This is a genomic window from Gordonia cholesterolivorans, from assembly GCF_039531975.1.
Classification (GTDB): Bacteria; Actinomycetota; Actinomycetes; order Mycobacteriales; family Mycobacteriaceae; genus Gordonia; species Gordonia sihwensis.
In genome coordinates this window covers 113,788-165,078 of sequence record NZ_BAAARB010000005.1, presented here as the reverse complement: position 1 = coordinate 165,078, position 51,291 = coordinate 113,788, and the positions used below count along the sequence as shown (strand labels likewise).

The following is a 51,291-nucleotide window of genomic DNA, read 5'->3' as shown; positions in this document are numbered from 1 at the left end:
TCGACAGTTCCAGACGGGTCCAGATGGTCACCGTCACCCCTGCTCCACGTCGACAGTTCCAGACGGGTCCAGATGGTCACCGTCACCCCTGCTCCACGTCGACAGTTCCAGACGGGTCCAGATGGTCACCGTCACCCCTGCTCCACGTCGACAGTTCCAGACGGGTCCAGATGGTCAACCACAGCACAACTTTTTGCCCGACAGCACAACTTTTAAGGGCGATTTCAAGAGTTGTGCTAAGAGTTGTGCTGCATCGCGGTCAGCAAAAGTGCTGGTCAGGGCGTTTCCACCCCTCTGGAAGTACCTTGGTAGCACAACATCACAACATTTTTTCACTTTGGGTATAGGGGCGTTTCCGAACGCCTCTTCTCCCTGTAGCGCTGTAGTCAGAAAATGTTGTGATGTTGTGCTGCGCCGGTTGACGACCTGGGATTTCACGACCCTAAAACGCCCTGACCAGCGCGTTTCCGTAGCACAACACTCAGCACAACATTTTCAACACTGTCGAGATGTTGTGCTGACGAGCGAAAAGTTGTGCTGACGGATCGATGCCCCGACTCGAGCCGACGAGACGATGGTGACGGTACGACGAGTTCGGATGGATGCGGGGCACCTGACCCGACCGTCGAGGCATCGGCCAGTACACCACCGGCCGTATCGGGGCGTCGATCCGGCATCAATCGAAACTTCTTTTGTCGGAAGATGCGACACAACTGCCTTTTCGATTACCTCAGTGGCGCTGCGACAACCAGTGAAAACGAGTTATATCGCGGGATGAAAATGGCCTCTGACCAGCAACGATGCGATTGCGCGGGGTAGATAGTGTCTGTAGCGTTTTGTTGCACAGACACCACAGCAGAAAGGAAATGCGATGATCACCGAGTTGCTCAGCCCGGCCGAGTTTGGCCGCCGGCGCGGATGGTCAAAGTACCAGGTGTACCGATACCTCGCGTCGGGCATGATTCCCGACGCGCAGCAGATTGCGTCCGGGTACGCCTGGCGGATCCCCGCGGACGCCGAGGTGGTGGTTCCGGCTTCGTAGGTGACCCCCACCGCAGCGCACCGCGGCGACACATCCCCATTGAAAAGCGGAAAGCGCCGACCGAAGGGCGGTCGACGCTTCCGAGTGGAGTCACCACTCCACCGAGTTGTCTGTAACGAGACAAGATAAGGCTATCACCATGTCGAATGAACCGACATCCACTGCAACTGACGACTTCGACGACGCCTTGCTCGTCGACGACCTGTCCGGTATGACCGTGGCCGCCGACAAGGACGCCCCTGCCGACTACCCGTCCGCCGCTCGCCGTGAGCAGGACGAACTCGTCGCCTCGATGAGTGACCTCGTCGACCCTGACGATCCGAGCAAGGACGCCGGCGGCGTGCCGTTCGCGACATCGGTCGACGATCTGGCCGCGGCAGCAGCAGATGACATCCTGCAGCCCGACAAGATCGACGGTCTCAAGAAGCTCCCGCCGGCCGTCGTGCGCAAGAACCTGCTCAACCTCATCAACGCCGGTATCCGTCAGGAGAACGAGCGCGTCAAGCGCGGCCTGCGAGCGGGAACCAAGCGCGCCGAGATCGGTCGCCTGGGCCACTACGAACTCGCCCGCCTGGTCAGCGCGCTGCACTCGATCATCCTCATCGCGCCGTCGACGCAGAAGGTGGATAAAGGCGACATGCTGCTCGCGTGCTACGACGACGATCCCACCAGCGCCAGCCACGGGCTGTACCTGGCCGATCCTGGACACCTCGAAGCCGTCGTGCGCCGCTACCAGCCGGGGCTGGACACCAAGTCGTTCGTCGAAGTGGTTGCCGCTCTGCGGTCGATGGTTCCGGTCCGCCAGCGCGGCACCGACCCCGACCTGATCGCCACGCGCAACGGCATCGTGGATTTCCGCACCAAGAAGTCCATGCCGTTCTCGCCCGAGTACGTCTTTCTGGCCAAGCTCGGTGTCGACTGGAACCCCGACGCGGTCAGTCCGGTCATTCCCAACCCGAAGCACTGCCTGCACGACGACCGCATCAGCTGCACCTCGCTGTGCACCTGCACCGGCGATCACGACGACCCGGCTGACTGCACCAGCTCCTGCCAGACCTGGGACGTCGAGTCCTGGATGGCCGATCTCATCGACGACCCCGAGGTCACCACGCTGCTCTGGGAGATCGTCAGCGCTGTCATCCGCCCGTACATCAGCTGGAACAAGGCGGTCTTCTTCTATTCGCAGCAGGGCAACAACGGCAAGGGCACGCTGCTGGCCATGATTCGCAACCTGCTCGGCCGCGGGAACTACGCCTCGCTGCCGCTGGCCGACTTCGGCCACGAGTTCAAGCTCGAAGATCTGGTTGGCACGTCGGCGATTCTGACCGATGAGAACGATGTCGGCACGTACATCGACAAAGCCGCGAACTTCAAGGCGATCGTGACCAACGACGTCATCATGATCAACCGCAAGAATCGCCGTGCTATCAAGCACCAGCACTACGGCGTGATGATTCAGTGTTTCAACGACAAGCCGACGGTCAAGGACAAGTCCGAATCGCTGCTGCGTCGGCTCATGTTCATCCACTTCGACAAGTCGTTCACCGGACGTGAACGCAAGTACATCAAGGACGACTACCTGCACCGCCGCGACGTGCTCGAATACGTTCTGCTGCGCGCGCTGTCGATGGGTCATTACGAGCTCTCCGAGCCGATGGCGGTGAAGATGGCTTTGGACGAGTTCAAGGAATACAACGACCCGGTCCTGGCCTTCTGGCGCGAGATCCGCACCCAGATCACCTGGCGGCTGGCGCCGACCCAGTTCCTGTTCGACATGTACAAGTCCTGGATGGTTCGAAACATGCCCAATTCGAAGGCGCTCGGACGGTACAAGTTCTACGACCAGCTCTACGATCTGGTACGCGACGGCAAGGATTCCATCTGGGTGTGGGATCGCGAGACCCAGCCCTATTCGAATGGCCGCTTGACCGGCATCGAGCCGCTGATCGCCGAGTTCGACCTGGACGACTGGGCCGACGTCTCGAAGCGGGGAACCCGGGACTTCGCACGTCTGCCTGCCAGCAAACTCAAGGACCGCTACCGCGGACTCCTGCGTCGTGAAGACGTCGCGCTCGACGCCGCACGCGCACAGTTGGAGACCTCGACTGTCGGCGACTCCGCTGACAGCACCGACGACATGTGGGCCGAGGAGCGTGCTCCGATCGGTCAGCGACCCGCTGCCGAAGGCACCCCGCATCGCGGTCTCACTGCAGCCCAACTCGATGAGCTCGGCATGACACCGTCGACGACCGAGGGGGTGTCGGCATGATCACCGTCTACACCAAGCCCGCCTGCGGGGCTTGCCACATGACCCAGCGCCGGCTCGATGCCGCCGGCCTCGACTACGACGTCGTCGACATCAGCCAGGACGACGAGGCCCGCGACTACGTCATGGCGCTGGGCTACCTGCAGGCGCCGGTCGTCGTCGCCGGCGACCAGCACTGGTCGGGTTTCCGGCCCGAACGGATCAAGGAACTCAGCATGAAAGGAGCGGTCGCATGAGGGCCGACAATGAATCACCGAAGCCCGAAGTCCATCGCTGGGGTTTCTACGCCGTCGTCATGGCCGTCTGTCTGGTGTTGTCGATGGCCGGCAACGGCCTGCACGTCTGGTCTCAATGGCACGCCGACGTCGCCGCGGGCGTCGATCGCGGCACCGCGTCGCCGTGGGTGCCGACGATCGCGGTCATGGTCTTTCCCGCGATGGTGATGGTGATGACCGAGATGGTCGTCATCTCACACCGGCGTAACGCCGGTCGGGTGCGTACCGTCGTGACCGCATTGGCCGCGGTGGTCGGACTGGTCACCCTCGCGGTCTCCTACGTCGGCCTCGTGTACGTCTGCACGACGATCATCGGCATCCCCAGCGTCCTGGGCTACCTGGCGCCGATCGTCGTCGACGCGCCGATCATCGCGGCGACCGTCGGCCTGTGGGACGTGCTGGGCAACATTCGGGCCGACGCCGCTGAACACGTTGTGCACACGCCGCCTGCACATGTCGCACCGGAGCCCGTGCACACCGTGCACGATGACGTGTCCGAGTCTGTGCAACCTGTCGATCTGACCGACGGCCTCGACCGTGCACATCCCACTGCGCACGTGCAGACTGACGACGTTGCACGCCCCGTGCACATCCCTGATCTGGGTGAACACGGTACCGCGGGTGTGCACGACGACTCCGTGCACGCACTCGATGCCGGCCGCACCGAGTGTGTAGACGAGTCCGTGCACATCGATGATCGTGATGTGCACGACGACCTTGCACAGCCTGCGCGACCAGTGTTCACGGTGATCGCTGATGATGTGCACGGCGGCCTTGCACGTGATGTCGAGGACGGTGTGCGTGCACTCGCCGAGCGCGTGCACGCCGAGTTGAGCCCGTCGGTCGATGTCGACATCCTGGCCGAACTGATCCGGGCTCGTCGTGATGAGGAGACTCCGTACCGCGAACTGGGGCTGAAGGCAGACGTCTCGCCGAACACGGTCCGCAAGTGGATCAAGGCTGCCGAGGACATCCAAGCCGAGGCGGAGACCGCCTGACCCGCGGACGCCTCGAAGACCCCCGCCTGCCACCGGCCGGCGGGGGTTGTTGCGTTATCGCCGTGCTTTGTCTGGCGTCAATCTCTGCGCCGGTCGAGTGACCCCGGCGCGGCCCCCGCTCCCGGCGCCAACTCCGCACCCACGCTGGCGACGGCGCTCGGCGAGTGCAGGCGGGCGGGCGGCGCGCAGCGCCGCCCGACCGCCTGCCTGGGCGCCACGCCCGGTGACGCGCAGAGCGCCGTGCGAGGACGCCGCGGGGCGAGAGCGCGCGATCATCCCCGGGTCTGATTCCCGCCGTCACGTGCGTCTGAGCCCTCGCCGTCGACCGCGTGGCCACCGGACGACCGTGCCGTCTGGCTACCCCGTGTCGGCGAGACCACGGGCTCGACGCACTTCGGGGCCCAGAACTCGCCGAGCACCCCTCAAACCGGTCCGTAGACCCCCTGCTACGCCTGCGTCACCGAACACGGCATCGTAGCGGCGGGTGGTAGCAGGGTCCTATCGCCCGCCACCTGCGAAAACGGCACTATCGTCGGGGACCCTGCTACCCGGTAGCAGGGTACCCCTGCTACGTCGTGTTCTCGCAGGTCAACCCGCGTAGCAGGGCGTGCGCTACGGCCGGTCCGGCGGAGACTGCGCGAAGTCGCTCACAAGTATAAGAGAGATTGACGCAGTTGCCGATCGCCCGCCCTTGCCCGACCGCCGGATGGCCGCGAGCGAGCGAGCGGTCGACGGTGGTCGGGATCGATGGCCGCCTGCCCGGTGCGAGCGAGCACCGAGGCCGGCTGCCGGTCACTCCTGGCGCATCACCGCAGGTGAGCGCCTGCCGCGCGTAGCGCGGATCGAGGGCCGCAGGCCCGACCCCCAGCCCCCTGCAGGGGCGACGGTGGAACCCCGAGCGTAGCGAGCAGGGAGCGCAGCGACCGGGGTTCCTACGGAGCCTAGGAAGCCTGCTTCGGTGGCTAGATACGGGGACGGGGTATGGGTATGATCGGTGGGGACGGGGCCCCGACGATCATGGCCATACGCCCAGCGGGCTTCCGCGCCGACGGTGCGGGTGGGGGCGAGCGCAGCGAGCGAGGGGCCCCACCCGTGACGGCGGCGATGCACGCCGACGAGCTGGCGAGGAGGTGGGCGGCAATGGCGCCGGAGGCGACATCGGCGACGCAGCGTTCAGCTGCGTCGATGAACTACCGGGAGCAGTGTTCGGTCAGCCCCGAGGCGGACCGGCGCTCACGCGCCGGCATCACTCGCGAGGCGCAGCGTGCCGTCGCGGGTCCGGCGGTGGTCAACTGGTACGCCAGTCAGAACCCGGCGATCAACGTTGACAAGACCCATATGAATATCGATCGGGTTAATGACGGGCACGGTGGATTCCGGCCGACGCGGTCGATCGGCGAGGTAGTGGCGTACGGCGACGAGCGGGTGCAGCGCGTCAAGCCCGGCCTCAAGGACGGTAATCGGTTCGCGGTGACGACGGTCGGGCAGTTGCCGTGGGCGTACTGCGAGCCGGACGGCACCTCGTACCACGTCGTCGACAAGCAGGGGCAGAAGAAGTACTGGCCGGGCGGCGAGCCGGTGATGCAGCCGCGGTATCGGGTCAAGAAGGGTATGGAGGCCGAGGTCGAGCGCTACTGGACCGAGTGGTTGCGGTATCAGGCGGAGCTGCTCCCCGACGGCCAGCGCGGCATGCACGGCTACAGCATCAACCTCGACGAAACCAGGCCCCACATTCAGCTGCTCTCCGACCCGTTCGAGCCGGCACCGAGCAAGAAGGATCCGGCCGCAATGAAGAACGGGTTCTCTCGCGCTTTCGGCAGTCACCCGAAGGACGACTTGGTGCCGATGCTTACCGAGGCGGGCGAGCCGGTTGTCGATAGCGAAGGCAAGCCGCGACTGGTGCGAGAAGGGCCCAGCCGGAAGATGGAGCGCTACCAGCGCCAGTTGCGCGAGCGGATGGTCGAGCGCGGCTTCGAGGTCGATCTGGAGCGCGACGAGGCGCGGCACAATCGTCATCTCCAGCTCCCCGACTACAAGGAACTCGCCCACGAGAAGACCGCGGTTCAAGCGCAGGCTGCCGACCTCGGCGCCGCGCTCGCCGGCATCGAGGGTCAGCAGGCACTCGTGCAGGATCTGGCCGCTACAGCCCAGGGTGAGGTCGCCGCAGCCGACCAAGAGGCCGCGATGATCGTGGCCAAGGCCGAGGAGACCCACGCCCGCGCCGCGGAGGAGGGCTACCGTTCCGGTCAGCATCGGGTTGACGAGGCGGTCGCCGAAGTCACCAAGGAACGGGACACCGCAGCTGCGGCACGCGCCGAGGCCGAACGTCACCGCAATACGGCAGCGGCGGATCGCGGCGCAGCGACCCGGCTGCGCGAAGAAGCCGAGGCCGAGGCCGAACGGCTGCGCGAGGAAGCCGAAGCCGACCGTGACGCTGCCGCCGCTGATCGTGAGCAGGCCGCGGAGGCCCTCCAGGGCGTCGTCGAGACGCACGCCCGGATCGAGGAGCTCAAAAAGCGTTACGAAACGACGATCACTGAATTCATGGACAGGGACGTCAACGCTCAAAGCAGCTATCTCATTCTTGCCATGCGCCAGGACAAGACGACCTTCGGCGAGCAGTCGGCGCTTGAGCATTACAAAGCCGAGGGTAACGCGATGATCAATCGTCAACGCGGCTTGGGTCGAAAGGTCGATGCGCGCGAGACCGAGGGGCAGCGCCGTGAGCGTTCCGAGCGCACGCAAGCCAAGGTGCAGGCAAAGACCCAGGAGGTGAACCAAAAACACAAGACCAGCGACACAGATCAGGGTTGCGAACAGGAGTAGGTGAAGCACATGGTCGAAGTAGATGAGCATCGCGAGTTGGCGCGCCAGATCGCGGTCCTTCGCCGTGAGGCGGACGAGATGGAGGCAGTTGCTGCCGAGATCTATGCGACGGCACCGCGGCTGTACGGCGGCGGTTCGTTCGAGATGGTGGCTGCGGTCGACGAGGCCGACGGTTATCGCCGAGAGGCCGCGCAGTGGAGAGCCCAGGCGGCTCAAGCAGAAAAGCACCTTATCGAGATGCGCGAGGGCGCATAGGAGGAAGTCATGACTCAAGACGAGCAGAGGATCGAGCAGCAACGCACGCGAGACGCAGAGAAGCTCAGGCGTGTGAGCAGCCGGACAGCGGACCCGAAAGAGATCGTCGGGAATCGGGTGCGCCGTGAGACGCACGGTGACACCAAGGGGCTCGACGGCGACCGCGTCAAGACGATGCGCGAGATGCTGTCGAGGCCCGGCGTGGACGACGCGGCGATCCGGAAACGTTTCGGCGAGTCGGCCCTGTCGAGCCCGGAGCTGAAGCAGGCCAAGCGCCAGATCGCAGCCGCGCGGAATCGCGCGGCTCGCGGGGATCGTGCCGCGCTCACCGGACAGCAGTCCGGCCGTGCACAGAAGGCGAGGGCTGCGGTCACTCGGGCCCAGGGGCAGATCAACGGAGCGAACAGGCGGCAGGCGGCTCAGAAGACGCAGGACAAGGCACAGTCGACGTCGGCTGTCCAGACCATGTGACGAGACAGAACAGAGCCCCCGCGACCGAGGTGGTCGCGGGGGCTCGTCCATTGGTGGGCGTCAGCTCCCGACGGTCGTCGCAGAGATGTCGACCAGATCCACGACGCGCTCGGGCATGCCGCCGACGATCAGCAACGCCGTGCCCTTCTTGCGTGGCAGCAATTCACTGCCCTCGAACGAGGCGACGCGGTCGCGACTCAGCGAGGTCTTGCCGTCGGCTCCGGTGCTGCCGGTGACGCGCTCCTCGGGCAGCATGCTCCACGCGGCCTGCTCCAAGATCTCTCTTTCGGGAGCTCCGGGGAGGATCAGGATGCCCGGGAAGATGTCGCGCAGGATCTTCAGCCCTTCCTGTCCCCACCGCGGGGCGAATTGGCTGCTCGACTGACAGGCCGCCACGATGCGCACGCCGTAGGACCTGAGGTCTGCCAGCCATGCGCCCAGGCGCGGTAGCGGCGAGATCGACGGGCACTCGTCGATGACCATCAACAGCGTCGGCCGGGTCCCCTCGCCCCGTCGCCAGTGGTTGACGATCGACGTCATCGTCGACGAGGCGGCCGAGGCCGCCGAGCCGGTCCAGGGCGATGTCAGGTACAGCGTCGCGGCGGCGTGGTCCGTGAGCAGGTCGGGAGTGAACGGTGCCAACTCACCGCGGCCGGCGACCTTGCGGCTGGCCCATGCCTTGAGAGCGACGCGCATGTTGATGCCGATCGAATCGCGCTGTCGCGGGTCGAGGTCCTTGGCCGCGAGCAGCTCATCGCCCCAGATGCTGTCGATGGTCGCGCAGCGGGCGATGGCCGCGTCCCACGAGGGTGTCTGCAGATCAACCGGGGCGTCCTCGTCCGCCTTCTCGTCGGTCACACCGCTGTTGAGCGCCGCACGCCTCGCCCAGCGGATACCGCCGCCCCACACGTCATCCCCGGTTTCGGGGTCGACGTACCATCCGCTCGCCTGCAGGATCGCCGCCAGGGGCCCTTCTGCCAGGCCCATCCAGAAGGCGTCACCGCCACCCTTCCCGTCCCCGGAGCCGAGGGTGCCGACTTCTTGCAGCAGTCCGGCGAGCTCGACGGCGCTGTCATCATCGGTGATCAGCGCGACCGGATCAGAGGCGACGCGAGTCAGGCCCAGCTCGGCGGCCTTGGCATCGGACACTTCACCGGCGAGATCCATCAGGTAGCACGGGCCGAGCTTGGTGCGCCTGCGCGCCGTCATCTCGGCGAGGTCGCCTTTCGACGAGACCGCGACGACGGGTCGCCGCCCCCACGAGGCAGCCTGGATGGCCAACACCGATCGCGTCTTGGAAGACCCGGTCCGGCCGCTGACCAGCAGGTGCGGAGCGTCGTGCACGTACGGTGCCCCGTCGACCAGACCGGTGTACGGGACGTCCATCTGGGCGGGCCGGACGTCCTTACGCGCGCTCACTTGCTCCCCCATCGCTGCGCCACGGCCTCGCGGGCCCCGTCCGAGAGCCGCTGCGCCGCCGCGGACTTCTCATCGGCGATCGACTGCTGCACGTCCGGGTGGTCAAGATGCGACATCCCGAACAGCAGCAGGGCTCGGGAAAAGAGGCCGTTCGTTGCGTCAGCAGTAAGCGCCGCAGCCCGCAAGGCCCCCAATTCGTCGCCGGTCAGAGGCACATTCTGGTGCCGATCTAACTTCGTCATTATTGACGCACTCTCCTTTCGTCGCCCCCATCTATGCAGGTCAGGAGGCCATTCCTGTTGACCAGCATACCCCGTGGGGGTATCGTATGGAACATCGATCGATACCCGGTCGGGGTATCGCATAGCGAGAGGAGTGACGATGGCCAAGCAGACCGAACGCGGCCGTCGGGTGAGTCCGCGCACGATGGCCAAGATCGCCGGCGTGGCGGCGATCTTCGTGGTCGGCATGGCCGCCGGTGGCGCGTGCAGCACCGGCGGCCTCGACCGTGACAGCGTCGAGTCCTGCCTGCCGATCACGACAGCAGCCCAGCTCGACCAGTGCGGCGGTGCGTCATGACGCACCGCTGGGAGCGCGAGCGCGCGGCGCACCTGCTGGCCGGGTCGCGCGCCGGCACCGATCGTCGGCGCCGGGCCGAGCAGTTGGCGCGCACTGCGCGTCGTGGTGCACGGTCCGGTGCCGGCGTCGGGCAGAGTGCGCTCGTCGATGAGGTGACACCGTCGCGATGGCGTCGGATGACCACCGCTGAGGACGGCAGCCGTCCGCTCGGCAAGAAGGTCCGCGTCGGCTTCGGGTATGCCGTCGTCGGCGCGGTGGCCGGGGCGGGTATCGCAGCCGGGCGGGGCATGTACGCGGGCCTGGCTCGAATCTCACCGCGCGTCGGCCGCCTGTGGGCGTGGCCCTGGGGCGCGGTGGCCGGGGCGCTGGGCGTGACGCTGTGGGCCCTGGATGTGCCGTTCGGGCTCGGCCTGCGGTTCGACCGCCGGTTCCCGTTGTCGCTGTTCCAGTGGGGTCCGTGGTGGGCATGGGCGCTGTGGCAGACAGCGATTGCCTTGGTAGTGACCGGCTACTTGGTCTGGGCCTGGGGCTGGGCCGGTGTACCGAAGGGTGCGGTGGCGCCGAAGGAGAGGAACAAGGACGGCAGTTTCAGGGCGACGCCGGACAGCAAGAAGGTTCGCCTCGACCTCGACGACGAGGACGACGCGCCGGTCGCGCCGGAGCCGTCGGGCCCGCCTCGTCGGGAGATCCCTCTGGTGCAGCTCGACGACGAGGACGACCGCATCACCATGTACGACGGCCTCGACGATGAGGACCAGCCGTGACCGGCCCGGCGCTCGGCGCGGCCATCGCCGTCGCTCTGCTGGCCAGTATCGCGGTCATCGCGCTCGGCATTACCCAGGGCGGTCCGTGGCGCATCGCCGGCGGCGTCGTGACCGGCGTCCTCATCGCCGCGATCGCCATCCCGGCGGTCGTGAACAACGACAAAAAGAAAGAGAAGACCCAATGACGTATGGACCGATAACCGCGGATCACATCGAGATGGCGTTCTCGGCCGATCTCGTGGCCCGGATCGAGGCATGGAGCAACGCGGCGCGAGATCCCGAGTCGTGGGCCGCCCTGCGCCGCGAGGCGGACGAGCGCTCCACGGGCCGTCCGTCGGGGCAGCACGTCGTCAGCGGCGTCCAGCTGGCCGATGCGTTAGAAGCGCTCGCCCGGATCGTTCGAGACCAAGTTGACGAGCTAATCGAGCCGTCACTGCAGGTCCGCGACAACACAAAGGAGAGCTGACATGTCGAATCCGCAAGTGCACGTCAATGTCCAGACCGGCACCGGCGAGATCCTCAGGATCATCTCGACGTTGCTACTCTTCGGCGGCGCGGGCGCCGTGGCGTGGACCGTGGCACAGGGTCCGAACGCCGAGATGGCCGCATCGGGTCTGTCCATGATGATCGTGATGATGATCCGCCTGTCGTACGCCCGCGGTCGGATCGCGATCCCCAAGGGCGGCGGTGCCGACGATTTCGCAGCCACCAAGAACGTCATCGGTCAGATCACCGCCGAGTACAAGACGTGGATGGCCAAGGCCAGCATGCCGGTCATGGCGCTGATCGCGGCCGCGTACGCGGTGGGATTCCTCATCCTGCGTGCGGGCGTTGCGGCCGCGCTCGGCGTGTTCTCGAACTTGTACATCGCCGCTGGTAGCGCGGCCATGATCGGCGCGCTGGTGGTGTTCCCGTCGTTGGTACCCAACATGATTCGCGGGCTGCGGGACAGGGGCGTCGTCACCGACGCTCCGGCTGTCACGGCGCAGCCGGTGGTCCAGGCTCCGGTCGCACCGGCACAGATCGCGCCGCCGGTCGCTGAGACGCCCGCGCCGGTCCCGACCGCCTCGCAGCCGGTCAAGAAGGTCGTTGTGAAGAAGGTCGTCAAGAAGGAGTCCGACAATGCCTGACGAGTACGAAGAGATCGAGATCTACGAACAGCCGGACGGGAGCTTCACCGACGCGGACGGAAACCCCGTCGATGAGGACGGCGAGCCGATCACCATCGAGTCGGCCGCTACACCGCCGGCGGTTGGTGACACCCCTGCAGTGCCGAAGGTCGGCAAGGCGCCGAAGCTCCTGATCGCCGGTGCGGCCGCTGCCGTACTGTTGGTCGGCGGCGGCATCGCTTACGGCTTGAGCGCTGTCGGCGACCAGAACACGGTGAGCGACGTGAAAGACGCCGCGGCGTCCAAGAGCTCACAGGCGCGCGCCGCCGTGAGCAGCAAGAAGGAAGAGGTCACCGCAGTCGACGCTTGCTCGGACCTGGCGGGCGCGATGTGGACCAGGTCGACTGAGCCGCTGATGCAACTCAAGGTGACCGACAGCGTCACGCTCCCGTCGGGGTTCGCCGGACGGCTCGAGAAGGCCGATGAAGTGGTCATCCTTCAGACGGCGAAGACCACATGGGGCCTCTACATCGCCGAGCCGGCACCGGCGAAGGACGCCGCCGCGGGCGACCCGTGGTGGAAGGCGACTGTCGACACAGCCAAGGGGTTGCACGTGACCGAGGGGCCGGGCGATGGCACCGACGAGAACGTCGCCGGTGCCTGCAAGCAGGGTGTCGCGGGCCCCTACCGCGTCGTCGGCAAGGGGATCCCGGAGAACGCTCGCGGGCTCAAGGATGACCAGGTCGAAGTCGCGGCGGTGCAGGCGGACGGTGGCAGCGAGACCGGTGTGCTCGCGGTCATCGGGGACCGCGTAGTGAAGGCCGACCTCGAAGCGGCTCCGGCAGACGAGAAGGGAGCCGAGAAGTGACGTAGGCGCAGCTCGACTCCAACTGTACGACAAGACAATCCACGACCAGAAAGGGTCAATCATGAAGAACACCAAGATCGCCACCATCGTCGCCGGCCTCGGCGCCACAGCCGCGCTCGCCGGACTCGGCGCAGGCACGGCCACCGCGGACACCGCAGCGGGAGTCGCCGACGGCTGCTACGAGGTCATCTCGTCGATCGCCGCTCCGCCGGCCATGCCCGGCATGGGCACGCGGATCGGCACGGTGATGGTCAAGGACGGCACGATCAACGTCCTCGGCCAGCGCGGCAAGATCTTCTCGACGCCGACCGGCGGTGTCGCGCGGATCGCGGGTGTGAAGGTGACGTTGACGGCCAAGCAGATCGGTGCGGACGGAGACACGATGACCGTCTACCGCGTCGACGGCGTGCCCGGCTCGTTGATGCTGACGCCGACGTGCTGACGTAGCGATAAAGCAGAAACCCCTGGTGCCGGTTGCGCACCAGGGGGTTTCTGTCTGTCAGGATAACGCGCTTAGGCGTCGGGCACATCTGGCAGGTTGCCGAACCAGCCGGCCGCCAGACGGACGCGCGTAAATCGATGCTCGGGGTCCGCGTCCTCGCGATGGATGCGATGAACGCGCCCGTCGGGGTCGGTCACGAGCACTCGGTCGTTGTCTTCCGGGTCCGGCGCGACGGTGTACGAGCGGGCTGGGATGTCAGGCATTGACGCCTCCTTCGTGGACGGTTCCACGGGCCGCTGTCGGCGGCTGCGCCGTCCTAGTCATCATCGTCATCTGACTCGCCTGTGGCCTTCTTGCGGTCGAATTCTTCCAGGATGTTGCCGACGAGCTTGGTTGCGGCGAAGATGTCGCGAGACGGGCGGGCGCGGCCTTCGGCGTACGCCAGGCGTGCCGACGCCAAGTCGGCCAGACGGACGGCCTGGACGACGATCACCCGGCGCAGCCCCTCGGTGACCTCACCGCGGTCCTCGCACACGCCGGCCAGCTGGGCCAGCGTGTGCGCCCGTCGCGCGATGCGGGTGTCAGGGTGTGATCGCACCTCGCGCATGCCCTCGGGGATCAGGTTGAACTTGTACGGCTCACCGAGCTCTTCAGGGGTCATGACGGGCGTCGGCTGGGGGATCTTCTCGTTGAGGATCGACCCGTACTTGGACTCCCGGATCGCGTGGTAGTACACCGAGTACTCCATGGCGTTGACCGCGGCCTTCTTCTGCGCCTTAACTTCGTCGCTGTCGCCCTTCGCCGGGCGCAGGTGCTCGGCCGGGTAGAGGTGCAGCGTCGCGACTTCCATCGGGTCCAGTACGTGGTAGGCGACGGTGTCGGTGCGCTGTCCGCGCATGTGCCTACCAACACGAGTGCCGAGGGTCTCGACGGTCTGACCGACGTAGATCGGCTCGTCGTCGTAGTCGTAGAACGCGTAGATGCCCGCTGATGCACCGATCGACTTCTTCTGACCGGGGACCTTCGTCCGCAACGCTTGATCGAGCAGCTTGCGGAACCCTTGCACGAACGCGGTCGGCAGGGCGGAACGGTCGGGAACGGTGAATCCGTCGTCCGGTTCGTTGTAGGTGGCGACCCCCTGGCTACCCATTCGACACCGCCTCACCGAGCGCGTCTTCGACCGTCGAGGTTCTCACACCCAGCTCGCCTCTCAGTAGCGGCAGCAGGTAGTTCTCACCGAGCCACTTGACGGCCGGGACGGCCACGGCATCGCCGAAGCCGAACAGCGCCTGGTTGGTCCGGGCACCAGACAGGTCGTAGTCCGGCGCCCCCATCAGGGCCGCGTACTCCTTGGGCGTCATCCAGCGGACCTGCAGCTTTTTGCCCGGGCCGCCGAGCTTCACGACGGCCTGCTTGGACGAGCCACCGCGGGCGGTGCGCAGGCAGCCGGACACGGCGTCGGCGCGGACCTCCCACACTGCGACGCCGTTGCGGGTGCGGCGGTAGGCGGTGCGGTAGGTCGCGGAGTCGCCCCTCTTCAGCTCGGCGATGCGCTCGGCCTGGACTTTCGACAGGGACGAGACGAACTTCTTGGTCCGCTCGGCGTCCCACCAGCGAGCGTCGCCGGGCTTCATCGGCTCGACGACCTCGTCGAGGCCGTCGGTCTTGGGGATCGGCGGCGCGGGGAGCGCGGCCCGGTGAGTGTCGAGGGTGGGATCGCCGAAGAACGACTGCAGCCAGTCCGGTCGCAGCTCGCTGTTCGGGTCCGGGCAGTCCTCCGGCGGGTTCTGGGCACCGACGAGGAACAGCCGCGGTCGGCTCTGCGGCAGCCAGCGGCGGGCGTCGAGGGCGAGCACGTCGACGCTGTAGCCGAGCTTGTTGAATGCTCGGATCGCTGCGGTGAGGTCGTCGCCGCCGTGGCTGGTGGCCAGGCCGACGACGTTCTCCAGTACGACGACCTCGGGGCGGTCGTCCTTGAGGTCGTCCATCAGCCGGATGAACTGCCAGAACGTGCCCGACTGAGCACCGGCGAACCCGGCGCGGTTGCCGGCCAGGCTTAGGTCGGTGCAGGGCGAGCTGGCCCAGGCCAGGGCTGCATCGCGCGGGAGCTGGTCGACGGTCACATTCGCGACGTCGCCGAGGGCGAAGGGATGGTTGTCGCCGTGCTCGGCGACGTACATGGCCTTCTTGTCCTCTTCGTAGTCGTTGGCCCAGGCGACGGAGAATCCCGCCTGCTCCAGGCCCATTTTCGCCAGTCCGATCCCCGCGAAGAACTCCAGGACGCGAGGTCGCGGCGCGCCGATCGGCGTCACGTTACCCATGCGTTAGAACTTACCCGCTGGGGGCGACATTCCCGGGCACCCGGCCGGGTGATCTAGGCGCCACCGGTGAGATCGTCGATGAGCGCGTCGAGACGGGCGGCGACAGCGTCGGGCATGGTCGGCGGGTCGATCACCTGCTCGGCGCGGGCGACGGCGTTGATCGCGTTGCCGATGGGCTGGGTCCGCTCGAACTCGTCGTCGATGTCGGTCATGTCGCCCATCCAACCGCACGCGGATGTCCCCGTCACAGCGAACAGTAGATCCAGGGCCGGCGCGAAGCGCCTGCCCTGGGCGCTCCCGGCAGGGGCTCGGTGAAACAGAAGACCCCGAGAGCCAACAGGCATCTCGGGGTCTTCACTTCTTTGGCGGTCACGGGTACTTCAAGAACGTCCAGCCCAACTCCCACAGCGCGAACTCGCCACGGTCGTTCGGCGCGATCACGAAGTTGTCGTCCTCATCCTCGCCGTAGACGAGCAGCCCGTCGTCTGTGATCGCGCCGAGCGGACCGTCCGCCTCACCGAGTTCGAGCAGGTCGGCGAACATATTCTTGGCGGTCGCCGCTGTGACGATCGGCGTCGCCCAACCGTTCCACGGCTCGCCAAAAGCCTCTGCGTGCCAGCGGATGCCGCGCTCGTAGAGTCCGTCGAGGGTGAAGTCACCGCCGTGTTCGCTGCGATCGAGGTCGGTGCCGCGCAGCTGGACCGCCGCGGTTCGCAGCAGCGAGTTCTCGCGGTCGGCGATGAGTGCCTGTCGGTCGTCCTCGGTGAGCGTCGGCCAGGTGCGGCGCAGGGCATCACTGGCCCAGTCGGGAACGTCGGTCATTGCTCTCCTTCCGTCGTCGATGGCTCCATGCTGGCAGAGATCAGTTGTCACTAAAGACATACACACAGCGGCCTGGAGCGGGCTCGACGGTGAAGTCGTGTGCCATCTCCGCCGCGTACCGCTCGAAGTCGAAGAACCGCACCGCGTCCTCGGGCCAGTCGTGATGCAGGTCGATGTCGACGATGTAGCCCCACACGTAGGCGTTCCAGTCCTCCCAGGTGCCACGGTAGCGCTCGCGGAAGTCCGAGACGCTCGGCATCTGGTCGCCGCCTTCGACGTAGCTCCCGGACGCGACCCAGGAGCAGAAGGCCGGCCAGGCGTCGTCGCCGACCTCCTCGTACAGCTCGCCCCACCGGGCGGCCTCCAGCAGATCCATCTCCTTGGCCTCCGGGAAGTTCTCGATGTCGTAAGCCCAGATCTCCTCGCACTCGGGCGTGACGGCGGGCCCGCTGCGGTGGACCGCGGCCAGAGTGATCTCGTCGGCGTCGACAGCGCTGAACCACTCCCCGACGAGGAAGCCGCAGTTGAAGTGGTGCATGCAGCCCGCCCAGATCGCGGGCTCGTGGGCGTTGGTCATTCGAAGTCCTCGTCTGTCAGCCAGGGCAGACTCTGTTCGAGCGCCTCATGGTCGATCGACTCGCCGGTGGTCAGTCGGTACTGCTCGCACGCGTAGGCGAGCTGTCCGGGGTTGATGAGGTGGGTGAAGACGCGCGCACCGACGTCGTCGCGGTCGGTAAGCACGACGCTGCGGCTATTGAGCACGTCAATGCCGATGATGCGCAGGACTTCCTTCGCGGTCTGCTGCGGCGTGCGTGTGGATGCGGGCATGTGTGCTCCTGGTGTCGTGGTGTCGATGGGGTGTCGGTCATCCCGCGCTGGAGGCTCGGAAACTGACCAGGTGACTGAACGCATCGGGTGCCCGGAGCACCTCGACCTCGTACACGCCCTCGACGGTCGCGTACTGCGGTCCTTCGCCGGTGTGCGGAAACAGCTGCTCGTAGGCCCAGTCGTCCAGATCCGCGTCGTCACGCGGCGCGGCGGCGTCGACTGTCATGGTCCGGGTGAAGCTCTCGCCGGTGGCGTAGCTGTTGGACACCTTGATGTCCAGCTCCACGACGTCGGTGGACGCGCGGATCAGCAAGTTTCCGAGCGCCGCCGCGGTGGGCGGCGCGAACGTCAGCACGTCGCAGTTATCGGTGAGGACGATGATGAGCGGTTCGTGGCCGGGCAGCACGCGGTCGTCGCGCGAAACGATGACGCGGGAGCCCGAGCGCGTGGCGGTGGACGTGATGGGTGTGGACATGAAAAGACCTCCTCGATGGGTTCGAGGAGGTCTTTGGCGCCGGCTGTGCCGGCGGATCAACCGAAACGGATGCTCAGCGAGCCGAGCGCGCCAAGCTGCACCGGAATCAGTAGCTCGACCGGGCCGTCGTCGACCAGGTCGATTGTTGCGGGGCCGTCGGTGATCTCGACATCGCCGAGGTAGACGTTGACAGTGGTTTCGATTCGTTGCTCCATCCCCCACGGTCGGTCAGTCAGTCGCCTGCGGTCAGCTCGTCGATGAAGTCATTCGTGTGCTCGGCAGTCTCCGGAGACGTGCTCTCCGCCTCTCCGATGTGCACTGTGGCCTCGAAACCAGCCTCTACGACGGATTCGTCGTCGCCAGCCCGGCCGTAGTTCTCGTGGATGAAGTCGTGGATCGACAGTGCTCCGTCCGGGATCGAGTCGGGGTCCTCGAATTCGTCAGGATTCACTTCAGGGCCTGCCATGTGAGCGGCGACGTTCTCGGTCCATGCTGGCTCGACGACGACGACCTCGGCGTTGAGCGCCGCATCCGGCAGGATGAGGTGGCCGTTCTCAATCATCCAGCGCAAGTAGCCGAGGGTCTTGAGCGCGACGACGGCGATGTGGCAGAAGACCGTGACCGCCGCAAAGTACCTGTCACGCGAACTGACCATGTCGGTGGACGGCAGGTCACCGTGCAGGGAGTCCTCGTACAGCCAGGCGTACGCGAGGTCGAGGTCCGTGAGGGTTACGGCGTCGTCTCCGCCCCGCGTGCCGACGACCATCTTGTACGCACGAACCTTTCCGCCGCGCGCCCTGTCCCGCTCTGTCGCCGCGGCCCAGTCGGCGCGGGCCTGGGCGTTCACCTTCGCGATTCGCGGATCGTCGACGTGCGCGGTCAAAGCGTCGAGCGAATCCATGACCGCGGCGTGCCCGAGAACGTCATTGGCCAACGTCATCGGTCGCAATCGCGCGGCCAGCGACTCGAACACCACTTCGTCAGGGAGGTCGAACTTCAACTGCGTGCCCACCGGTGTGCCGTCGGGCTTCTGAAGAGCGAGCACCCTGAAGGGTGTCGTGTGGAGGTGACGGATCAACGCGCCACCATCGGCGGCGATGAGCGGATGGGCTTCGATCCGGCGCAGACGCCGGACGAAAGCGCTGAGCCGATCGGCATCGCTCGGCTGAGGCTTCGTCGATTTCTTGCCCACGAGGTTGCTCCTACAAGTCAGGGTCGGCTGGACTGTCGTCATCGTAGTGAGCGCATCAGACAAGAGACGCGCGTCCATCGTGGACGTGGGCGTGCTCGCCGACCCGCGTTCGGCGTCAGACCATTCGCCGGCACCTCGCCGAACGTATAACGATAAGGAACATTATCGATCCGTCGAGTCGACCCCCGCGACGTACGAGTACACGGTCTGCCGGGACACGCCGAACTCACGTGCCAGGTCAGCGACACGCTCGCCGGCAGCCTTGCGGCGCGCCAACTCCGCGGCCTGCTCGGCGTCGAGTTTGGGCCGTCCACCCTTGTACTTGCCGGCCCGCTTGGCCAGCTCGATGCCTTCACGCTGGCGTTCGAGGATGAGCGCTCGCTCAAATTCCGCGACGGCACCGAGCAGCGACAGCATCAGATTGGACATCGGCGAGTCTTCTCCGGTGAAGATCTGCCCCTCCTTGACGAACTCGACGCGAACTCCGGCACCGGTCAGCTCTTTCACCGTGCGGCGCAGGTCGTCGATGTTGCGCGCGAGTCTATCCATGCTGTGCACGATGAAGGTGTCGCCGTCGCGGACGTAGTCCAGCGCCTTCTGCAGCTCGGGCCGGTCGAGCGACTTGCCGCTCACCTTGTCGGTGAACATCTTGTCCACCTGGACGTTGTCCAGCTGCCGGTCCGCGTTCTGGTCGACGGTGCTTACGCGCCGGTAGCCGATCCGCTTGCCGGTCATCCGGCGTCCGCCCAGTCGGCCACGATGCGCTCGACTTCGGCGTAGACCGCGGGCGAGACGTCGCTGTAGCCGTCCTCGCGGTCTTCGGCGGCGATCTCCATGCCCTCGTAGAAGCGAATCAGGTCCAGGTCATCGATCGGTTCGGCGAGCAGTGCGTGCGCGAGCTCTTGTGCCGCGCGGGTGGCGGCGCGCTTGCGGCGTGCCACCTCGGTCTTGGGCAGCGGATCATCGCGGAAGTCGGTCTCGGTCGTGTCGATCATGGCTGCCTCCGCAACGCTCGCTCCGGCCGAACGGGCGTAGGTGTAGCCGACCTCGCCGGGGATCCGCTGCAGCGTCGCGGCGAGGAGCGCTTCGGAGGCGGCCTCGTCGCGGGCACGTCGCTCGGCGTCGGCGCGGTGGAACGCGAGCTCCTGGGCGAGCGTCGTCAGGTGAGTGGGCGCGGGCGGGCCGGTCAGGAGCAGTCGGTCCGTCAGTTTTTCCGCCGCCGAATCGACGGCGCCGTTGGTGATGAGGGTCGACATGTTCTTCTCCATTCGATTCGGCGGCGTCAGCCGCGGCGCTACTCTTTGTCTAGATCAAGTCTAGGACTTCGGATTGATTGTGTCAAGTGAATCCGATTCATGCCCTGTTTTGACGGATGATCCGACACCGCGCGATGTTCAAGCAGGGTGTACCCCAGAATGTCGCAAGTTTGTTCGATCGAGTGTCGCGGCAGCTCCAGCTGGGCAGTCGCTCGGCCCGCAAGAGACAGGAACTGTCGTACCCAGCTGCTAGCTTGACGCCACCTGCTCTCGCAGGGCCGAGGACAAGCCTCGGTCGCCGTCGAGTAGAGGTAGGAGTTGCACATGTTCGACGAGTTCACGAAGTTCTACGGCACCGCGGCCGTGCCTGCCATTCGATTCGAGGCTGTCCGAGACCTCACCCAGCTGGACTGGCGGAAGGTCGACGATGCCAGCGAGATCCCGACCGAGCCCGGCGTGTACGCCTGGGTTGATCAGGATGGGTTCGTGAGGTACCACGGCTCGGGCCGAGGAGCGGCTGGCATCCACGGTCGACTGCGCAATCAGCTGAGCTGGAGGCAGAATCAGCGGAACCGGATTGCTGCGGCGGAGAAGGACGACGACATCGACGAGTGGTTCCGGGCTGCGATCGAGTCCCCGGCGATCCGCCTCACGGCGGAGATCGATTGCGACTTGTGGGTGGCGGTCGCGACGGATTCTTCGTGGGAGCTCGGCACGGACGAAGACGACGATCTCCCCACGACCGCGCTGGGTTGGGAGTCCTTCATCTCCGAACTGTCGCACCTGACGACCGGTAGACGGTCACTGCTCGGCGGCGGGGCGTGGGAGTCCAAGCGGGGCACGCTCGGCGACACGATGGAGCGGGTCGCCTGGTCCCGATTGCAGCAGGTGCTGCAGCAATGCAAATGAATGGATGGCGTCCGGGTCGAGAGGCCCGGACGCCGTCCGGAGTCTGAGAGGATTGCCCGATGACGGTCCCGACTAATCTGCTCGCCGAGGAGCACCAGCGACGCTGGGCTGAGGCGACATACTCGATCCGGAGCTGCGAGCTGGCGATGGACGGGGCCGTGGACCCGGCACCGGGGAGTCTGCTCGCTGAGATCGACCAGTTGTACCGCTGGGAGAAGGTCTCGGTGTGGTCGCGCTCGTACCTTACGGCCGGCATCGAGCACCTGCTGCTGTTCGCGGACCTCGTCGCGCCGTACGACTTCAAGGAGGGCGACATCAACCACGTCCGCTACCTGTCGTACGTGATGATGGGGCGGGCCGGCCTGGAATCCGCGGCGCACGCGCTGTGGATCCTCGACGCCGTCGACGACGAGCGCGAGTGCGCTGAGCGGTCACTGCGGCTGATGTACAAGGACTTCAGCTACCAGCTCCAAGCGCAGGAGGCCGGGGGCTATCGCGTCGATCTGATCGAAGATCGCATGACCACGACGCGGGAGCGGGCAGCAGAGGTCAGGCTGGGTTCGCCGGCGAACCGGCCGCCCGGATACGAGAGCCTCGTACGCAAGGCAGCGGAAGCCGTCGGCCGCGACCCCGCGCGGTGGTGCTACCTGTGGAACGCCGCGAGCGGGGCTGCCCACGGGCAGTACTGGTTCGGCATGGAGGGCTATGACGTCGCGCTCGGCGAGGAGTACGAACCGGGACACTTCCGCACACGGCGGCTGCCGGACCCAGCGTTCATCACCGAGACGGTCGAGGCCGCGGCCCACGCGCTCCTGTGGGCGGTGTGGCGATGGCTCGACGTGTCGGGGTACGCGGCGCAGCAGCGTCTGGAGTCCGCGCTGGTCGAGGTCCATTCACGAATGCCCAAGAAGTCATGACGCGACGCGATGAAGAAGCACCTCCTCAACGACTCGCTCGGTGACGTAGCGGATGATGGGAGTCGACACGGGCGTTACTCGCTAGTCAGCCAGTACACCGCGCCACCGCGTCAATTCTTGGTCTTGGATCCATCGGCCTTCGTTTCGGGGCCGTCATCGCCGTCGTCTTCACCGACTCTCTCGATAGAGCCGAGCAGATCGTCGAGCTCCCGGGCGTCGGTAGATGCCTGCAAGTAATCCTCGTACTGGGCCACCGCATTCTCGATGAGCTGATCATAAAGGCGAACCTTTCCGTTCACCATTGCCAAGGTCGAGGCTATGTAATCCTTGTCATCCTTCATCACTTGAGCTGTTACCTTCGGAGCCTGACCTAGGACGAAGACGACTTCGATGTCCGGATCTTCTTCCCCGCGGGCCTTGAGAACCTCCTTCAACGCGTAACCGTACTTACCGCCCTGCTCTTTGAGGTCGTCAATATCGGCCTTCACGCTGTACCGCTTCAGCTCAACAATAATGTGCTTGCCCGCCATCGTCGCATAGCGGATGTCGACTCGGTCCCGTTCGTTCATCCCGGCTGCGTCCAGGTCGAACTCGCCGGCAGCCATCTTCTTCAGACTCTCCTCCATGCGGTCGCTGCCGACGGCACGCTCCCAGGAGGCATCGAGGAGCCAAAGGTGATTGAAAAGATGAGCCTGGAGAACCCTCTCCTTCTCATCGGCTTCCGTCAGATTCTGAAACTGCTCAATGGCCTCGACCCTGGACTTCAAGATGTCCACCCAGAGTCCGGCTTCGTACTCAGACTGCTTCCCGAGCAACGGCAAGATGTCCGCGGCGGTCACCTTGGACAGCGCATCGAGGTCGTCCGTCGCCTTCCTCAGCCCGACGCGCGCGAAGGCGAGGATGCCTGACCTGAATAGGTCGATGCGCTGAGCTTCAGCACCGGGTTCGAAATCGAGACTGGCGATCGTGCCGATCATCTTCTCCGCGTACTGCTTCTGATAATCGTCGAGGTGTTCAACCCACTCTTTGATCTTGGGGTACTTGCCCATGACATCTGGGGCCTCCTTCTTCGGCCTGCGCTTCGACCAGGTGTCAGCGGCGTTGACGAAGGCCTTGCGGAGAAACTCCTGCAGGGCTTGAACTCGAGGATCGTCCTCGATCAGCCGCTGTCGGTCACTCGTCGCGATGTCTTCCAAGTCGTTAATGTCGAGGAAGTCAGCTTCAACCTGACCTGTCACGTAGTTGCCGAACACTCGACTGAAGTCGAGTTTCTCGATGATCCCTTCTTGAATGGGCCTCTTCCGAGCGAGAACGATGATGTTCTTCAACGAGCCGGCCTCTGCGTCATCGGTGAGGTCGGTTGGCTTCTTCGCGGTACCGAACCATCCTGATATCTTCCAGTCACGTGACGCGTCAACCACGTTAGGGAGGTCGAACCGTTCGACATCGCTCGGCAGGACTGAGTCAGGGAGCTTGTCGTCACCGAACTCCCAGATGAACTGCAGCTTCTTCAGCTCTTGACGGTCCGCCCAGTTGATTCGATTGCCGTTGATTGCAATCGCGAAGCCACCCTTCTCCGGCGGGGTCTCGTCAAGTACGTCGAACCGGCGGGCCAATCGCTTCCTGAGTGAGTTGATCGTGAGGTCCATCCGCTTCGAACGGAGTGAGGTCAACTCCAGAACAGTGCCCTGGGTCGCGTACGCGTCCGGGATGTCGGTGACATCGACTGGTTCATAGTCCCCACCGACTTCCATGGTCTCGCGAAGTACATCGACGTCGATGCTGAAGGCGTTGGTCTGGCCGTTCTTGGTGGAGTACACGGTAACGACATTGGCGATGGAGAATACCGAGAGCTTCCCGATGCCTTTTCGCCCCATGAACGGCCGCCCCCACCTAGGCGAGGTGTCACCCTCGTTCTTGGGATCTCGCTTGCGGTATCCGACGGTGAGGAAGCGTTCGTTCATCTCATCGACGGACATGCCGCACCCGTCGTCTCGCACTATGACCGCGTCTTTATCACCTTGGTCCCAATTGATGTCCACTCTGGTCGCGTCAGCGTCATACGCGTTGGCGACCAGCTCTGACAACACCGCGGCCGCATTGCTGTACAGGTTGATGCCGAGTGAATCGAGGACCGAGAAGTCGACCCGCATCTTGAACTTACCCATGCGGCAAGGGTCCCACAGGCCGTCGTCAGGCGACCGAGGTGTGGCGGACATGGGCGAGAAGATGCTCACCAGCTGCTCTCGCGATCGGGGGCGGCACCGCGTTTCCGATCATCCGGCCGACGGTGGTCATGTAGATCGGTTGCCCCGGAGCGACGAACACGTAGCTGGTCGGGAAGCCCTGGAGGACCGCGGCCTCGCGGAGGGTGATCGCACGGTCCTGCTCCGGATGTCCGAACCGGCCTGTCCCGAAGTTGTGCGCCAGCGTGGTGATCGTCGGGGACGGGTCGTCCCATGTCATGCGGGCGTACACGTTCCGGAAAGTGGCACCGGAGCTCTTCCGATGGCAGGGTGCGCGGAGCTCCTCTGGCCAGTCCTCCCACGTACCGCCCGGTGTGCTCGCCCGGATCCGCTTGAGGTTCACCGGCGAGAGCCCGCGTGCCTTGTGCATCGGGTCAGACGGATCGCTCGCACCTGCCTCCACTCGCGGAAGCCCCGAGATCGCCGCTCGCACGGACACTTCGGCCGGATCGGGGTTCGTGGGAGCGGGGTTGTCGATCGGGCCGAGGAGCGAGGCAAGGAGCACAAGGCGCCTGCGATGCTGCGGCAGTCCGAACAGCGGGCCGTAGCAGGTCTCCCACGTGACGTGATATCCGAGAGACTCGAGACTGGCCACGAACCGTCCGAACACGGCAGAACTGCCGATACGAGGCACATTCTCCATCGTGACAAGCTCTGGTCTCGACTCCGAAACCAACCTCGCGAACTCGTCGAGAAGGGGCCAGCTTGCCTCGCTGCTGGTGTCGGCACCGCGCCGATACGCCGAGAATGGCTGACACGGAGCACAGCCGGCCAGCAGACGGATGTGTCCAGGGGCCCACGTCCGGTTGAGCATGTCGCCAGTCACGTCTCGCACATCGGCCGCCAGGAACGGAGCCTCGATGTTGGACTCGTAGGCATAGCGGCACGACTCCTCGATGTCGATGCCGGCTGCGATCTCCATTCCAGCTTGCCGAAGCCCGAGCGACAGTCCGCCGGCCCCACTGAAGAGATCGATCACAGAGACCTGCCGTAGGTCAGAATCAGTCACTTTGCACCATCCGCCTCACTGACAACACTGATCCATCGTAGAGAACTCGCGCAGGCTCGTCGACGGGGTGCGAGCGAGTCGCTTCATCGGATTCAATCACGGACAGCTGACATATGAGGTTGGCCAACGTGTGCTCGTGAGGAGCGGTGAGCATGGCCACGGAAGAAGACGACTGCACCTCGCCAACCGTCGGCCGGCGAGGTGCAGGACCGCGCGATCACAGGAACGTCGTCTCACGCGTCTTCGCGTCGTACTTCATGACGTTCAGCACGCCGGTCGTCTCCACCCGTCCGTCGAGGTACACGTGCCCGGCGTCAACGTACGGATCCCAGCACTTCAAGCGCCCCTGCTTCGCGTGCAGCGCTCCGACCCCCGTGTGGCCGGCCACGATGATCTTCCCGATGCGGTTTGGCCCGAGCGTCGGCGGGAACTTCTCGTTCAGCATCTCGGTGGGCGTCATCGACTTCCACATGCGGCCAGCCGCCTCGTCCACTCCGGCGTGAACGTAGAGGTGGGTGTCGGTCTCGTGGAACATCGGTCGGCGCCGCAGCCAGGCGATCAGATCACCATGACGACTGACGATCTCGCGCTTGATGGCCGCGTTCACCTGACCGGCGAGGTCGGCGTCGATGCTCCCACCCTCGATGGCCTCGGCCAGCTCGGCGGCTACCCGTTCATACACGTCGGCCGGGAGGAACGAACGCACGGTCCGGAACCCGAGGTCGGCGAGCAGCCATGAGGCGTCCTCGTCATCGTCATCAAGCCAGTTGATGAACCAGGTCTCGTGGTTGCCGGCCAACGCGACCACCTGGCCTGGGTGGTCGTCGCACACCTCCTTGACGGCCGCGACCACGCCGGCCGAGTCCGACCCGCGGTCGACGTAGTCGCCGAGGAACACCAGCGTCGTCGTCGGGTCAGTCAGTTCGACCCTGGCCAGGGTCTCGCGCAGCTCGGGCAGGCAACCGTGGATGTCGGGGATGGCGTAGGTGATAGCGATGTGTCAGTCCTCCTCTAGCAAGAAGTCGAGCGAGTCGTTCGTGCTCCCGGGGCGACGGGGGCGCTTCGGAAGGCTTTCCAGCGGCGGCTGTCCGGGGTGCATCGTGCGTGGCGGTCGTTCTGGCTCGAACGCGCCGGGCAAAAGCTTATGAATCTCGTCGTGTTCGTCGCGGCCGTATATGTTGAAGACGTCGGTGCCCATCTCGTCGTACAACGTCATCTCGTCTGCCAGCCCGACGATCCGTCCGTCTTCCACCACGAAGTGCACACGGGCCACTGCCTCGAACGCGTACCGCCGGGGCACCTCGTCGTACAGGTATGTACGTGCGACCGCGGCCTCCTCCTCGGAGTTGGCGTAGGTCTCAAGGCGGACCTCGTCACCGATCCGGTACGTCGCCAGACCGCGACCCAAGGCCTTCGTCTGAAAGTCGATCCCATGAAGTTCAATGCTGTCGTACGTGCCCACGTCGGGCCTCCTTCTTCGTAGTGGTGATGAGTGTCAAATTCCGTACCTGAAGTCGACGAGCATGTGCGCGGAGGCCCAGAATCCCATCGCGCACCAACCAGCACCAGCGACGACTAGCGCGGTCGACGTCGCCCACCGGCGCCAGCCGTTCATACTCGCAGCAAGGTGCACCGCGCGGACGACGAACGGCAGGAGAAGCAGTGCCGTCGCCAGGAGCAGCAAGCGCGGGCGACTGTGCATCACGCCGTCCGAGCCCAAGACGATCACCGCCAGGAGGACTGCGGTCAACCAGACCTGCCAGGGCAGCCAACCGCGCAGCAGCGGCCACAGCGACGCCAGCAGCAGGACCCCGACCACGACCATGGCCCACGAGCTGATCGTGTAGCCGGTGGTCACCGGGTCGACGAAGCCGTCGCCGAGTGTGTCGCGCAGCCACTGCATTGTGGCTCGGCCGCCGTCGAACTCGCTGTTCCATCCCCTGTCTTGGACCGCGAAATACCCTCCGAAGTAAGCGGTCTGGACACTCGCCCACGTCAGGTAGGCAGCGATGCCGGTGCCGCCGATGACGGGCGCGACCGCGGCGCGCCACGGGAACCGGGTATCGGACTCGTGACGTCGACGCCACCAGCAGATGAGCTGCACGAGCGCGGCGACGACGAGCGTCGCGACCAGCGCTACACCGGTCAGCCGGGTGACGCCGGCGAGCAGGACGAGCACGCCCGCGGTGAGGTAGCGATGCCGGATCATCGCGACCAGCGACCATACGGCCAGCGCGGTGAAGGTGGCCTCGCTGTAGGGCATCCAGTAAATGATCGACATGGGCGCACCGGAGAAGATGACACCGGCGGCCACCGGCACGACGATAAGCGTCGCCAGGGTGATCGGTCGGCCAAGACGTGACCAGATGTCGAGGGCGAGGAACGCAAGGCCGACGGCGGCGGCGAGCGAGGCCAGCGCGGAGACGCCGATTGCGGTGGTCAGCGTCGCGTCGGGTACGCCGAACACCGCCAGCGGAGCGCCGACGGCACGGACGAGCACCGGGTAGCCCGGAAAGAACGCGACCGATTGGTCGATCGGCGGTCCAAAGTATCCGCGGTCGGCGATGTTCATCATCCACTGCGCGTCCCACTTCGTGAGCACGTCGCGCAGGGATGTGCCGCGGTCAGTTGCACGCAGGTCGATGGTGATGAGCAGCGCGAGCTGGACAAGCGTCGTCGTGGCCGCGGCGACCAGCGCGACCAATGCGGTCTGAAGGCGGTCGAGCGAGGCGAATCGGGCGTCGGCCATGGCTTCCCCCAAAGCATTTCGACAGGTAGGGACAACGAAGGCCGCCGCGCCGTGTGGCAGCGGCGGCCTTCGCGGTCAGTTGGCGGCGGTCAGCGGCGCGGCGTAAGCACGCTGTGGCCGATGGGCACGGCGCCCCACATGATCGTCGCGTGGTAGCGGTGATTCCCGGTCCGCTTGTAGACGTGGCGCTGGAAACCGTCCTGGTCGACGTACGCGCCGCGCGGGGTAGCGTGGATGCGCTTGACGTTCTTCATGCCGAAGCCGCCGTAGATGGTCAGTCGACCGTTCGCGACGCGCGCGGGCGCCTTTCCGGATGGGATGACGCCGTAGGCGAAGGCTTCGTACCAGTAATTGCCGGTCGCGATGCCGCCCGGTGCGGCCTGAGCCTGGGCTGGAACCGCGGCAACGAGGCCGCCGGTGGCGATGGCCGCGGCGGTGGCCACAGTGGCGATGCGGGTCTTGATGCTGGGCATTTCATGTCTCCTTGTTCGTGGCGATCGTGCTGGGCGGCGATCTCGTGTGGGTGCTCGGTACCGCTGGCCGACAGCGATGTCAGATCACTTCACCACGCAGGACTGCGGGTCGTCGGTCTCGAGGGCCTCGCCGATGTAGACCTTGAAGATCCCGTTGATCTTCTGGCCGCCCTCGTAGAAGTAGCCCGGCAGGACGACGATGACCTTGGACGGGTCGCGCTTGTCGAGCGAGTAGAAGATCCGGCGGTCGGTCTGGATGGAGCTCTCGGTCGGGTCGTCGACGAAGGCGCCGAACTTGATGTCGGGTGCTCCCGCGACGACGGTGGTGTTGACGATCTTCCGCCCCATGACGTTGTTCGTGCGCTCGAGGTACTTGTCGGGGAACTCGCCGATCCGGTCGCTGACCACCCGCGTGGTGACCTCGCCGGACGAGGAGATCTCGGCGACGGAGACCTTCTTGTCCTGGTCGGGGTAGTCGTAGAAGAAGGCCAACCCGCCGTCGGCGAGGAAAATCGGTGCGCTCTCGATATTCGGCGTCGGGGTGTTGGGCAGCGGGATGCGGTACTCGGTGAGCAGCCGCACGGCGCCGCCGCTGCTCTGGAGTTTGCCGAAGATGTCCCAGCGACGGTTGCCGGTGAGCACGGTGCAGTCGGCGGGGTCGGTGTTGGAATCTGCGTTGTCGCTGGCTTCGGAGTGCGGCGAGACCTCAGAGGTCTTCTCGAGGTCACTTGCGACGTCGGCGCTCCCGCCGGTGCACGCGACCGCGGTGACGATGATGACCAGGACGATCAGGAGTGCGCCCGCGACGATGGCCATGATCCGTGTCGGCGCTGCCTTTAGCTGCGTGAGAAGCCCGGCGGTCGACTCGGTCGGCTGCGCTATGGCCAGCTCATGCAGTTCGCCGGGAGTCCACGGATTCGTGTTCGGGTTGTGCAACCGCTGGTCGTAGATGCGCCGCTTTCCGAGATCGGCGAGGACGGCCCGCGCTTGCTCGGCGTAGCCTCGTTCGGGTCCAGGCTGTGTCAGGGCGATTCGTTGCTGGAGCTGCGCCAGCAGTTCGTCGTGCGGAGCGGCCGGGTCCAGGCCGAGCGCGTGGTAATAGTTGGTCGGTTGATTCGGTCCGAGTTCGGGCATGGTGTTCCCCTGTCGTGTCGGTACGTCGTGCTGAAAGTTCAGTGGGTGCTGGGTGTGTCTCAGCCCGCAAACCAGCCGATGGCGCCGCCGATCGCCGCCGCCCACTCCCAGCTCGATCGGCTCTTCTTGGCCTTCGCCGCCATCCCGGCGAGCACCGGCTCGGTGATCGTCGGAGCTCCCGGGTCGGCCAGATGGCGGTCATAGGACTCGCGACTCTTCTTGCCGCCGAGGATGTCGCGGGCGACCTCGATGCGACCGCGCGTGACCGTGTCGCGAGGGTCGGCGCCTTTGAGCTGCGCCTTGAGCTGTTGCGCGAGCTGCATACACGAGCCGTGCCGATCGAGACCGTGCGCTCGGTAGAGATCGATATGCGCGGGCATGGCGCTTCCTCCCAAGTGGGGGTGGTTCATGGTGCCACCGCTCACTCGAGTGCGAGCTTGGCGAGGTGAGGACGCCAGTCATTCGGGTTATAGCCGTACATGTGAGTGACCGCCCCTGCTCCGAAGTCGAAGTCAATCTTCCCTGGCACGTTGGAGCACACGGTGTCGCCGGTCATACACCAAGAGATGATGCGACCCTTCCACGCCTGGGGAAACAAGCCGTCGTTAGTGATGCCGGACAGCGCCTGCCCCCACTCGGTGAACGAGATACCGGTGTTGGCAGCAGCTTTGCCGCCTCGTAGCACGTTCGGGTCGTCGGGTTGACGATCACCGTCGGCGATCAGCATCCCGATGATCCGGTCGCTCGGCTCGACCGCGAGCAGGGCTCGATGCGACACCATCGCGCCCTGGGAGTAGCCGGCGACGACGATCTTCGAATCTGAGCACTGCGCGACAGCATCTTTGATCATCGTCGTAGCCACGTCTGTGCCCTGATTGAGTGACTGCGTGAACTCGCCTGACGCGACGGTTCCAGGTTTGACTGCCGCAGCGGGGTAGTCGACGACGCGGACCTCGACAGTTTTGTCGACCTTGTTCGCGTCGGACAGCAGGTTCTTATAGGTGTCGTTGACATAACCACCCATCCCGTCCTCTGCGGCCTTCTTCTCGCCATCGCGCTGACTGGAGCCGGCCGCACCGATGAAGACGATGTCGTCACAGTTCGACGACGAACCACCGCCGACGATCGCGCCCAGTCCGATGAACAGGATGATGATCAGAACGAACGCGCCGCCCCCGAAGAGCAGGATGCGGCGACCGCGATTCGACTTCGCCGGCGGTCGAGGCTGGCCGGGCCGCGTCGGGGGTGCCGGCGGACCTGTTGGTCCCGTGACACCGAGCGCGAGCTGATGAAGCTCAGGCGGTGTCCACGGCGGTGCCTGTGGATTCCGCAGACGCGCATCGTAGGCCTGTCGCTTGGCCGGGTCACCGAGGATCGCTAGAGCCTGCTGGAGTTGGTCGCGACCGGGGCCGGGCGGCGTCTGGCTGATGCGCTGGTGCAGCTGCGCGGCAAGAGCGTTCGGCGGTGCCGACGGGTCGAGGTTGAGTGTTCTGTAGAAGTCAAACGGCTGGGCAGAGCCGGGTGAAGACATAGCTGTACCTCTTCGGGCATGGGTGAATCGCCGACCGTGCACGAGGCACGTCGGTCACAGTGGTGGCGATGGGTGTCGTCCTGTGGACGACGGAAAGCGTGTGTCTAGACGCCGTCGAGGGTGTCGCGCGCCTCGGCGTCGGCCTCTGCGGCCGCGAACAGCGCCGACGGGCGCATGCCGAGTGCGATCGCGAGGTCCCACAAGCGATCCGAACCGATGCTGGCTGTACCGGCTTCGAGGCGCGCGACCGCCGAACGGCTCATATCCGCGGCCTCGGCCAGCTCGGTCTGCGTCAGGCCGGCCGCCTGACGAGCTTTCACAAGGGCGGCGGCCAGTGCCTCACGACGCACGGTGCGACGACGACGCTGTTCGGGCGTCAGGTGCGCATCGGTCGCGGGCATTGCTCCAGTGTGTCACGGGTGCGCGAGCACGCTGCGGCATGTCTTCCCCCTCGTGTCGATGTGGCTCTAAGGACACATTCACCATGTCGAATCATCTGACAAAGCGCAATGATCGGGACAGGCAGAGTCATTCAGACAGCGGACGAGCATCCGACGCCCACCACAGTGAGGAGAATGTCAGAACGGTCAGCAGATCCACCATCGACGTTGGGTCGATGCGAATTGAAAGTTGCCGCTGATCTGCGATTTCGGCCTGCGACGTCATTTGTACTCAGAGTGACGGAGGCTCGCAAGGGCGGATGATCCGACATAACGCGGACATGACCAACCGCTCAAAAGTTAATATTCGAGGCTGTTCGCGATTATAACCCTTATGTCAAGTACGCGCTCTAATCGTGACGCAGATCACCAATGGGTAGTGTTGGCTGCTCTACGGGCCTTCTGCGGGTGGCCGCTGGGCGACCGCCCTTACGTCACGATCCAGACGTCGGTGACTCCGACTGCGGCTAGATCCTCAAGACTTGCGCTTTTGACGTACTCCCCCAGGCAGTCGGCAGCCACCTGGTCATCGGCGATCGGATCTTCAGCGGCGAAGCTCTCGGCTGCGTCGACGTCGGCGAAGGGACCGAATGCGCTGTCGGGGCCGTTCTGTCGCTCGATGATCCACCAGGTGGCGACGGCGTCGGCGGGGAATGGTGATGATGGCATGGCATGGCTCCGGGGTCGGGCGTGTATGACACGGACCCCGTGGTGGCCGCTGGGCGGCCACTCGCTGGCTACCGAGCCATCTTCCGCGCGAGTTCGTCGTCGCGGGTACCGGCCTTCTGGTACCTCATCGCCGCTTCGATGGTGGTGTGGCCCAGCCTTGCCATGACCTCCCGCAGAGTCGCGCCCGTCTGCGCGAATCGCGTGCCGTCGTATGCGCGTAGTGAGTGGAAAGCAAGGTCCGGCCGACCCGCCTTCGTTCGCGCGACATCCCAGTGGCCAGCGAAGGTGCTGTGCGGCAGCGGTCCACCGGTCGTCGCACTCGGGCAGAGCAACTCGTCCGGCGCCTTCCCCTCGGCTGCGGCCGCGAGGACACCGGCATCGACGCCGAAGACGGGGACGACACGAGAGTTCCTCGTTTTGGTCTTGCCCCGCTGCCGACCAGTCGTCGGCGCATAGCTGATCGCCTCGGCGACAGCGAGTCGGACACAGTCGACGTCGTCGTTCTCATCGCGCTCGATGGTTAGATCACCAGCGCGCATGGCCGACGCTTCCCCGTACCGCAGGCCGGCGAAGCCGGCCATGATGACGAGCGGAATGTAGCGGTCCGGGATCGCCTCCAAGATGACAGCGAGTTCGTCATCCGTCGGCGGGGTTCGTTCGATGCCGGTGGATGTTCTCGACGCACCCTTGATGCGACACGGGTTCCTGTCGATGAGGTCGTCCTCGACGGCGGTGTGGAGCACAGCTCGCAGGTGGTCGTAGGCACGGGCGACGGCAGTTGATTTGCCGCTGCGCATCGCTGTGATGTGCCACTCGCGGACCATCTCGGCGGTGATCGCGTCGATAGGGATGTCGGCGAATCCATGAAGACGTCCGGCCGGTTTGGCGCGGTGGCCAGGCCGCTTCGGCTTCGCCGGCTCCCACAGGTTCAGGTAGTTGTAGCGGGTCGTCGCTGCGAGAGGCTCGCCTTTGCTGTTCGTTCTGGTGCTGATCCACTTCGCGGCGTACTCCCCCGCCGGGATTGACTTCTGTGCGTCGCGAGCGGCTTGCTTCTGTGCTTCGGCCTCGGCGGCTTCGGCCTCGGCGCGCTCGACGTCGGGATGCTTCCACGTGCCGTCGGCGATCGACGCTGCAACCTTGGCCAGCCATCTGCGCGCCTCCGCCTTCGTCTCGAAGGTGCCCGGCGCTGAGATGCGACGCTGCGCTGCGGTGAGGCCGGTGAGGCCGTGCGGGTCCGGTGCGGTGTAGCGAGCGCGGTAGCGCTTCCCGCGCTTGTCGATGATGCCGAACGACTCGGCCATGCCATCCCCCTGTCAGAGTCGGAGTCGGTGGGTACGAAGTGGGTACCTGGTGGGTACCCAGGATGCCCCAGGATGCCGTTTCTTGCATATTGCTGCGGTTATCGATGCCAGTTGACCAGGCAATTCTCTCGCCTACCGGCAGTACCCATACTAGTTCGAATCCAATTGGGGGAGCGACGAGAGACCGCCTCTTCACCGAGGCGGTCTCTTCGTTTTACCACCGGTCTGGCGACACGGCGAAGCCGGTCAACACCGCATCAGCGAACGCCCGGCGTTCCATGCATCGACGAAGGCATCGTCCAGCCTGCTCTCCACTGCCTGGAGGGCCCGGATCCCGAACACGACGTCGTCGGCGAGATCCGGCTCGTCGGCGATGAGCGGCGCGACGACTTGATCACGCATCACGAGCTCGTGCACGGCGTCGGCCTCGACGTGTTCACGGTAGAAATGCCGGGCCGCCTCCGGAGCGTCGATCCGCTCGAGTCCTTTGAGAAGCCACGCCGAGCCCACCGGCGAGGTCATCTCCGTGGCGGCGAAGTGTCCGACCGTCGCTCCGCGGCGTGAGCCTCGCAGCGCGAGACACGACATGAGGTTCACGGTCGCCAGCACCACGGCGGGAGCGTCGTTGAGATAGCCGAGATAACTGTGGTCGAGCCCTGTGGCCGACAGCAGATCGGCGTACAGCTCCTGGTGAACACGCTCACCGCGTCCGCCGCCGTACTCGTCGAACTCCACCGCCACGAAGGCCGCCTTGGCATCTCGACGCAGCCGGGGAATCGCCCACGCGTGGGGATCGGCCTCCTTCAAGTGGTAGATGGAGCGCGCCTTGAAATAGTCGGCGAACTCGTCTTCGGTGCCGTGACGGCGCAGATGCGCCGTCGCTCCCTCGGGAACGGCCCGTGCGAGCGCGTCGAGTTCGGCATCGGCGGTGCCTTCGTCGCTCAGCGGCGACAGCCGATCCGCCACGGCGTCGAGGAACCGGTCCTCGAGACGGACGCGCGCGTCGATGACTGCCGGGTCCCACTCGCAATCCCTCCCGGCGTCGGCCCACCCGCGATAGTGCAATTCGTGGCACACGGTCAACGACAGCTGCAGATCGTCGCCCCACGGATCGAGCCCGTCCGGCACGTCGATCCGGGACGGACGACTGTCGACCTTCGCGCGTATCGCTTCGATGAGGACTTCGGACATCGGTCCGCGCGGTTCCGGCATTCGCGCAATCACGCGTTCCCGAATCGATCCCGGTCGGGACATCGGGCATCACCTGCCTTTCATCGCCACGGCAGAAGTACCCTCCCTGAACGAAAGCAAACCATCGCAGGACGTGACCGACGCCCGGTCGGGTACCCGATGCTTCATCAGGCACTGAACGAAACACGCGAGACGGAGCGAGATCGATGGCCGACGAGAACACCCCGCAACGGAGCACCGCTCCCCTTTTCACCCGTCAACCGCCGCCGACACCCCGGCTGCGCACGCTCGAGACATTGGACGACGTCGTCGACGAGATCGCCGACCGCGAGCCGGTGTACATCAGATACTCACACGGTCCGGCGACGGACGCGGAGGCCGGACCGAGCCTCGACTACGAGGCGGCATTCACGTTGCCCGGGTTGTCGGTCGCATCGCTGACTCCCGAACCGTGGTGGACACGGAGCCCGAAGCCGTGGATCGCGCGACGCATTCGCAAGTATGCCGAACTCGACGCCCCCGACCGCTACGCCTGGCTTCTGGCCGGCGAGGTGGTGGGCCGCGGGCCCGACCACGAGCCGCTGGTCCGCCGGGTCGACGTCATCGCCCGCCTCGCTCCGCAGGTGCTGTCGGAGGCGGCTGAGGTCTACGAGGAGATGTTCGAGGCGGGCCGCGATTCCCGGGCCGACGCATCCGACGGTTGATCGGCCGCACGGCGGGGTACTCCTCACTCGACCGACGAGCCCGTGTGCTCGTACCCAGATGGCCGGAGGTTTGTCCATGAGCACGACCGCGTCGAGAGCTGAGTCCGTATCGAGGCAGCGACCCCTCGGAGTGCGAAGCGCCGTCACCGACTCGCTCCTGATCACGTCGGACGTGTCCGCGCTGCACCGTGTCCAGGACGTCTATCGACCTCAGGAGGACACCGCTCTGCTGGTCGACGAACTGACCTCGGCAGACCTCTCAGGACTCCGCGTGTTGGATCTGTGCACGGGTTCAGGCGCGGTCGCCGTTGCCGCCGCTCTGGCCGGCGCCCAGGTCACCGCCGTCGATTCCTGCCGCCATGCGGTGGCCCGAACGCGCCGGTCAGCCGCGGACGCCGGGGTCGAGGTACGGACCGTCTGTGCCGATCTCGCGGACGTGAGCGAGACCGGCTTCGACGTCATCACGTGCAACCCGCCCTATGTGCCGACCCCGCCCGGCACGGAGATGTCGGCGGTCGGGCCCCGGCACGCGTGGAACGGTGGCCCTGATGGCCGCGCCGTGCTCGACGTGGTGTGTGCCATCGTGCCCGGGCTGCTCGCCGACGGTGGAACGGTGTTAATCGTGCAATCCGAACTGTCCGGCGTCGACGCCACGGTGGCCGCACTGCGCGCCGCGGGTCTGCGGACCGAAGTCACGTCCGAACGACGGATTCCGTTCGGGCCCGTCGTCAGGTCGCGTCACGACGCCCTCGTGGAGTCGGGATTCCTCGACCCTGAGTCGGACGACGAAGCGATCGTCGTCATCCGGGCGCAGCGGACCGGGGACCGCCCGGGACGAGCGGAGCCGGCATGACCGACGGACGCCGCCGAGTACGAGTGGTGCCGAAAGGCCCGATTCTGGTGGAGGGGCCGGTCGACGTGCAGCGGCCGGACGGATCGGTGCTCCACTGCGACCGTTTCCAGGTGGCTGTCTGCGCGTGCGGCTTCAGCGCGACGCCGCCGCTGTGCGACGCCTCCCATCGTCGGCGGCGACCGCGGAAGCCGACCGGCACCGCCGAGGCCGCAAACGGAGACTAAGCACCTCGACCTCGGCGCGGCCGGTCGGGCACGAAACCGTGGTGCACACCCCAGAGAACGGCCTGCGCACGCGTGGTGACACCGATGCGGCGATAGCACGTGCGGATATAGGTCTTCACCGAATTGATCGACAACCCGGTGCTGTCGGCGATGTCGGCATTGCTCAGCCCCTGCGTGATGAGGGCCAGTACCTCGGCCTCCCGCTGGGTGAGACCCTCCTCCCGGCCAGGCCAGTCGCCCGCACTGCTCACCGCGGTCTCCTGCCGGCTCGCGAAGACGGTCGAGGACGGTTTCGCCGCGTGGATCTGCTCCAAGGCGTCCACGAGTTCCCCTGCGGGGAGTTTCTTGGATACGAGCGCGGCCGCACCGTTGTCGAGGGCCGCAGTGACAGCCGGCTCCGAGACCTCCCATGCGTACACGACCACCTTGCGCACCCGATGGTTCGCGACCAGGTCGGAGATCATCGAACGGTCGGCCGGCGGATTGGCGAAGGAGTCGTACAGCGCGATGTCGACGTCCTCGGCGACCTCGCCCGAGGTCGAGAGCGCCTGTACGCGCACGCGGTCGGAGTACCGCCGGAGCATCGTCGCCAGCCCCCGCACCACCACGTCGTAGTCGTCGATGAGGGCTACTCGAATCGGATCCATACCCAACCGTACCCATTTCCGGTACACCCCTAGGGGTGAGCCTTTTAACCCCTCGAGTCGCTTACGGTCGACGCGACGGCGGATCGAATCCCTCCGCCCGACGACAGGTGCAGGCCCGGCCCGCACCGACTCCGAAGAGGACACTCCTGTGCAAGGACACGACGGCGTCGCCGATCCCGTCGACCCCAGGCTCGCGGTCGACCAAACCTTCCAGTTCGGACGGTTCTGGTATTACCGCGATGACGACCGCTGGGAGTGGTCGGATCAGTTGGCCCGCCTGCACGGCTACGAGTCGGCCGAGTCGGTGGTCCCGACCAGCGACCTGCTGCTCAGACACAAGCACCCGGACGACAAAGACCGAGTGGCCGACCTCATCGATCGTGTCCGGCGGGCCGGCGAGCCGTTCAGCAGTCAACATCACATCATCGACACCCGCGGCGCGGTGATTCCGGTTATCGTCATCGCCGACGTACTGCAACATCCGGACGGTCGGCGACAAGGCACGTTCGGCTTCTACGTCGCGGCATCGCACAGCGGGACTGCGGCAGGCGGCAGCGCGGTGGTGCCGTCCGGGCGGGCCCACATGGACATCGACGAAATGGTCCGCCGGCGGTCGACGATCGAACGGGTCAAGGGCGCACTGATGCTGGTCTACCGGCTCGACGCCCAGCAGGCCTTCGACTTACTCGTCTGGCGCTCGCAGGAGTCGAACACGAAGCTGTACTCCCTCGCAGCCGCCATCGAGTCGAGATTCGTCGACGTCGACATGCCCTCGCGCGCCCGAACCAGCTTGGATCGAGTCGTGCTCAGCGCGCACGAGCACGTCCGTCGCGACCGGTCGGAGCACGCCTGAACCGCCGCGCGCACGTTTAGATCCGGGCGCACCCGGGCAACCACACCGTGGACACCATGTCTATCGAGTGAGGAGTCCCGATGCGTGCCGTCACATGGCAGGGCCGACGCGACGTCCGGGTGGAGACCGTCCCCGACCCGCGGATCGAAGAACCGACCGACGCCGTGATCCGCGTCAGTTCGACCAACATCTGCGGGTCGGACCTGCACCTGTACGAGGTCCTCGCGCCGTTCATGAAGGCCGGGGACGTCCTCGGCCACGAGGCGATGGGAACCGTGGAAGAGGTGGGGGCCGACACCGGCGACCTCCGAGTCGGTGACCGCGTCGTCATCCCGTTCCAGATCTCTTGCGGTCGTTGCTACATGTGCGACAGATCGCTCTACACCCAATGCGAGACCACCCAGGTCCGCGAAAAGGGGACGGGCGCGGCGTTGTTCGGCTACTCGGAGCTGTACGGCTCGGTCGCCGGCGGTCAAGCGGAGTATCTCCGCGTGCCCCAAGCCCACTTCACCCATATCAAGGTGCCGGACGGACCTCCCGACAGCCGGTTCGGCTACCTCTCCGACGTGCTGCCGACAGCGTGGCAGGCGGTGGAGTACGCGGACGTTCCCGACGGCGGGTCGCTCGCCGTGATCGGCCTGGGGCCGATCGGCGATATGGCCGCACGCATCGCCGCGCACCGCGGGATCCGCGTGATCGGCGTCGACAGAGTGCCTGAGCGGCTCGCCCGAGCCGACGCGAACGGAGTCGAGACGGTCTCCGCCGACGACGACGTCGCTACTGCGGTGCGCGATCTGACGTCGGGCCGGGGCACCGACTCCGTGATCGACGCGGTGGGCATGGAAGCGCACGGATCACCGGTCGCGAAGGCTCTGCAGCACGCCGTGGGCCTGCTCCCCGACGCGGTCGGTCGGCGGATCGACACCGCCTTCGGCGTCGACCGGATGTCGGCGTTGCACACCGCGTGCGACGTGGTCCGGCGAGGCGGAACGGTCTCCGTCTCCGGTGTGTACGGCGGTGCGATCGACCCGATGCCGATGTTCAAGCTCTTCGACAAACAGGTGCAACTCCGGATGGGACAGGCCAATGTGAAGCGCTGGACCGACGCCATCATGCCGCTGCTGACCGACGACGATTCCCTCGGGGTGGACCGCTTCGCCTCGCATCGGCTGCCACTAGACGACGCCGCAGACGCGTACCGGAAGTTCCAGGAGAAGTCGGACGGATACGTCAAGGTCGTCCTCGAACCCTGACGCCGCGCCGCCCGTCGCGGGTTTCACAACGAGAGGAGAAGCTCATGCTGGCGCTGGACTCGGACGAACCATGCGTACTGCTGACCGATCACGTCGACACTCTGGCGGACTTCTGGTCGAGAGCGCTGCACCTCACCGTCGGGGACGCGGACTCCGATCGCGCCGAACTGGTCGATGACGGCCGGCGCGTCCAGCTCATCGTGCGACGCGTGATGCCGCCGCGGCCGCAGTCTCGGATCCGATTGTCGGCCTTCGATACTCAGGACGTCGCCGCCGCTGTCGAGCGGCTGATCGCGTTCGGCGCCTCGTCGCCCCGGACCCCCTATCCGTCGACTCCCGGGCACGCTGTGGTCATCGATCCCGACGGCAACACCGTGGAGATCACCGCGACGGTGGGCTCGGCCGACTGACCGCGGCGCACCACGGGGCCGATCACGTCGCCGTCAACTCCTGCCGCAAGGTGGCGATCGACTGACGCAACAGCCGAGAGACATGCATCTGCGACATCCCCGTGCGTTGGGCGATCGCGCTCTGCGAGAGGTCTTCGAAGAATCGGAGACCGAGGATGCGGCGCTCCCGCGGCCGCAGTCGCGCGAGCGCCGGCCGGAGAGACTGCGCGACGTCGACCAGATCGTAAGCCGGGTCGGGACGGCCGATCCGGTCGATCGCGGATCGGTCGTCGGCTGCGCCCGCCGGCTGATCGAGCGAGGCCGGAGCCGATGCGGCGGCCGCCATCCGCGCTTCGTCGATGTCGGCGAGGTCGGCATCCAGTTCGGCCGCCAGCTCGGCACGCGTCGGTAGCCGATGGAGTCGGTGCGTCAGGCGTCCTTCAGCCGTCCCGATCCTCGATGACAGTTCCTTGATGCTGCGAGGAGTGCGAAGGACCGCGGTCCGGTCCCGGAAGTGCCTGCGCACCTCGCCCATCACTGTCGGGACGGCGAATGACAGAAAATCGGACCCGCGAGACGGCGCGTACCTGTCGACGGCCTGGACCAGTCCCAGTCGTGCCACTTGCACGAGGTCGTCGTGGAACTCCCCTCGGCCGCCGAACCTCTGCGCGATGTGCTGAGCGAGCGGGAGGCTCGCCACCACCGCCTCGTCTCGAAGGCACTTTCTGCGGGGATCCCCCGCGGGAAGCGCTTCGCGCTGCGCGAGCAGGTCCCGCACGTGGTCGTACCCGTCGTCGGTCATGGCAGAGCTCCTTCAACGCCGACCGCACCCAGGCGTGGCCACACGTGACCGGAGCCCGCTGTGCGGTGATGATGTGAACGCCCGGGCGCGGTGCGCCTTCCGGGCAGGAGTTCGGCTGCCGTTTCAACCGAGTGGATTCGACGCTACCCGCTGCGAGCGTCCCGCGGAAGGCAATCGGCCCCACCGACGCATATCGCCCCCGACCTGCGGGTCGGGGGCGATAGGTTTTCCGGCAGTGCCTGCGCAGTTCGGTGTCAGACGGACTTGACCTTCGACCGCAGCATGAACGCGTGCACGATCTCGACTGCGCCGACCACCACGAGCATGATGCCCGAGACGACGGTGAGGGTGGCGACCGACGAGATGGGCCAGATGATCAGAATGCCGCCGGCGATCACGGTCACGATTCCCAGGAAGATGCCCCAGCCACGGCCGGGCAGGCCGCTCGCCGAGTCCATGAAGACCGACAGTTCGGTGACTCCGCGGAAGATCCAGCCGATACCGACCCACAGTGCCAGGAGAATCACCGCGGTCTCGATGTTCCGGAAGGCCACGAAGGCCAGCAGAATCGAGATGGCGCCGGAGAGGAACGAGAGAACGCGCCACCAACCGTGGGTGTGCTGCACTCCGAAGGTCGCGGCGACCTGGAAGATGCCCGAGATCAGCAGATAGATGCCGAAAAGAATGGCGACCACCAGAAGTGTCGCCGCCGGCCAGATCAGGACGATGACGCCGAGGATCAGCGAGGCGATGCCGATTCCGAGGAGGCTCTGCCATGTGCGGGTCGCGATGTCCTTGACGGCGTCGCGCGCCGCAGCGCTGAGCGGATCATTGATTGCCAAAGTGCTCGTCGGCCTTTCTCTTTCGATGGGTGACGATCGGTGTGGACCGTCTCCGGGAACCGGGCGAGAGGCGAACTCTGTCCGGATTCATCGGAGCAGGACGATACTAGCGCGGACGGCCTTCCCCGTCCCGGTACATCGGCCCAGGTGATACGGCATCGTCACCGAGTCCGCACACCCGCCGCGCGATGCGCTAGCGTGGAGTCGACATGATCACTCACATTCAGGAGATGTCCGGCGCGTTCCGCGCCGCGAACAGATGACCGCGCTCCGCAGCCGATTCCAATGGATCGGCCAGTGGATCCTGCCGTCGCACCCGCGCCCGCGGGCCGACCTCACCTCATCTCTCCCGCGCGACCACGCGCATTCGACTGATCGGTCATCGATATGAAGCAGTACACCCAACAGCAGATCCTCGACTCGTTCCGCGGCGCCACCCGCAGCGAGATCAAGAAGGTCACCTTTCCCCTCGACTTCGACGACGTCGACTTCTCGCGCCTCGAGTACTACGGCTGGCGCGACCGCAAGATGCCCCGCCGCGCCTACATCGCGGTGGAGCACGACGGCCGGCTCGTGTCGTTGATCCTCAACCGCGCCGAGGCGACGCCGTCGCGCCGCACGATGTGCACCTGGTGCCGGGACGTCGACCTCAGCGAAGAGGTGGTGCTGTACACCACCAGGCGCACCGGTGCGCAGGGCAGGCGTGGCGACACCATCGGCACGCTGGTGTGCTCGGGGTTCCACTGCTCGAAGCACGCCCGTAAGCTGCCGCCCGCCTATCACAAGGCCACCGACCTCGACGCCATTCGGGCCGAGCAGGTGGCCGGACTGCGCAACCGCGTCGGATCGTTCGTCGCCGAGGTGCTCTCGACCGAGGACTGACGCGCGGCGCGGGCCGCACGGCGGCCCGCGCGGGTCGCGCCGAGCGTCGAGGCACTGCGGCCGTAGCCCACCAGGAACAGACCGGGGACCCGGACCACGCTGACGTCGTCGTCGGCCATCAGCACGCCGCCGGAGGGCTCCCGGATCCCGAGCGGGGCCAGGTGTGCGAGCGACGGCCGAAAGCCAGTGGCCCAGATGATCACGTCCACCGGTTCGCTCGTGCCGTCGGCGAACTCGACACCGTTGCGCACCAGACGCGCGAGCGGACCGCGCGAGGACAGGACACCGCTGTCGATCGCCGGCGCGAACCGCGGGGTTCGCGGCAGCCCCGTGGCCGCGACCACGCTCAGCGGTCGCAGACCCGCACGGGTCCGGGCCGCGACACCGTTCTCGACGGCGAGCCCCCATCGAGCGTCGAACGGGGTGTCGCGCCAGCGCGGCGGCGTGCGCGTCGACCAGATCGGGACGGCACCGGCCTCGTCCAGGAGTACGACGAACTCGACAGCGGATATGCCTCCGCCGACCACCAGGACCCGCTGTCCGGCGAAGTCCTCCGGTTCCGGAAAGTCCCGGGTGGTCAGTTGACGGCCCGCGAAACGACCCGGGTACCACGGCACATACGGGTGATCCCACGTGCCGGTACCACTGATCACCGCCGACGCACGGTAGGTCCGCGTCGCTCCGCCGGGGCCCTCGGCACGGACGAGGAAGCGCCACACCGGTTCGCCCGTCGGTTCGACCGCGACCACTCGCCACGGTCGCGCCACCCGGAGACCGTGCTCGGCCTCGTAACGCCCGTAGTAGCGCTTGATCACCTCGCGCGCGGGCTCGTCAGGATCGGCACCGGTGAGCCGTGTGCCGGGCAGGTCGTGGACGCCGTTCACCAGGCTGAAGGTCAGGGCGTCCCAGCGATGGCTCCACGCTCCGCCCGGAGTCGGGTTTGCGTCGAGCACCTCGAAGTCGCTGCCCGCACGCAATCCGCCGCGCTGGAGGAAGTAGGCGGCCGAGAGTCCGGCCTGGCCGGCGCCGATCACCACGATCCGGCGGTCGACTGCGGCCGCAGTCAGCGTCGTCGGCACTTCTGGGTCTCGGCTCATGACTGAGGCAACCGCACGTACCTCCTCGGTGTTCCGAGACAGTTGCGTCAGTCACAGTTGCGTGCACAAAACTTTTCACTCGTGCAATACTGCACTAGTGCAAAATATTTCTGAACTAGGCCTTCGGGAACGCCAGCGTCTTGAGACGCTGCGTGCACTGCGAACGGCCGCCGTCGAACTGGTGGGTGAGAACGGACTCCACGACACCACGGTCGCCGAGATCGCCGACCGCGCCGGAGTGTCACGACGGACGTTCTTCAACTACTACGCGTGCAAAGAGGACGCCGTCCTCGGAGCCGTGCCGCCGACAGTGCCCGACCAGGCGCTCAAGGATTTCGTCGAAGCCGGTCCCGGCCCGGACCGCCTCGACCGTGCCGTCGATCTGGTGATGGCGGTCGCCAAGAGCATCCGACAGGGCGGCGGCCCCCATTCCGACCACCGCGAGCTGATCCGTCGGTTTCCCGAGCTCGTCGAACGGATGCAGCAGCACGGCACCGCCGCGCAGGAACTGCTGAGTTCGGTGATCACCGAACAGATCGGTGAGCGAGCCGGCCCGGAATCGGTGGACGACGCCCGCGCGCTCATCATGCTCGCCGGCGCCGTCCTGCGCTTCGCCTACAAGAAGGACCCCGAAGTCCTCGACAACCCCGACTCGCCCGCCCTCGCCGACGCCGGCGCAGTCTTCCGCCGAACCATCAAGGACCTGCTATGACCACTTCCCTCGCCGAACCAACGGACGGCACTACCGGGAATACCGAGCGCCGCAGCGTGATGCTGCTGTTCATCGGACTGATGATCACGATGCTGCTGGCATCGCTGAACCAGACCGTGCTCTCGACAGCTCTGCCGACCATCGTCGGTGAGCTCCAGGGCGTCGACCAGATGACCTGGGTCATCACCGCCTACATCCTCGCGTCCACCATCGTGATGCCCGTATACGGCAAGATCAGCGACTTGCTGGGCCGCAAGCCCGTACTGATCGCCGCGATCCTGATCTTCCTCAGCGGTTCGGTGGTCGGCGCACTCTCCGGGAACATCACCTGGCTGATCTTCGGCCGCATCCTCCAGGGCATCGGCGGCGGCGGATTGATGATCCTGTCGCAGGCGGCCATCGCCGACGTGGTTCCCGCCCGGGAACGCGGCCGCTACATGGGCTTCCTCGGCGCGGTCTTCGCCGTCTCCTCGGTCGCCGGCCCGCTGCTCGGCGGCTGGCTCACCGAGGGCCCGGGCTGGCGCTGGGCGTTCTGGCTGAACCTCCCGCTGGGTGCTCTCGCGATCGCCGCCACCCTGGCCTTCATGAAGCTGCCGAAGGTGCAGCACGAGGTGCGACCGCGACTGGACTACCTGGGTATGGCTCTGATCGCCGGCGCCACCACCAGCCTCGTGCTGATCTGCACCTGGGGCGGGCACACCTACGACTGGCTGAGCCCGCAGATCCTCGGCCTCGCGGTCGCGACCGTCGTCCTGGCTGTGGGATTCGTCGTCGCCGAGCTGCGCGCCGACAACCCGGTCATGCCGATGAAGCTGTTCGCGGATCGCAACTTCACGTTGACGACCGTCGCGAACCTGATGATCGGCGTCGCCATGTTCGGCGCTCTGGGCTACATGCCGACCTACATCCAGATGGTCACCGGAGTCGACGCAACCGTCGCAGGCCTGTTGATGATCCCGATGATGGGCGGACTGCTCATCACCTCGATCGCCTCCGGTCAGGCCGTGGCACGCACGGGCCGCTACAAGATCTTCCCGATCATCGGCTCCATCGTCATGGGCGTCGGCCTGGTGCTGATCGCGTCGATGCACATCACCACTCCCACCTGGCTCATGTGCGTGTATCTGGCCGTCTTCGGCATCGGCATCGGCCTGTCGATGCAGATCCTGACCCTCATCGTGCAGAACTCGTTCCCGGTCACCATGGTCGGCACCGCGACCGCCGCGAACAACTACTTCCGTCAGGTCGGCGCCACCCTGGGATCGGCGGTCGTCGGATCGATCTTTGCCTCCCGCCTGGCCACCCTGCTCACCGAGAAGCTCGCGGGCAGCGGCGCGGGAGCCGGCGGCGACGCGGGTCGCAACGGTCTCACGCCGGCAGCGGTGAACGCCCTGCCCGACGCCGTGCGCATCCCGATCATCGAGTCGTACAACGAGGCGTTGCTGCCGATCTTCCTGTTCTTCGTTCCGCTGGCCGGGATCGCACTCGTGGTCCTGCTGTTCGTGAAGGAGAAGCCGCTCGCGACGACCGTCCAACGAGAGGCAGCCGAAGTGCTCACCGAGGAGGAATTGCTGACCGAGGCCGAGATGATCACCATCGAAGCCGCCGAGGAGGCCGGCAACGACAAGGCCGCGGCGACCCGCTCCCGCGAGTAGTCGTCGGCGCGAGCCCGTCACCCGCTCAGCCGGAAAGGGGTGGAGCGCATCGGAACCGATGCGCTCCACCCCTTTCTCTACCCTTCGTCTCAGGCGACGGCGAGCGCGTCCACCGGCGTCACCGACACCGCACGACGACTGGGCGGCAGGGCGGCGATCGCCACCAGCACGACCGTTCCCGCGACGATTCCCACGAACGCGCCCAGCGGCAGTCCGATCGGGAATCCCGGCGTGATCGCACCGATGAGCGACTGGCTGCCGACCGCCCCGAAGATCACGCCCAGCGCCAGACCCGCCACCATCGCCGTCCCGGACGAGGCGATCGATTCAAGAGTGATCGTGGCGCGGACCTGCCTGGCGGTGAAGCCCATCGCGCGCAGCATGCCGATCTCACGAGTCCTCCCGATCACTGTCAACGACATCGTCGACACGAAGCCGACCGCCGCGATGAGCACCGAGATGAGAATCAGTCCCACCAGCACCCAGGTCATCATCGACATCACGTGCCGGTTCTCCTCCATCTGTTCGGGCGTGAGATCCCAGCGGTCGATGGACTGCTGCAACGACCTCATACCCGCGACGATCGTGGTGATCAGGGTGACGCCGATGAACAGTCCGACGGTGGAGCGTGTGGTGCGGCCCGGGTCGGCGACCGAGTTCTTGCGCGCGAGGATCGCCGCCGGGCTCGCGCCCAGGAGCCGTCCCACACCGGCGACCATCGCGGGCACGAGGATCGGCGCACCGACCAGCAGTCCCACCGCGGCCGTCGCGGTGCCGAGGAAGGCGACGACGAATCCGCTCATGCTCCCCTCCTCCCCCAACAGACACGCGGCTCCGAGCAGGAGCGCGCCGACACCGGTCGCGATGACGGCCGCGGTGCCGCGAAGCCACCGCATCGAGCCCTTCGGCGCGACGACGGCGGCTCCGGAGAGCGTCTTCCGCGAACCCACCAGTGTCGCGCCCACCGCGACGCCCACCACCACGATCGCCGCGAGCACGGTGGTCGGGGGAAGGTAGCTGTACCGGATGGACGGAAGGATGTCCCGCGACACCATCACGGTCCGTACGGCGTCGGCCAGCGTCACTCCGGCGACCAGCCCGATCCCGGCACCGATCGCCGCGACCTTCGCGACCCCGCGCACCAGACTCGACCGCAGCTGTCTCGACGAGGCGCCGATCAACCGCAGCAGCTCGAGTTGCTTGCGTCGGCCCGCGATCACCGTGTCGACACCGTTGCCGATCACCAGCGCGGCCACGAACAGCGCGATGAGGATGAACACGGACGACACGATGCCGAGCACCACTCCCACGTTGCCGCCGTTGTGCTCACCGGCACGGCCGAGGAAGTCGGAGGCCGTGAGCACCATTCCGGCGTACGCCGCCGACAGGCCGCAGACCACGCCCACGGTCGACAGTTCCCGCAGCGAACCCGCCGTCAGGCGGTAGTCCGTGGCCCTCATGCCGCCGCCCCCTGGAGATTGATCAGGAGGTCGGAGATCTGGTGCGGGTCGAGGCCCCGGTACTCTCCGACGATCCGGCCGTCGGCCAGTACCAGGATGCGATCGGCGTACGACGCGGCCACCGGATCGTGCGTGACCATCGCGATCCCCTGCCCGTACTCGCGAGCGGCCGTGGTCAGCAAGGTCAGCACCTCGCGGCTGGTGCGCGTGTCCAGGGCGCCGGTCGGCTCATCGGCGAGAATGATGGTCGGGCGGCCGGCCAGGGCCCGGACGATCGCCACCCGCTGCTGCTGTCCGCCCGACAGCTGGGACGGCAGATGGTCCAGACGATCACGGAGTCCGAGCGAACCGACCAGGTGAGCGATCCACGCCTGCTGCACGGCGTCCGGCTTGTGTCCCGCCAGGACGAAGGGCAGCCGGATGTTCTCGTCCGCGGTCAGCGTCGGGATCAGATTGAACGACTGGAAGACGAAGCCGATGTTGGTGCGGCGCAGGAGCGTCCGCGCGGTGTCGTCGAGCCCGACGATGGGCGTCTGGCCGAGCCAGATCTGACCGGAGGTCGCCTCGTCGAGTCCGGCCATCACATTCATCAGGGTCGATTTGCCCGACCCCGACGGGCCCATGACGGCGGTGAACTCGCTGCGGCGGATGTCGACCGAGACGTCGCGCAGCGCGTGGACTGGGTTCGCCGGATCACCGTAGGTGCGCGACACGTGGCGCATGACGACGGCGGGTCCGGTACTGATCTCGTTGGCGTTCATACGTCAAAGTTATGGCTCTGACCTGGCTCTTCGCGTCCGCCTACCGGCGCAAATCGCGTCCTCCGACGGGCGGGTGCGGGGTCATCCCGCAGATGTACGCCGCTGCGTCCTCCGGCTCGTCAGACGAGGCCGTGCTCGTACGCGTACACCACGAGTTGTACGCGGTCGCGCAGCGACAGCTTCGCGAGAATCCGGGAGATGTGCGTCTTGACCGTCGCCTCCGACAGAAACTCGGCTTGCGCGATCTCGGCATTCGACAGCCCGGACGCGGCACGCACCAGGATTTCGCGTTCGCGGACCGTGAGCGCGTCGTACTCCGGTCCGGGACGGGTACGGGTTCCGTGCCGCTCGAAGAGCCTTCGGGTGGCCGATGCCGCGACCACCTGGCTGCCGTCGGCCACCGCGCGCACCGAGGCCAGCAGGAACTCCGGTTGCGCGTCTTTCAGGACGAATCCGCTCGCACCGGCTTCGATCGCCCGTGCGGCGGCCTCGTCGACGTCGAATGTGGTGAGCACGAGGACCTTCGGTGCCTCGTCGCCGAGGTCGGCCACGAGTTGACGGGTCGCGGTGATCCCGTCGATGCCCGGCATGCGCACATCCATGAGGATCACATCGGGCGCGGACGCGCGCACCGTCGACGAGAGGTTCAGCGCCGACGACTCCCGCGCCACCACCTCCACATCGGGTTGGCTGTCGAGAATCATCGCGATCCCGCCACGGAACAGCGGCTGATCGTCGATGAGGGCGACGCGGATCATGACGGTCCTTCCGGACGAGCGGGGATGACGAGTTCGACGAGCCAGCCGCCTTCGACGGCGGCGCTGGTCAGCGTACCGCCGGCGAGTTCGGCCCGCTCTGCCATGCCCCTGATGCCGTGGCCCGCGCCACCGGGAGCCAGCGGCTTCTCCGACAGCGAGTTCGCCACCGTGAGCCGGCATCCGTCCGACCAGTCCTGCCGGACGTACACCGGCGCACCCAGGTCGCCGTACTTGAGCGCATTCGTCAATGCCTCGGTGAGGACCGCGAAGGCGACCCGCACACTCAGCGGCGACGCCGCGTCCTCGTCACCGATCTCGGTGGACTGCAACGTCATTCCGGCTGCGCGCATCCGTGCGTAGAGCTGGTCGCGGTCGGTTCGCGCGTGCTCGGCCGTCGACTCGGTGCTGCGCAGTTCCTCCAGCACGCCCCGGACGTCGGCGAGCGCCTGCCGCGCCGCGTCGGCGATGACGCCGAGCGCCTCCTTCGCCGCCTCGGGACTGGCGTCCAGGGCGAAGCGTGCTCCTTCGGCCTGCGCCACCACCACCGCGAGCGAGTGCGCCACCACGTCATGCATGTCGCGGGCCAGACGCGACCGCTGGGCCTGCTCGTCGTACAGGTCGAGCAGTCGCCGTCGTTCGAGTTCGGAGATCTGCTCGGCGATCCTCGCCTGTTCCACGCTGTGGCGCTGATACCGGATGAATCCGAAGGTCCAGCTGCCCACCAGCAGCACCGCGATGCCGACGAAGGTCATCGTGTGCGAGACGATCGTCGACGCCTCGGCATCGGTGCCGAACGCCGTCGACCTCGGATACACCCACGCCGCGATCGCCGAACCCACGACTGCCACGGCCAGCGACGCGCCCCGGACCCGACGATCCGGATGATTGCCCGCCGTGTAGTAGAGCACCGAGTAGAGCAGGCACGGTCCCACCGCGACGTCGTAGGTCGCGACCTGGATCACCGCCGACGTGACCGCCAGCAGCATCATCACCGACGGCGCGGACCGGCGGCACATCAGAGCCAGCCCGATCAGCAGGCTGACCACCTGCACCGTCGTGGTGAGACCGGACGAGAAGGCCAGCATCAACACCAGCAGAATCAGACCGATGACGGCGTCGGCGATCGTCGACCGTCGTGAGAGGTTCGGGAACGCGAGGGGGTCGGCGACGCGGTACCTGCCGATCATGACCATGCCACTACCGTGCCATGCCCGGAACGCATGGCCGACTCGATCCCCTGTGACCGGCGCTGCATTCGACGCTCGATCCGCCGATTGTGCCAATGAGCGTTGTACCGTTCACGTGTGACTTCGTTAGCAGACCGTGGGAGACGGAGCGTCACGGGCATCGCACAGCAGTCGACCGCACTGGTCGGCCGGGCCGCGGCCTCCGCCACCGACGCCCTCGCAGTGCCGGGAGCCCGAGCGCTGGCGACCGCGCGCACCTTCACCAGCCCGATTCAGGCACAGTCCGCCCCGGTTCCGGTGGACGGTGTGGAAGCCGCCAACCGGCTGCTGCGCCAACTCGGCATCACCACGTTCACGCCGACCGTCGGACTCAGCACCGACCTCACCTTTCCGGTCGCGGTCGGCGGCGCCGTCGCCGGTCCGTACACCCCGGGAATCGGCAACCTCACCATTGCGAACGTCAGCGTGAACGCGGTGCGCGGCGGCGAGATCCTCTACGGCTTCCTGCCCGTGGGCGTGTTCGCCGACTTCGGCGACAAGTCCGGCGTCCACGTCGCTTGGTTCAACGTCACCACGCTGCGCGGTGGGCTCGGCGCGCCGCTCGGCGGACTCACAGACACGGTGATCGACGCGGTCTCCAAGCGTGTGAAGTCCGCACCGATTCCGCCGGTGATGTACGCCGGCACGGTCTCTCGCCTCAAACGAGCGCTGCGCGTGATCCCGTCGAACGGCGTTCGCGGAGGTCTGGTCGACACCGGCCAGGGCGTCGTGGTGTGCGCCGTCTACGGCACCGTGCGACGCGGCCGGACCTCGTACTTCTTCCTGCCGTCGATCGGGGTGACCCGGGCCTGAGCGGGGCGGTCGGCGGGAGCAGGGATGTTGACGGACGCAGGGATGTTTCAGTGGGGCGAGCGGGGCTCGAACCCGCGACCAGCTGATTATGAGTCAGCGGCTCTAACCGACTGAGCTATCGCCCCTGAGCCGAATCGGCCCGAGGACAGAGATTACCCTCCGCCTACTTCTTGGTCTGCACCGCAGTGGCGGCGGGCCCGTCGTCGGAACCGATCCGCTTCACGTAGCTGTACATCGCCGTGAGCATCACGGCGAATACCACGACGCCGATCACCTGCATCCAGTTGCCGAGTCCGTCGCCGACGATCGCCAGCGGCGAGTCGTCTCCGGTGCCGGCGACGATGCCGGCGAAGACGACGCCGTAGAGGCTCTCGCCGACGATCAGGCCGGTCGCGAGGAGCACGCCGAGCCGCTTCTTCCGTTCGCCGCCGATCGGGTCGCGCAGCGCCCACTTGTCGTACGCCAGACCGATGAAGGCACCGATCGGAATGATGAGCGTGAGCGACATCGGCAGGTACATGCCCATACCGACGGCCAGCGGTGGCAGCTTGAGGTTCGAGGTGGTCCGCTTGAGCACCTCGTC

General features: G+C 66.3%; 63 protein-coding genes and 1 tRNA gene (1 of these 64 only partly in view). 26 read left to right on the top strand and 38 right to left on the bottom strand.

The features are described from left to right. Positions 1-871: 871 nt before the first annotated feature. From ABFX36_RS07055 to ABFX36_RS07025, 7 genes are all read left to right on the top strand, one after another. Complete coding sequence (locus tag ABFX36_RS07055) at positions 872-1,042, top strand: hypothetical protein (protein WP_346075625.1); 171 nt, start codon at positions 872-874, stop codon at positions 1,040-1,042. A gap of 139 nt (positions 1,043-1,181) precedes the next feature. Then, the gene (locus tag ABFX36_RS07050) at positions 1,182-3,311 is read left to right on the top strand and encodes a DNA primase family protein (RefSeq protein ID WP_346075623.1); all 2,130 of its coding nucleotides are present in this window, start codon (positions 1,182-1,184) and stop codon (positions 3,309-3,311) included. Beyond that, positions 3,308-3,544 carry a glutaredoxin-like protein NrdH gene (gene nrdH / locus ABFX36_RS07045; protein WP_346075621.1) on the top strand — a complete coding sequence of 79 codons (237 nt, stop codon included), beginning with the start codon at positions 3,308-3,310 and terminating at the stop codon, positions 3,542-3,544. The genes ABFX36_RS07050 and nrdH overlap by 4 nt, the downstream gene beginning before the upstream one ends. Beyond that, positions 3,541-4,581, top strand: a complete 1,041-nt coding sequence (locus ABFX36_RS07040; RefSeq protein ID WP_346075619.1) for a hypothetical protein — start codon at positions 3,541-3,543, stop codon at positions 4,579-4,581. Before nrdH ends, ABFX36_RS07040 begins: the two co-directional genes overlap by 4 nt. A 1,092-nt stretch (positions 4,582-5,673) precedes the next feature. Further along, entirely contained in the window at positions 5,674-7,407 is a 1,734-nt protein-coding gene (locus ABFX36_RS07035) for a hypothetical protein (RefSeq protein WP_346075618.1), read from the top strand. A gap of 9 nt (positions 7,408-7,416) precedes the next feature. Next, the gene (locus ABFX36_RS07030) at positions 7,417-7,662 is read left to right on the top strand and encodes a hypothetical protein (RefSeq protein WP_346075616.1); all 246 of its coding nucleotides are present in this window, start codon (positions 7,417-7,419) and stop codon (positions 7,660-7,662) included. Between the two features lie 9 nt (positions 7,663-7,671). After that, positions 7,672-8,133, top strand: a complete 462-nt coding sequence (locus ABFX36_RS07025; RefSeq protein WP_346075614.1) for a hypothetical protein — start codon at positions 7,672-7,674, stop codon at positions 8,131-8,133. 60 nt (positions 8,134-8,193) lie between these two features. On the opposite strand, the gene ABFX36_RS07020 is transcribed toward ABFX36_RS07025, so the two are convergent. After that, positions 8,194-9,552: a type IV secretory system conjugative DNA transfer family protein gene (locus ABFX36_RS07020; protein ID WP_346075612.1), complete on the bottom strand. Its 1,359-nt coding sequence runs from the start codon at positions 9,550-9,552 to the stop codon at positions 8,194-8,196. Next, a complete protein-coding gene (locus ABFX36_RS07015) occupies positions 9,549-9,794 on the bottom strand; it encodes a hypothetical protein (RefSeq protein ID WP_346075610.1) in 246 nt (81 codons plus the stop codon). Before ABFX36_RS07015 ends, ABFX36_RS07020 begins: the two co-directional genes overlap by 4 nt. A gap of 139 nt (positions 9,795-9,933) precedes the next feature. On the opposite strand from ABFX36_RS07015, the gene ABFX36_RS07010 reads away from it, so the two are divergent. The 7 genes from ABFX36_RS07010 to ABFX36_RS06980 all read left to right on the top strand — a co-directional run bounded on the left by ABFX36_RS07010 (position 9,934) and on the right by ABFX36_RS06980 (position 13,314). After that, positions 9,934-10,131, top strand: coding sequence for a hypothetical protein (locus tag ABFX36_RS07010; protein ID WP_346075608.1), 198 nt, complete (start codon positions 9,934-9,936; stop codon positions 10,129-10,131). Next, the gene (locus ABFX36_RS07005; protein WP_346075607.1) at positions 10,128-10,895 is read left to right on the top strand and encodes a hypothetical protein; all 768 of its coding nucleotides are present in this window, start codon (positions 10,128-10,130) and stop codon (positions 10,893-10,895) included. Before ABFX36_RS07010 ends, ABFX36_RS07005 begins: the two co-directional genes overlap by 4 nt. Continuing rightward, positions 10,892-11,080 carry a hypothetical protein gene (locus tag ABFX36_RS07000; RefSeq protein WP_346075605.1) on the top strand — a complete coding sequence of 63 codons (189 nt, stop codon included), beginning with the start codon at positions 10,892-10,894 and terminating at the stop codon, positions 11,078-11,080. The genes ABFX36_RS07005 and ABFX36_RS07000 overlap by 4 nt, the downstream gene beginning before the upstream one ends. Continuing rightward, the gene (locus tag ABFX36_RS06995) at positions 11,077-11,361 is read left to right on the top strand and encodes a hypothetical protein (RefSeq protein ID WP_346075603.1); all 285 of its coding nucleotides are present in this window, start codon (positions 11,077-11,079) and stop codon (positions 11,359-11,361) included. The genes ABFX36_RS07000 and ABFX36_RS06995 overlap by 4 nt, the downstream gene beginning before the upstream one ends. 1 nt (position 11,362) lies before the next feature. Further along, positions 11,363-12,025: a hypothetical protein gene (locus ABFX36_RS06990; RefSeq protein WP_346075601.1), complete on the top strand. Its 663-nt coding sequence runs from the start codon at positions 11,363-11,365 to the stop codon at positions 12,023-12,025. Then, on the top strand, positions 12,018-12,872 hold the full coding sequence (locus tag ABFX36_RS06985; protein WP_346075600.1) for a hypothetical protein: 855 nt from the start codon (positions 12,018-12,020) through the stop codon (positions 12,870-12,872). The genes ABFX36_RS06990 and ABFX36_RS06985 overlap by 8 nt, the downstream gene beginning before the upstream one ends. 61 nt (positions 12,873-12,933) lie before the next feature. Continuing rightward, positions 12,934-13,314, top strand: a complete 381-nt coding sequence (locus ABFX36_RS06980; protein ID WP_346075598.1) for a hypothetical protein — start codon at positions 12,934-12,936, stop codon at positions 13,312-13,314. A gap of 71 nt (positions 13,315-13,385) precedes the next feature. On the opposite strand, the gene ABFX36_RS06975 is transcribed toward ABFX36_RS06980, so the two are convergent. The 12 genes from ABFX36_RS06975 to ABFX36_RS06920 all read right to left on the bottom strand — a co-directional run bounded on the left by ABFX36_RS06975 (position 13,386) and on the right by ABFX36_RS06920 (position 20,208). After that, on the bottom strand, positions 13,386-13,577 hold the full coding sequence (locus ABFX36_RS06975) for a hypothetical protein (protein ID WP_346075596.1): 192 nt from the start codon (positions 13,575-13,577) through the stop codon (positions 13,386-13,388). A 53-nt stretch (positions 13,578-13,630) separates the two neighbouring features. Further along, on the bottom strand, positions 13,631-14,464 hold the full coding sequence (locus tag ABFX36_RS06970; protein ID WP_346075594.1) for a GIY-YIG nuclease family protein: 834 nt from the start codon (positions 14,462-14,464) through the stop codon (positions 13,631-13,633). Continuing rightward, entirely contained in the window at positions 14,457-15,635 is a 1,179-nt protein-coding gene (locus tag ABFX36_RS06965; protein ID WP_346075592.1) for a DNA cytosine methyltransferase, read from the bottom strand. The genes ABFX36_RS06970 and ABFX36_RS06965 overlap by 8 nt, the downstream gene beginning before the upstream one ends. Before the next feature lie 53 nt (positions 15,636-15,688). Next, positions 15,689-15,847, bottom strand: coding sequence for a hypothetical protein (locus ABFX36_RS06960; protein ID WP_346075590.1), 159 nt, complete (start codon positions 15,845-15,847; stop codon positions 15,689-15,691). 157 nt (positions 15,848-16,004) lie between these two features. Beyond that, a complete protein-coding gene (locus ABFX36_RS06955) occupies positions 16,005-16,457 on the bottom strand; it encodes a hypothetical protein (protein WP_346075588.1) in 453 nt (150 codons plus the stop codon). A gap of 40 nt (positions 16,458-16,497) precedes the next feature. Next, positions 16,498-17,034, bottom strand: coding sequence for an antirestriction protein ArdA (locus ABFX36_RS06950; RefSeq protein WP_346075586.1), 537 nt, complete (start codon positions 17,032-17,034; stop codon positions 16,498-16,500). Continuing rightward, on the bottom strand, positions 17,031-17,285 hold the full coding sequence (locus tag ABFX36_RS06945; RefSeq protein ID WP_346075584.1) for a hypothetical protein: 255 nt from the start codon (positions 17,283-17,285) through the stop codon (positions 17,031-17,033). The genes ABFX36_RS06950 and ABFX36_RS06945 overlap by 4 nt, the downstream gene beginning before the upstream one ends. A gap of 37 nt (positions 17,286-17,322) precedes the next feature. Further along, positions 17,323-17,760 carry a hypothetical protein gene (locus tag ABFX36_RS06940; RefSeq protein WP_346075582.1) on the bottom strand — a complete coding sequence of 146 codons (438 nt, stop codon included), beginning with the start codon at positions 17,758-17,760 and terminating at the stop codon, positions 17,323-17,325. A gap of 56 nt (positions 17,761-17,816) precedes the next feature. Further along, positions 17,817-17,975 (bottom strand): hypothetical protein, encoded by a 159-nt coding sequence (locus tag ABFX36_RS06935; RefSeq protein WP_346075580.1) that lies wholly within the window; start codon positions 17,973-17,975, stop codon positions 17,817-17,819. Positions 17,976-17,992: 17 nt separating this feature from the next. Continuing rightward, positions 17,993-18,994 (bottom strand): hypothetical protein, encoded by a 1,002-nt coding sequence (locus ABFX36_RS06930; RefSeq protein WP_346075578.1) that lies wholly within the window; start codon positions 18,992-18,994, stop codon positions 17,993-17,995. A gap of 120 nt (positions 18,995-19,114) precedes the next feature. Continuing rightward, positions 19,115-19,687, bottom strand: coding sequence for a recombinase family protein (locus ABFX36_RS06925; RefSeq protein ID WP_346075576.1), 573 nt, complete (start codon positions 19,685-19,687; stop codon positions 19,115-19,117). Beyond that, the gene (locus ABFX36_RS06920) at positions 19,684-20,208 is read right to left on the bottom strand and encodes a hypothetical protein (protein WP_346075574.1); all 525 of its coding nucleotides are present in this window, start codon (positions 20,206-20,208) and stop codon (positions 19,684-19,686) included. The genes ABFX36_RS06925 and ABFX36_RS06920 overlap by 4 nt, the downstream gene beginning before the upstream one ends. A 324-nt stretch (positions 20,209-20,532) precedes the next feature. On the opposite strand from ABFX36_RS06920, the gene ABFX36_RS06915 reads away from it, so the two are divergent. Together ABFX36_RS06915 and ABFX36_RS06910 are read left to right on the top strand one after the other, a co-directional pair. Beyond that, the gene (locus tag ABFX36_RS06915; protein WP_346075572.1) at positions 20,533-21,117 is read left to right on the top strand and encodes a hypothetical protein; all 585 of its coding nucleotides are present in this window, start codon (positions 20,533-20,535) and stop codon (positions 21,115-21,117) included. A gap of 59 nt (positions 21,118-21,176) precedes the next feature. After that, entirely contained in the window at positions 21,177-22,034 is an 858-nt protein-coding gene (locus ABFX36_RS06910; protein ID WP_346075570.1) for a hypothetical protein, read from the top strand. A 110-nt stretch (positions 22,035-22,144) separates the two neighbouring features. On the opposite strand, the gene ABFX36_RS06905 is transcribed toward ABFX36_RS06910, so the two are convergent. From ABFX36_RS06905 to ABFX36_RS06840, 14 genes are all read right to left on the bottom strand, one after another. Continuing rightward, on the bottom strand, positions 22,145-24,202 hold the full coding sequence (locus ABFX36_RS06905; RefSeq protein ID WP_346075568.1) for a BbrUII/HgiDII family restriction enzyme: 2,058 nt from the start codon (positions 24,200-24,202) through the stop codon (positions 22,145-22,147). A gap of 25 nt (positions 24,203-24,227) precedes the next feature. Further along, on the bottom strand, positions 24,228-25,259 hold the full coding sequence (locus tag ABFX36_RS06900) for a DNA cytosine methyltransferase (RefSeq protein WP_346075703.1): 1,032 nt from the start codon (positions 25,257-25,259) through the stop codon (positions 24,228-24,230). A 247-nt stretch (positions 25,260-25,506) separates the two neighbouring features. Next, positions 25,507-26,259 carry a metallophosphoesterase gene (locus ABFX36_RS06895; RefSeq protein ID WP_346075701.1) on the bottom strand — a complete coding sequence of 251 codons (753 nt, stop codon included), beginning with the start codon at positions 26,257-26,259 and terminating at the stop codon, positions 25,507-25,509. A gap of 30 nt (positions 26,260-26,289) precedes the next feature. Then, the gene (locus tag ABFX36_RS06890; protein WP_346075566.1) at positions 26,290-26,751 is read right to left on the bottom strand and encodes a hypothetical protein; all 462 of its coding nucleotides are present in this window, start codon (positions 26,749-26,751) and stop codon (positions 26,290-26,292) included. Between the two features lie 33 nt (positions 26,752-26,784). Further along, positions 26,785-28,038 (bottom strand): mannosyltransferase family protein, encoded by a 1,254-nt coding sequence (locus ABFX36_RS06885; RefSeq protein WP_346075564.1) that lies wholly within the window; start codon positions 28,036-28,038, stop codon positions 26,785-26,787. 89 nt (positions 28,039-28,127) lie between these two features. Further along, the gene (locus ABFX36_RS06880) at positions 28,128-28,511 is read right to left on the bottom strand and encodes a hypothetical protein (protein ID WP_346075562.1); all 384 of its coding nucleotides are present in this window, start codon (positions 28,509-28,511) and stop codon (positions 28,128-28,130) included. Between the two features lie 84 nt (positions 28,512-28,595). Beyond that, positions 28,596-29,645: a hypothetical protein gene (locus ABFX36_RS06875; protein WP_346075560.1), complete on the bottom strand. Its 1,050-nt coding sequence runs from the start codon at positions 29,643-29,645 to the stop codon at positions 28,596-28,598. A 59-nt stretch (positions 29,646-29,704) separates the two neighbouring features. Continuing rightward, positions 29,705-30,025, bottom strand: coding sequence for a hypothetical protein (locus ABFX36_RS06870; protein WP_346075558.1), 321 nt, complete (start codon positions 30,023-30,025; stop codon positions 29,705-29,707). A gap of 41 nt (positions 30,026-30,066) precedes the next feature. Further along, complete coding sequence (locus ABFX36_RS06865) at positions 30,067-31,176, bottom strand: cutinase family protein (RefSeq protein ID WP_346075556.1); 1,110 nt, start codon at positions 31,174-31,176, stop codon at positions 30,067-30,069. Between the two features lie 104 nt (positions 31,177-31,280). After that, the gene (locus tag ABFX36_RS06860) at positions 31,281-31,577 is read right to left on the bottom strand and encodes a helix-turn-helix domain-containing protein (RefSeq protein ID WP_346075554.1); all 297 of its coding nucleotides are present in this window, start codon (positions 31,575-31,577) and stop codon (positions 31,281-31,283) included. A gap of 127 nt (positions 31,578-31,704) precedes the next feature. Beyond that, the gene (locus ABFX36_RS06855; RefSeq protein ID WP_346075552.1) at positions 31,705-31,842 is read right to left on the bottom strand and encodes a hypothetical protein; all 138 of its coding nucleotides are present in this window, start codon (positions 31,840-31,842) and stop codon (positions 31,705-31,707) included. 203 nt (positions 31,843-32,045) lie between these two features. Next, positions 32,046-32,285 carry a hypothetical protein gene (locus ABFX36_RS06850; RefSeq protein WP_346075550.1) on the bottom strand — a complete coding sequence of 80 codons (240 nt, stop codon included), beginning with the start codon at positions 32,283-32,285 and terminating at the stop codon, positions 32,046-32,048. A 68-nt stretch (positions 32,286-32,353) separates the two neighbouring features. Then, on the bottom strand, positions 32,354-33,586 hold the full coding sequence (locus ABFX36_RS06845) for a site-specific integrase (protein ID WP_346075548.1): 1,233 nt from the start codon (positions 33,584-33,586) through the stop codon (positions 32,354-32,356). Positions 33,587-33,832: 246 nt separating this feature from the next. Then, complete coding sequence (locus ABFX36_RS06840) at positions 33,833-34,840, bottom strand: iron-containing redox enzyme family protein (RefSeq protein ID WP_006895176.1); 1,008 nt, start codon at positions 34,838-34,840, stop codon at positions 33,833-33,835. 143 nt (positions 34,841-34,983) lie between these two features. Here ABFX36_RS06840 and ABFX36_RS06835 point away from each other — a divergent pair, with 143 nt between their 5' ends. The 3 genes from ABFX36_RS06835 to ABFX36_RS06825 all read left to right on the top strand — a co-directional run bounded on the left by ABFX36_RS06835 (position 34,984) and on the right by ABFX36_RS06825 (position 36,558). Next, positions 34,984-35,481, top strand: coding sequence for a DUF6098 family protein (locus ABFX36_RS06835; protein ID WP_006895175.1), 498 nt, complete (start codon positions 34,984-34,986; stop codon positions 35,479-35,481). Between the two features lie 130 nt (positions 35,482-35,611). Beyond that, entirely contained in the window at positions 35,612-36,334 is a 723-nt protein-coding gene (locus ABFX36_RS06830) for a HemK2/MTQ2 family protein methyltransferase (RefSeq protein ID WP_233500066.1), read from the top strand. Continuing rightward, the gene (locus tag ABFX36_RS06825) at positions 36,331-36,558 is read left to right on the top strand and encodes a CDGSH iron-sulfur domain-containing protein (protein WP_006895173.1); all 228 of its coding nucleotides are present in this window, start codon (positions 36,331-36,333) and stop codon (positions 36,556-36,558) included. The genes ABFX36_RS06830 and ABFX36_RS06825 overlap by 4 nt, the downstream gene beginning before the upstream one ends. Here ABFX36_RS06825 and ABFX36_RS06820 read toward each other — a convergent pair. Then, positions 36,555-37,205 (bottom strand): response regulator transcription factor, encoded by a 651-nt coding sequence (locus tag ABFX36_RS06820; protein ID WP_006895172.1) that lies wholly within the window; start codon positions 37,203-37,205, stop codon positions 36,555-36,557. The genes ABFX36_RS06825 and ABFX36_RS06820 overlap by 4 nt on opposite strands. Before the next feature lie 148 nt (positions 37,206-37,353). Between ABFX36_RS06820 and ABFX36_RS06815 the strand changes: the two genes are divergently transcribed. The 3 genes from ABFX36_RS06815 (at position 37,354) to ABFX36_RS06805 (ending at position 39,721) form a co-directional block, all read left to right on the top strand. Then, complete coding sequence (locus ABFX36_RS06815) at positions 37,354-38,058, top strand: PAS and ANTAR domain-containing protein (protein WP_062366614.1); 705 nt, start codon at positions 37,354-37,356, stop codon at positions 38,056-38,058. A gap of 80 nt (positions 38,059-38,138) precedes the next feature. After that, the gene (locus tag ABFX36_RS06810; RefSeq protein ID WP_346075543.1) at positions 38,139-39,311 is read left to right on the top strand and encodes a zinc-dependent alcohol dehydrogenase; all 1,173 of its coding nucleotides are present in this window, start codon (positions 38,139-38,141) and stop codon (positions 39,309-39,311) included. Between the two features lie 44 nt (positions 39,312-39,355). Beyond that, positions 39,356-39,721, top strand: coding sequence for a VOC family protein (locus ABFX36_RS06805; protein ID WP_346075541.1), 366 nt, complete (start codon positions 39,356-39,358; stop codon positions 39,719-39,721). A gap of 22 nt (positions 39,722-39,743) precedes the next feature. Here the strand turns inward: ABFX36_RS06805 and ABFX36_RS06800 are convergent, their stop codons facing one another. Together ABFX36_RS06800 and ABFX36_RS06795 are read right to left on the bottom strand one after the other, a co-directional pair. Then, positions 39,744-40,502: a SigB/SigF/SigG family RNA polymerase sigma factor gene (locus tag ABFX36_RS06800; protein ID WP_052692385.1), complete on the bottom strand. Its 759-nt coding sequence runs from the start codon at positions 40,500-40,502 to the stop codon at positions 39,744-39,746. Between the two features lie 254 nt (positions 40,503-40,756). Then, a complete protein-coding gene (locus ABFX36_RS06795; protein ID WP_006895167.1) occupies positions 40,757-41,344 on the bottom strand; it encodes an HdeD family acid-resistance protein in 588 nt (195 codons plus the stop codon). Positions 41,345-41,731: 387 nt separating this feature from the next. Between ABFX36_RS06795 and ABFX36_RS06790 the strand changes: the two genes are divergently transcribed. Beyond that, entirely contained in the window at positions 41,732-42,226 is a 495-nt protein-coding gene (locus tag ABFX36_RS06790; protein WP_045537654.1) for an FBP domain-containing protein, read from the top strand. On the opposite strand, the gene ABFX36_RS06785 is transcribed toward ABFX36_RS06790, so the two are convergent. Then, positions 42,124-43,323 (bottom strand): NAD(P)-binding domain-containing protein, encoded by a 1,200-nt coding sequence (locus tag ABFX36_RS06785; RefSeq protein ID WP_062366609.1) that lies wholly within the window; start codon positions 43,321-43,323, stop codon positions 42,124-42,126. The two genes, ABFX36_RS06790 and ABFX36_RS06785, sit on opposite strands and share 103 nt — an antisense overlap. Before the next feature lie 97 nt (positions 43,324-43,420). Between ABFX36_RS06785 and ABFX36_RS06780 the strand changes: the two genes are divergently transcribed. Together ABFX36_RS06780 and ABFX36_RS06775 are read left to right on the top strand one after the other, a co-directional pair. Further along, a complete protein-coding gene (locus ABFX36_RS06780; protein ID WP_045539747.1) occupies positions 43,421-44,035 on the top strand; it encodes a TetR/AcrR family transcriptional regulator in 615 nt (204 codons plus the stop codon). Beyond that, positions 44,032-45,690 carry an MDR family MFS transporter gene (locus tag ABFX36_RS06775; protein ID WP_346075537.1) on the top strand — a complete coding sequence of 553 codons (1,659 nt, stop codon included), beginning with the start codon at positions 44,032-44,034 and terminating at the stop codon, positions 45,688-45,690. Before ABFX36_RS06780 ends, ABFX36_RS06775 begins: the two co-directional genes overlap by 4 nt. Before the next feature lie 89 nt (positions 45,691-45,779). On the opposite strand, the gene ABFX36_RS06770 is transcribed toward ABFX36_RS06775, so the two are convergent. The 4 genes from ABFX36_RS06770 to ABFX36_RS06755 form a co-directional block, all read right to left on the bottom strand. Beyond that, positions 45,780-47,150: an FtsX-like permease family protein gene (locus ABFX36_RS06770; protein WP_346075535.1), complete on the bottom strand. Its 1,371-nt coding sequence runs from the start codon at positions 47,148-47,150 to the stop codon at positions 45,780-45,782. Next, positions 47,147-47,911, bottom strand: coding sequence for an ABC transporter ATP-binding protein (locus ABFX36_RS06765; RefSeq protein WP_006895161.1), 765 nt, complete (start codon positions 47,909-47,911; stop codon positions 47,147-47,149). Before ABFX36_RS06765 ends, ABFX36_RS06770 begins: the two co-directional genes overlap by 4 nt. Positions 47,912-48,030: 119 nt before the next feature. After that, positions 48,031-48,669 carry a response regulator gene (locus ABFX36_RS06760; RefSeq protein ID WP_346075532.1) on the bottom strand — a complete coding sequence of 213 codons (639 nt, stop codon included), beginning with the start codon at positions 48,667-48,669 and terminating at the stop codon, positions 48,031-48,033. Next, complete coding sequence (locus tag ABFX36_RS06755) at positions 48,666-49,862, bottom strand: sensor histidine kinase (protein ID WP_346075530.1); 1,197 nt, start codon at positions 49,860-49,862, stop codon at positions 48,666-48,668. The genes ABFX36_RS06760 and ABFX36_RS06755 overlap by 4 nt, the downstream gene beginning before the upstream one ends. Positions 49,863-49,973: 111 nt before the next feature. Between ABFX36_RS06755 and ABFX36_RS06750 the strand changes: the two genes are divergently transcribed. Beyond that, a complete protein-coding gene (locus tag ABFX36_RS06750; RefSeq protein WP_039866923.1) occupies positions 49,974-50,708 on the top strand; it encodes a hypothetical protein in 735 nt (244 codons plus the stop codon). A gap of 51 nt (positions 50,709-50,759) precedes the next feature. On the opposite strand, the gene ABFX36_RS06745 is transcribed toward ABFX36_RS06750, so the two are convergent. Beyond that, positions 50,760-50,833, bottom strand: a tRNA-Ile gene (locus ABFX36_RS06745). A gap of 38 nt (positions 50,834-50,871) precedes the next feature. Continuing rightward, on the bottom strand, positions 50,872-51,291 hold the final stretch of the coding sequence (locus tag ABFX36_RS06740) for an OPT family oligopeptide transporter (RefSeq protein WP_006897812.1). The gene runs 1,584 nt beyond the window's last position; only the last 420 of its 2,004 coding nucleotides appear in the window; the start codon falls outside the window, past its right edge; the stop codon is at positions 50,872-50,874.

Bases quoted from the DNA above. Each gene is read 5' to 3' on its own strand.
- ABFX36_RS07055 (WP_346075625.1), top strand. From the start codon at position 872: ATGATCACCGAGTTGCTCAGCCCGGCCGAGTTTGGCCGCCGGCGCGGA.
- ABFX36_RS07050 (WP_346075623.1), top strand. From the start codon at position 1,182: ATGTCGAATGAACCGACATCCACTGCAACTGACGACTTCGACGACGCC.
- nrdH (WP_346075621.1), top strand. From the start codon at position 3,308: ATGATCACCGTCTACACCAAGCCCGCCTGCGGGGCTTGCCACATGACC.
- ABFX36_RS07040 (WP_346075619.1), top strand. From the start codon at position 3,541: ATGAGGGCCGACAATGAATCACCGAAGCCCGAAGTCCATCGCTGGGGT.
- ABFX36_RS07030 (WP_346075616.1), top strand. From the start codon at position 7,417: ATGGTCGAAGTAGATGAGCATCGCGAGTTGGCGCGCCAGATCGCGGTC.
- ABFX36_RS07025 (WP_346075614.1), top strand. From the start codon at position 7,672: ATGACTCAAGACGAGCAGAGGATCGAGCAGCAACGCACGCGAGACGCA.
- ABFX36_RS07015 (WP_346075610.1), bottom strand. From the start codon at position 9,794: ATGACGAAGTTAGATCGGCACCAGAATGTGCCTCTGACCGGCGACGAA.
- ABFX36_RS07010 (WP_346075608.1), top strand. From the start codon at position 9,934: ATGGCCAAGCAGACCGAACGCGGCCGTCGGGTGAGTCCGCGCACGATG.
- ABFX36_RS07005 (WP_346075607.1), top strand. From the start codon at position 10,128: ATGACGCACCGCTGGGAGCGCGAGCGCGCGGCGCACCTGCTGGCCGGG.
- ABFX36_RS06995 (WP_346075603.1), top strand. From the start codon at position 11,077: ATGACGTATGGACCGATAACCGCGGATCACATCGAGATGGCGTTCTCG.
- ABFX36_RS06990 (WP_346075601.1), top strand. From the start codon at position 11,363: ATGTCGAATCCGCAAGTGCACGTCAATGTCCAGACCGGCACCGGCGAG.
- ABFX36_RS06985 (WP_346075600.1), top strand. From the start codon at position 12,018: ATGCCTGACGAGTACGAAGAGATCGAGATCTACGAACAGCCGGACGGG.
- ABFX36_RS06980 (WP_346075598.1), top strand. From the start codon at position 12,934: ATGAAGAACACCAAGATCGCCACCATCGTCGCCGGCCTCGGCGCCACA.
- ABFX36_RS06975 (WP_346075596.1), bottom strand. From the start codon at position 13,577: ATGCCTGACATCCCAGCCCGCTCGTACACCGTCGCGCCGGACCCGGAA.
- ABFX36_RS06970 (WP_346075594.1), bottom strand. From the start codon at position 14,464: ATGGGTAGCCAGGGGGTCGCCACCTACAACGAACCGGACGACGGATTC.
- ABFX36_RS06965 (WP_346075592.1), bottom strand. From the start codon at position 15,635: ATGGGTAACGTGACGCCGATCGGCGCGCCGCGACCTCGCGTCCTGGAG.
- ABFX36_RS06960 (WP_346075590.1), bottom strand. From the start codon at position 15,847: ATGACCGACATCGACGACGAGTTCGAGCGGACCCAGCCCATCGGCAAC.
- ABFX36_RS06955 (WP_346075588.1), bottom strand. From the start codon at position 16,457: ATGACCGACGTTCCCGACTGGGCCAGTGATGCCCTGCGCCGCACCTGG.
- ABFX36_RS06950 (WP_346075586.1), bottom strand. From the start codon at position 17,034: ATGACCAACGCCCACGAGCCCGCGATCTGGGCGGGCTGCATGCACCAC.
- ABFX36_RS06945 (WP_346075584.1), bottom strand. From the start codon at position 17,285: ATGCCCGCATCCACACGCACGCCGCAGCAGACCGCGAAGGAAGTCCTG.
- ABFX36_RS06940 (WP_346075582.1), bottom strand. From the start codon at position 17,760: ATGTCCACACCCATCACGTCCACCGCCACGCGCTCGGGCTCCCGCGTC.
- ABFX36_RS06935 (WP_346075580.1), bottom strand. From the start codon at position 17,975: ATGGAGCAACGAATCGAAACCACTGTCAACGTCTACCTCGGCGATGTC.
- ABFX36_RS06930 (WP_346075578.1), bottom strand. From the start codon at position 18,994: ATGACGACAGTCCAGCCGACCCTGACTTGTAGGAGCAACCTCGTGGGC.
- ABFX36_RS06925 (WP_346075576.1), bottom strand. From the start codon at position 19,687: ATGACCGGCAAGCGGATCGGCTACCGGCGCGTAAGCACCGTCGACCAG.
- ABFX36_RS06920 (WP_346075574.1), bottom strand. From the start codon at position 20,208: ATGTCGACCCTCATCACCAACGGCGCCGTCGATTCGGCGGCGGAAAAA.
- ABFX36_RS06915 (WP_346075572.1), top strand. From the start codon at position 20,533: ATGTTCGACGAGTTCACGAAGTTCTACGGCACCGCGGCCGTGCCTGCC.
- ABFX36_RS06910 (WP_346075570.1), top strand. From the start codon at position 21,177: ATGACGGTCCCGACTAATCTGCTCGCCGAGGAGCACCAGCGACGCTGG.
- ABFX36_RS06905 (WP_346075568.1), bottom strand. From the start codon at position 24,202: ATGGGTAAGTTCAAGATGCGGGTCGACTTCTCGGTCCTCGATTCACTC.
- ABFX36_RS06885 (WP_346075564.1), bottom strand. From the start codon at position 28,038: ATGGCCGACGCCCGATTCGCCTCGCTCGACCGCCTTCAGACCGCATTG.
- ABFX36_RS06880 (WP_346075562.1), bottom strand. From the start codon at position 28,511: ATGCCCAGCATCAAGACCCGCATCGCCACTGTGGCCACCGCCGCGGCC.
- ABFX36_RS06875 (WP_346075560.1), bottom strand. From the start codon at position 29,645: ATGCCCGAACTCGGACCGAATCAACCGACCAACTATTACCACGCGCTC.
- ABFX36_RS06870 (WP_346075558.1), bottom strand. From the start codon at position 30,025: ATGCCCGCGCATATCGATCTCTACCGAGCGCACGGTCTCGATCGGCAC.
- ABFX36_RS06865 (WP_346075556.1), bottom strand. From the start codon at position 31,176: ATGTCTTCACCCGGCTCTGCCCAGCCGTTTGACTTCTACAGAACACTC.
- ABFX36_RS06860 (WP_346075554.1), bottom strand. From the start codon at position 31,577: ATGCCCGCGACCGATGCGCACCTGACGCCCGAACAGCGTCGTCGTCGC.
- ABFX36_RS06855 (WP_346075552.1), bottom strand. From the start codon at position 31,842: ATGACGTCGCAGGCCGAAATCGCAGATCAGCGGCAACTTTCAATTCGC.
- ABFX36_RS06850 (WP_346075550.1), bottom strand. From the start codon at position 32,285: ATGCCATCATCACCATTCCCCGCCGACGCCGTCGCCACCTGGTGGATC.
- ABFX36_RS06845 (WP_346075548.1), bottom strand. From the start codon at position 33,586: ATGGCCGAGTCGTTCGGCATCATCGACAAGCGCGGGAAGCGCTACCGC.
- ABFX36_RS06840 (WP_006895176.1), bottom strand. From the start codon at position 34,840: ATGTCCCGACCGGGATCGATTCGGGAACGCGTGATTGCGCGAATGCCG.
- ABFX36_RS06835 (WP_006895175.1), top strand. From the start codon at position 34,984: ATGGCCGACGAGAACACCCCGCAACGGAGCACCGCTCCCCTTTTCACC.
- ABFX36_RS06825 (WP_006895173.1), top strand. From the start codon at position 36,331: ATGACCGACGGACGCCGCCGAGTACGAGTGGTGCCGAAAGGCCCGATT.
- ABFX36_RS06820 (WP_006895172.1), bottom strand. From the start codon at position 37,205: ATGGATCCGATTCGAGTAGCCCTCATCGACGACTACGACGTGGTGGTG.
- ABFX36_RS06810 (WP_346075543.1), top strand. From the start codon at position 38,139: ATGCGTGCCGTCACATGGCAGGGCCGACGCGACGTCCGGGTGGAGACC.
- ABFX36_RS06805 (WP_346075541.1), top strand. From the start codon at position 39,356: ATGCTGGCGCTGGACTCGGACGAACCATGCGTACTGCTGACCGATCAC.
- ABFX36_RS06800 (WP_052692385.1), bottom strand. From the start codon at position 40,502: ATGACCGACGACGGGTACGACCACGTGCGGGACCTGCTCGCGCAGCGC.
- ABFX36_RS06790 (WP_045537654.1), top strand. From the start codon at position 41,732: ATGAAGCAGTACACCCAACAGCAGATCCTCGACTCGTTCCGCGGCGCC.
- ABFX36_RS06785 (WP_062366609.1), bottom strand. From the start codon at position 43,323: ATGAGCCGAGACCCAGAAGTGCCGACGACGCTGACTGCGGCCGCAGTC.
- ABFX36_RS06775 (WP_346075537.1), top strand. From the start codon at position 44,032: ATGACCACTTCCCTCGCCGAACCAACGGACGGCACTACCGGGAATACC.
- ABFX36_RS06770 (WP_346075535.1), bottom strand. From the start codon at position 47,150: ATGAGGGCCACGGACTACCGCCTGACGGCGGGTTCGCTGCGGGAACTG.
- ABFX36_RS06765 (WP_006895161.1), bottom strand. From the start codon at position 47,911: ATGAACGCCAACGAGATCAGTACCGGACCCGCCGTCGTCATGCGCCAC.
- ABFX36_RS06760 (WP_346075532.1), bottom strand. From the start codon at position 48,669: ATGATCCGCGTCGCCCTCATCGACGATCAGCCGCTGTTCCGTGGCGGG.
- ABFX36_RS06755 (WP_346075530.1), bottom strand. From the start codon at position 49,862: ATGGTCATGATCGGCAGGTACCGCGTCGCCGACCCCCTCGCGTTCCCG.